This window comes from Rhizobium sp. AG207R (assembly GCF_027109195.1).
Taxonomy (GTDB): domain Bacteria; phylum Pseudomonadota; class Alphaproteobacteria; order Rhizobiales; family Rhizobiaceae; genus Rhizobium; species Rhizobium dioscoreae.
This window is the reverse complement of the sequence record NZ_JAEPVT010000013.1, coordinates 56,278-110,738: the sequence shown is the minus strand read 5'-3', so window position 1 is coordinate 110,738 and position 54,461 is coordinate 56,278. Positions and strand designations below refer to the sequence as shown.

Sequence of the window (54,461 nt, the reverse complement as noted above, 5' to 3'; positions counted from 1 at the left end):
GCAGGTCCGCCGGTGCAAGATTGACAGTGACTTTCTTCGGCGGCAAGGCAAGGCCAGAGGCGTGTAGTGCTGCCTGAACCCTCTCACGGCTCTCCGCGACAGCCTTGTCCGGCAGACCGACGATATGCATCAGCACCTTGCCCGGCGCGATCATCACTTGCACTTCGACGGGTACGCCCTCAATGCCCTGAAATGCCACCGTACTGACGCGCGCTACCATTCCCTATCCCCTGTCGCCGAACCCGTTTGCCGTTACGTGCCCCGATCAGCAAACTTCGGGTTGCAATCTGGCATAAGACAAAGAATGAAACAAGAACAATAAACGAACAAAAATTTCACCCCGCATATCGAAATCAACGACATGCGGGGGTGACTAGATCGTTCAGTCGAAAGCGTGGCGGGGAACTGTCGATCAGGCTCGCTTGGCCTCGATCGCATCCCAGAGCAGGCTGGCGATATCGGCGCCGCCGAAACGCTTGACTTCGCGGATGCCGGTCGGCGACGTCACGTTGATCTCGGTCATATAGTCGCCGATGACGTCGATGCCGACGAGCAGGAAGCCGCGCTCCTTGAGGGCTGGGCCGATACGCGCGCAGATTTCCTTCTCGCGCGCCGTCAGCTCGGTGGCTTCCGCGCGGCCGCCGACATGCATGTTGGAGCGGGCGTCATGCTCGGCCGGCACGCGGTTGATCGCGCCGACAGCCTCGCCATCGACGAGGATGATGCGCTTGTCGCCCTTGCGCACGTCTGGCAGGTATTGCTGGGCAATGAAGGGCTCGCGGAAGAGCTGGCCGAACATTTCCAGCAGCGACGAGAGATTGCGGTCGTCACGCGTCGAGTGGAACACACCGGCGCCGCCATTGCCGTAGAGCGGCTTCAGGATGATATCGCCCATTTCATCGCGGAAACGGCGGATTTCAGCCGGATCGCGGGTGATGAGCGTCTTCGGCATGAGATCGGCGAATTCAGTGACGAAGATCTTTTCCGGCGAGTTGCGCACCCAGGCCGGATCGTTGACCACGAGCGTCTTCGGATGGATGCGCTCGAGCAGATGTGTCGAGGTAATATAAGCCATGTCGAATGGCGGGTCCTGGCGCAGCAGCACCACGTCCATGGTGGAAAGATCGACGCGCTCCGGCTCGCCGAGCTCGAAATGATCGCCCTTGACGTCGCGCAGGATCATCGGCTCGACGGAGGCATAGATCCTGCCGTCGCGCATGCTCAGCCGCTCCGGCGTATAGTGGAAGAGCTTGTAGCCCCGGTTCTGCGCCTCGAGGCTCATGGCGAAGGTGGAGTCACCCGCAATGTTGATGCTTTTCACATGGTCCATCTGGACCGCAACATTCTTGATACCAGCCATAGTCAGCCCTCGCTCGGATTTGCGGACAGATGTAGGTCGGCCTGCATCCAAACGCAACGGCTATTCAATGGCTTCCCTCAAGTGGCCGCTTAGGCAGCAAGGCCTTGTGCGCCGCCCTGGCGGACGAAGTTGCGCAGGCGATAAGCCATGGTCAGAGGCTTCGGGAACGGCTTGCGCAGAAAGGCAACCTTGCGCAGGTAGCGATCGATGCGCCATGTCGCCCAGGTGCCACCGGCAAAATAAGCGACATCGCCGGCGCTGAGCGTCCGCTCGACGCCATCTTCCGTGGTGATATGCACCTCGCCCTCAAGGATCATCACCGTTTCGTCCCAGCCGAAATACCAGCGGAACTCGCCCGCGGTGCAATCCCACAGCGCCGTCATTGCGGCATCGTCCTGCCCCCGCGAGTGCTCGGCGATACGGGCGACCGGATTCCCCGACAAAACCCAGGAGGGTTCGATCGGCGATGGCTTCATTTCCATTTCGTTGCTGGCGCCCGCCACGAAGCTTTTCGACTGCGGCATCGCGAGCACGACCGGCGCGGCACGGGTGGCAAAGGCCGCCATGCTCGCCAACATCAGTTTCAAGACCATGCAATCCCCCAAAATTCCATGTGCGTCTGCGATCTCATCGCATGGAACGGGTAAGGGGAAAGTTCATGAAACCGAGCGCATTTTAACGATTGCAGCGATCAGGCGGAAAAACCCTCGATTGTGCAGACGACCATATCGTGGTCGGAGAGCGGCTTGCCTTCTCCGTTCAGGGAGGAAACAAGGTGGCTTTCGCCGACCTTCAAGCTGCGGGTGATGAACCAGTCGAGCTTCATGGTGCGATCGGGAAAGCGCGTGATCAGGCTCGGGCGCGTGCTTGTCTGATCGAGCGGTCCGCCATGGCATTCGAAACCACGGCCTTCGGCCATGGCGAATAGGGTATCGGTCGAATAATCGCCACCGGTGTGATTGCCGGTGTTGAGATCGCCGCCGATCAAGATCGGCAGACCGGGTGCGAAGGCCTCGACTTCATCGATCAACGCCGCCAACTGCCGCTCGCGATAGGCAGCGGTTGCGACACTTTCGAGATGAACGGAAACGGCAATCATGGGACCAGCTTCTGTCTCAACAATGGCGCCGACAGCGCAACGATCGCCAATGCGCGGCTGCTCGTTGCTGTCGTTGAACCAGACGGCTTCGCCGGGTAAGCGGATCATGAAGGCATCCTTTAGGGCGACGGAGGCCATCAGGGCGTTGCCATGAAAGCCCTTCTCGTTGAAATCGTCCTTGCAGTAGGAGCGTTCGATTTCCGAACCGAGACTGAGTTCGAGGAATTCGACACCATAGGCGTAGTTCATGCCGAGTTCGCCGGCGATGATCGCCGTCGGGTCGCGCTGTTCGGTGCGGGCCATGCCCAGATCCATTTCCGACAGCTGGATCAGCGGCGCGCCGGTTTCCCGCAGCTTGGCCGCGCTTTCCTCGGGAAAGAGGCAGCGCTCGAGATTCCAGGCTGCGACGGTAAAGGGGAAGGAGAGAGCCTCGACCTTGGCATCCGCCCCGCCGATGCGCACCGTATTCAGGCAGGCGAGCGATGCAAGCTTCTCGGCGTGAACGACCGCGGTCTTTTCGAGTGAAATAAAGCTCTTGCGCTCTTCCTGCGAGGGAACGGTGAATGCGGAAACGGTGTTGCGGATCATATTGAAGCCTGTCGAAATAGCATTGTGAGCGCGGCGGAAATCGCAAACGCTTATCGGTCCGGCAATAGGCTGATTTTATGACGGTCCTGTAACGCCGTGTTCAAAACGCATCCGGAAAATGCTGCGGCCAGCGGCCGGGCAGCATGGCGACGATGTCATAGCGTTGCGACAGGCGGGCAAAATCCGGCTGTCGGGCGAGCCATAGGTCGCTCGCAGCACGGATGCGGTTTTGCGACGAGAGGGAAACTGCATCGATCGCCTCCTGTGCGCCGCGCCGCGACTTGACCTCGACAAAGATGGCGAGATCACCCTTGCGGGCGACGATATCGATTTCACCGAGCTTGGTGCGGTGGCGGACGGCCAGGATGCGATAGCCCTTGAGCATCAGGAAGGCAGCCGCGAGATATTCGGCCACATGGCCGCGACGCCAAGCCTTTTGCCGCTTCAGCTTCTCGCCGGACCCGGGCTTCATATCAGCCATGGCGCTCCTTCATGTCGAGCAGGCGCTGGTACAGCTCCTTTCGCGGCAGGCCGGTGAGGCGCGCAGCCTCGGTCGCGGCCTTGGCTGTCGGCATCGTCCCTGAGAGATCGGCGAGAATGGCATCGACATCGGCCTCTGCCGCAACGCTTTCCGCTGGCGGTCCCACAAGCCAGACGATCTCGCCCTTCACATTGTCGACCGCGTCATAGAATGACGCGAGTTCGGACAATGTGCCGCGCCGGAATTCCTCGAAGGTCTTCGTCAGCTCGCGGCAGACGGCGCCCGCGCGCTCACCGCCAAGCACATCGGCGGCGGCGGCAAGGGTGGCGGCAATGCGATGCGGCGATTCAAAGAAGATGAGGGTCGCCGGCACCGCTGCCAGTTCGGCCAGACGGTCGCGGCGGCCCTTGTCCTTGGCAGGCAGGAAACCGGCAAAGAAGAAGGCATCGTTCGGCAGGCCGGAGCCGACGAGAGCAGCCAGAGGGGCCGAGGCGCCGGGAATGGGCACGACCTTGTATCCCGCTTCGATCGCCTGCACCGCAAGGCGATAGCCGGGATCGGAGACAAGCGGCGTGCCGGCATCGGAGACCAATGCAACAGATCGGCCGGCTTCCAGAGCCTGCAGCAGCCGCGGACCGGCCTCATCGGCATTGTATTCGTGATAGGCATAGGGCTTGTTCTGTATGCCATAGCGATCGAGCAGGACGCGCGTCACGCGCGTATCCTCGCAGGCGAGCACATCGGCACCGGCCAGCGTTTCTAGCGCCCTCAGCGTGATGTCGCCGAGATTGCCAATCGGGGTGGCGACCAGATAGAGCGCCGGTTCGAGAGGGCGGGCCGGGATCTGATTGTTGTGCAGGCGGAAACTGCGCGCTCCGCTGCCTGATTGGTCTTCGCTCATGCCGGTCCTGAATTCATCTCGGATAAGCAGCCTTTATGGGCGAGGTGCGCACAGACGGCAAGAGCGGTGCAATTCCTGTGGAGCATTGCCGTCGAAATGGCGAATTGGCGCTAGGCAAAACGTCTATGCCTCTTGCATTCGGATGGAGAAGTCTGCCAAGTTGCCTGTCCAATCTTTCGGGCCTTGTCCGAAAACATGTCGCTCGGGCGCCTCGGGCCGCCCGGCTAGTCACGGTCGAAAGCGGTAGCATCCATGCGTATTACAATTGAGCGGTCGAACCTCCTGAAGTCGCTGAACCACGTGCATCGCGTGGTCGAGCGTCGCAACACGATCCCGATCCTGTCCAATGTGCTGCTCAAGGCCGATGGCACGAACCTCGACATGAAGGCGACAGACCTCGATCTCGAAATCACTGAGGCAACGCCCGCGAATGTCGAACAGGCCGGCGCCACAACGGTTCCCGCGCATCTGCTCTATGATATCGTGCGCAAGCTTCCCGACGGCTCGGAAGTGCTTCTCGCCACCAACACCGATGGCAGCTCGATGACGGTTGCCTCCGGGCGCTCGAAGTTCTCGCTGCAATGCCTGCCGGAATCCGATTTCCCGGATCTCACTGCCGGCAGCTTCAGCCATTCCTTCAAGCTGAAGGCGAGCGATCTGAAGATGCTCATCGACCGCACGCAGTTTGCGATCTCCACGGAAGAGACGCGTTACTATCTCAACGGCATCTTCTTCCATACAATCGAAAGCGGCGGCGACCTGAAGCTCAGGGCCGTCGCCACGGACGGCCATCGCTTGGCACGCGCCGATGTCAGCGCTCCCTCTGGCTCCGAAGGCATGCCCGGGATCATCATCCCGCGCAAGACGGTGGGTGAACTGCAGAAGCTCGTGGACACGCCGGATGCGATCGTGACCGTCGAAGTCTCCGACGCGAAGATCCGCCTGACCATCGGCTCCATCGTCATGACCTCGAAGCTGATCGACGGCACCTTCCCGGACTATCAGCGCGTTATTCCGGCCAACAATGACAAGGAAATGCGGGTCGATTGCCAGACCTTCGCCCAGGCCGTCGACCGCGTGTCGACGATCTCTTCGGAGCGCGGCCGGGCTGTGAAGCTAGCTCTGTCTGACGGCCAGCTGCTGCTGACCGTCAACAATCCGGATTCGGGCAGCGCGACCGAGGAGGTTGCCGTCGGTTACGAGATGGACCCGATGGAAATCGGCTTCAACGCCAAATACCTGCTCGACATTACCGCGCAGCTTTCCGGCGACGCGGCCATATTCCTGCTGGCCGACGCCGGTTCGCCGACGCTCATCCGCGACACGGCTGGCGACGACGCGCTTTATGTGCTGATGCCGATGCGGGTGTAGCGAAACTAAAGCGCCCTTCATGCGTTTAACCTACGCAAGGGCGCTTTTATTTGGTCTTTTGTCGATTGCGACATTTTCTCTTGTTATTGCGTCATTCCGTTGCAAGATCCTAGAGAAGCAATATGTAAGTCGCGACGGTAACATCTGATGGGGGGAGAGCATGGCGCTGCGTCTCAAGGAACGGCTAGGCAAGAAATTCGACGAGGAGATCCGCTTCTTCAAGGGCATGATGCAAGGCCCCAAGACCGTCGGCTCGATCGTTCCTACGTCGTCGATCACGGCCCGCAAGATGGCTAGTGTCATCAACCCGCAATCAGGTCTGCCTGTGCTGGAGCTTGGGCCGGGAACCGGGGCGATCACCAAGGCGATCCTCGAACGCGGTGTAGAGCCGCAAAATCTCGTCGCCATCGAATATTCCACCGATTTCTACAATCATCTCGTCCGCCGTTACCCCGGCGTCAATTTCATCAATGGCGATGCCTTCGATCTCGATAAGACGCTCGGCGTACTGCGCGGGCAGACCTTCGATTCCGTCGTCTCCGGCATTCCTCTCCTCAATTTCCCAATGAAGGCGCGCGTCGCGTTGCTGGAAAGCCTGCTGGATCGCATGCCGGCCGGCCGGCCGGTGGTGCAGATCTCCTACGGCCCGGTCTCGCCGATCATCGCCAAGCCGGATCGCTATCATATCCGCCACTACGATTTCATCGTCCGCAATATTCCGCCGGCCCAGCTATGGGTCTATAGCCGCGGCTGAGGCAATCGCTGAGAGATCCATGTACGCTCTTTATATTACGCATCCGCAGGTGCGCATCGACCCGAATGTGCCGGTGCCGCAATGGGGCTTGTCCGACATTGGCGCCGAGCGGGCGCGGCTGGCGGCGAGCCGGCCTTGGGCGGGCAAGCTGAGCCTCATCGTCTCCAGCGGCGAGCGCAAGGCGATCGAAACGGCCGAGGCTCTGGCGACGGCAAGCGGTGCGCCGATCGAGGTCATCGAGGCCATGCATGAAAACGACCGCAGTGCCACAGGTTTTCTAGCGCCGCCGGAGTTCGAGAAAGCAGCGGACTGGTTCTTCGCCAACCCGCATGAGAGCTTCAAGGGCTGGGAGCGCGCCATCGATGCGCAGGTGAGAATCGTCTCCAATGTCGAGGCCGTTCTTGTGCGGCACGATCCGAACGCGCCGATCGCCTTCGTCGGCCATGGAGGCGTCGGCACGCTGCTGAAATGCCATCTGGAGGGAAAGCCGATCGCGCGGCAGGGGGATCAACCGCCAGGAGGCGGCAATCTTTTCTGTTTCGATCTTGCGAAGCGCGCCGTCTCATGCGACTGGACACCCATGGAAGATTGGATGGGATGGGCTTGATATGACCGCACGCGACCGCTTGATCGTTGGACTGGATGTTCCAAACCTTCAGGAGGCCGAAAAAGTGGTCGGCGCCCTCGGCGACGATATTCTCTATTACAAGATCGGCTATCAGCTCGCCTTTGCCGGCGGCCTGGAATTCGCGCGCGACCTTGCCGCCAGCGGCAAGAAGATCTTCCTCGATATGAAGCTGCTCGACATCGACAATACTGTCGCCTCCGGCGTGGAGAACATCGTCAAGATGGGCATGTCGATGCTGACGCTGCACGCCTATCCGAAAGCCATGAAGGCGGCTGTCGAAGCGGCGAAGGGCTCCGACCTCTGCCTGCTCGGTGTCACCGTGCTGACCTCGATGGACGAAGGCGATCTGATCGCCGCCGGTTACGAATATGACCCGCATACGCTGGTGCTGCGCCGGGCCGAACAGGCCCATCTGGCCGGCATGGGCGGCATCGTCTGCTCGGCCGAAGAGTCCGCCGCCGTCCGCAAGATCATCGGGCCGGATATGGCGCTGGTGACCCCTGGCATCCGCCCGGCAGGGAGCGATAAGGGCGACCAGAAGCGCGTGATGACGCCGGCCGCTGCCATCAAGGCTGGCTCGAGCCATCTCGTCGTCGCACGGCCGATCGTCAAGGCGGCCGATCCGAGGCAAGCCGCCCACGCCATTCTCGCCGAAATGGACGCTGCACTTTAAACCACCACAACAATCAGGGAGGTCGAGATGGCAAAGGGATATTGGATCGCGCGCGTGGATGTCCGCGACCCCGAGCGCTACAAGGACTACGTCGCCGCCGCGAAGCACGCCTTCGAGAAATACGGCGCGAATTTCCTCGCGCGCGGCGGCGCGTTTACGCCGCTCGAGGGACAGGCACGCGGCCGCAACGTCGTTATCGAATTCCCGTCGCTGCAGCACGCCGTCGATTGCTATAATTCGCCGGAATACCAGATCGCGGCCAAAATCCGGCAGCAGGTGGCAGACGCGGAAATGGTGGTCGTCGAAGGGGTTTAAATCGCTTGAAAAGCCGACGCTGCAATGCAGCGCGATAGCACTTCACCTCGGCGCGCGGATCGGCTAAGACGAAACCAGATAAGCCCAATCAAAGCCTTTCGAGGAGCCTGCCATGACCCTGTCCAACCTCCCGCCGCTCGTCACCGTGTTCGGAGGATCAGGTTTCATCGGGCGACACACCGTGCGTGCGCTTGCCAAGCGCGGCTATCGCATCCGTGTCGCTGTTCGCCGCCCCGATCTTGCCGGTTTCCTGCAGCCGCTCGGCAATCTCGGCCAGATTTCGATCGTCCAGGCCAATGTGCGCTACCGCAATTCCATCGACCGTGCCGTTGAAGGCGCTCAGCATGTCGTCAACTGCGTCGGCATTCTCGCCGAAAGCGGCCGCAACACGTTCGACGCTGTACAGGAATTCGGTGCCAAGGCGATTGCGGAAGCCGCCCGCAATGCCGGCGCTTCGCTGACGCATATTTCCTCCCTCAGCGCCGATGCCAATTCGCCCTCGGCCTATGCCCGCACTAAAGCTCGCGCGGAAGCCGCCGTCCTGTCGATCAAGCCTGATGCAATCATTCTGCGTCCTTCGATCGTGTTCGGTCCGGAAGATGAATTCTTCAACAAGTTCGCTGACATGTCGCGCACCGCGCCCTTCCTGCCGCTGATCGGCGGCGGCAAGACCAAGTTCCAGCCGGTCTATGTGCAGGACATCGCGGAAACCGTCGCCCGCAGCGTCGACGGAAAACTGAAGGCCGGCACGACCTATGAGCTCGGCGGTCCGGAAGTGTTGTCCTTCCGCGAATGTCTCGAGACCACGCTTGCCGTCATCAACCGGAAGAAGTCGCTCGTCTCCATTCCGTTCGGCCTGGCTTCGCTGATCGGCTCGATCGCCTCGCTGGTGCCGCTGATCAAGCCGCCAATCACCGCCGATCAGGTAACGCTGCTGAAGAGCGACAACGTCGTTTCCCAGCAGGCGGAAGCGGAAGGACGCACTCTGAAGGGCATCGGCCTGCTGCCGACATTGCTCGTCTCCGTGCTGCCGTCCTATCTGGTGCGCTACCGTCCGCAGGGCCAGTTCACCGGCTCTGGCAAAGCCGCCTGACGATTCGGCTGTTCCACGAATTCATGCGCCGCCCGGCTTTGCTGGGCGGCGTTTTTTATTGCTCCTCAACGGCAGAAACCTGCTCCAGCAAGCTGGCGGGCCGCCGCCATTCACAGCTCAGCGTTGCTTAAAAGACGCAGTGCGGAAATAGTAGCATTAACGTCAAATTTAATATGAACATTTATTGCTATTGCTCATCTCACTGACTAACACAGCCGCGCGTCTCAGACTCGAACAACAGACCGGTCCGTGGCGCGCTTCACACTTCTGCGGAAAGGCATTCTTCGATGGGCAAGTCTATCGCGCTTCTGTTTGCGTGCGCGGCACTGGTGATTCTCGCAGGCTCCTTCGTGGCTCGCGGCAGCATCGCCTCGATCAAGGGCGAATGTGCGCCGACCTACGGCGTCGACCCCTGCACGACGGGTTCCATCGACGCATCCTCCCCGAACTGATCGGGTATGAAAAAGGCCGGTTTTGACCGGCCTTCACTTTTTCCAGGATATCAGCCTCGACGGTCGGTCTCAGCCGAAATAGAGACCGATGAGACCGATTGCGCCGACTGCAATGCGCCACCATGCGAAGGGGGCGTAACCACGGCGGGATACGAAGTCGAGCAGCGCGCGCACGACAAAGAGCGCCGAGATGAAGGCCATGAAGAAGCCGATGACGATCAGCTGACCATCGGCGAAGCTGAGATCGTGGCGGCTCTTCCACAAATCCAGCGTGAAGGCGCCGACCATTGTCGGCATGGCGAGGAAGAAGGAAAACTCGGCGGCCGAACGCTTATCGGCACCGAGCAGCAGGGCACCGACGATGGTGGAACCGGAGCGCGACGTTCCCGGGATCATGGCCAGGCACTGGAAGAAGCCGATCTTGACCGCCATGGGCCAGGAAAATTCGTAGGCGCTGGTGTATTTCGGCTTGAACTCGATCCTGTCGATGACGAGCAGAACGATGCCGCCGAGGATCAGCGAGATACAGATGACCTTCGGCGAATCGAACAGCACGGTCTTGATGAAATCATGCGCCAGTGCGCCGATGACGGCAGCAGGCAGAAAGCCGAACAGGACGGCGAGCACGAAGTGACGGGCCTTGGCGCTGACGGGGAGCGCCTTGGCGATCTGGACGAGGCGATTGAAATAGACAAGCAGAATGGCGAGAATCGCGCCGAGCTGGATCAAAACTTCAAAAGTACCGGCCGATTTGAAGCCGAGAAAATGTCCAAGCAGTATCAGATGGCCTGTCGAGGAGACCGGAATGAACTCCGTAAGCCCCTCTACAAGGCCTAAAACCAACGCGATAACAATTTGTTCAGCCATATCGTGTCCTTTGTCTAACGGCAGGGCGGCCCGATTCGCTTGTGCAAACTAGGCCAAGATCCTATAGCTTCAACCGATGACAAATGACTAGGGCCGCAGGATCGCGACCGAAAAGACTTCCGTAGCATCAATCAGAAACACCCGAGTACCAATGCCGACGCTGTATCATCACCCAATGTCATCTTCCTCCCGGTTCGTTCGTCTGATCCTGACGGAATATGGCTATCAGACGGAGCTGATCGAGGAACAGACCTGGGAAAAGCGCCGCGATTTCCTGGCGCTGAACCCGGCTGGCACCCTGCCTGTCTACGTCGATGACAGCATGCGGGCGCTCTGCGGTGCTTCGGTCATCTCCGAATATCTCGACGAGACACACGGCGTTCTGAAGCGCGATCGCCGGCTTCTGGCCGAAGATCCGTTCCAGCGCGCCGAAATCCGCCGGCTGACGGAATGGTTCATGCAGAAGATGGAGCAGGATGTGACGCGGCCGCTGACGCGCGAGCGCGTCTTCAAGCTTCAGATGACCGCCGAACAGGGCGGCGGCGCGCCGGATTCCAAAGTCATGCGCATGGCGCGCGGCAATATCCGCCAGCATATGAAGTATCTTTCCTGGCTCGCAGGTTCGCGGCAGTGGCTGGCCGGCGAACGGCTGAGCTATGCCGATCTCGCCGCCGCGGCCTCGGTTTCCGTGCTAGATTATCTGGGCGAGATCGACTGGACGGAATCGCCTGTTGCCAAGGAATGGTATCAGCGGCTGAAGTCGCGCCCTTCCTTCCGGCCGATCCTGGCGGAGCGTGTGCGCGGTGTCACCCCGGTCTCACATTACGCCGATCTGGATTTCTAGAGCGTTTTTCACGCAATTCCGAACGGAAAACCGCTAACGCACCTTATCCTGGAATTGCTATGACGAGGGCTCGATATGCCCGATGATCGCGAAACGGAAAAAGTGGACAAGCGCAGAAGCACGCTGACGGCTTTCGTGCGAGAGGAAGCGCGAGCCCAGGGTTTCGATCTCTGTCGCATCACCAGGCCGGATGCCATTCCGGAAGCGGCCGTCCGGCTCAGCCAGTTTCTCGACAAGGGCTATCACGGCACCATGGGCTGGATGGAGGAGACCCGCGACCGCCGAGGCGATCCGCGCGTACTCTGGAGCAAGACGCGGTCCATCGTCGTCTTCGGCCTCAATTACGGCCCCGAAGAAGACCCGCGCGGCATCCTGGAGAAGAGGGATAAGGCGGCAATATCGGTCTACGCCCGGAACCGTGACTACCACGATGTCATAAAAGGACGGCTGAAGGAGATCGCCACCCGCTTCGCGGCGCGCTCGAAAGAGGACGTCAAGGTCTTCGTCGATACCGCACCGGTCATGGAGAAGCCGCTCGCAGAGGCTGCCGGCCTCGGCTGGCAGGGCAAGCACACGAATCTGGTCAGCCGTGGCTTTGGCTCCTGGCTCTTTCTCGGCTCGATGTTCACCACGGCCGATCTCGAGCCCGATGAGCCGGAGATTGACCATTGCGGCTCCTGCCGGGCCTGCCTCGACGCCTGCCCGACCGCTGCCTTCCCGGCTCCCTATCAGCTCGATGCGCGTCGCTGCATTTCCTATCTGACCATTGAGCACAGGGGTCCGATCGATCCTGAGCTTCGGCCGTTGATCGGCAACCGCATCTACGGCTGCGACGACTGTCTTGCCGCCTGCCCCTGGAACAAGTTCGCCAGTGCCGCCTCGGAGATGAAGCTGTTGGCTCGGGATGATCTCAAGGAACCGTCCATCGCCTTCCTGCTCGATCTGGATGATGCAAGCTTCCGCACATTCTTCAGCGGTTCGCCGGTCAAGCGTATCGGTCGCGACCGCTTCATCCGTAATGTGCTGATCGCTGCCGGCAATTCGGGCGATCGCTCCCTTATAGAGAGATGTCGCCAACTGGCTGGAGATCCCTCGCCAGTCGTGCGCGGCATGGCGGTCTGGGCGCTGTCCCGGCTGATGAAGGCTGGCGAATTCCGCGCGTTTGCGGCAGAAAGAAATGACGAGGCGGACGAAGAAGTCCGCGGCGAATGGAAACTGGCAGGGGTATCGTGATGCATGTGATGATTTTCGGCTGCGGCTATTCCGGAACGGCCATCGCCAAGGCCTTCGCCGGCTCCGGCATTCGCATCACCGGTACCACCCGCTCCGCCGACAAGGCCGAGCAGCTGACGAAAGATGGCATCGAGGCCTTCGTCTTCGATGGCGAGACCCTCGACCCGGCTCTTGCCGAGGCGATGCAAAGCGCCACGCATCTGGTGCAATCGATCGCACCGGGCAAATCAGGCGATCCGCTACTGCGGCTGGCGCAGCTCAATCTCAAGGCATTGATGCCGAAGCTGGAATGGATCTGCTATCTCTCGACCGTCGGGGTCTATGGCGACCATAAGGGCGCTTGGGTCAGCGAGCAGACATCACTGCATCCAATCGCCGATCGCTCCGTCGAGCGGGTAGAGGCAGAAGACGGCTGGCTGCGCGTCGGCATCCGGCTCGGCCTCCCCGTTGCCGTGCTGCGGCTTTCCGGCATTTACGGCCCGCGCCGCAATGCCTTCTGCAATCTGGAAAAGGGAACCGCCCGGCGGCTCATCAAGGCGAACCAGGTGTTCAATCGCATCCGCGTCGAGGATATCGGCGCATGTGCCCGCTTCCTGTCCGATCGCAAGCTCGGCGGCATATATAATGTCACCGATGACGAACCTGCACCGCCGCAGGATGTCGTTGCCGAGGCCGCTGGCCTGATGGGCGTCGAACCGCCACCGGAACAGCCTTTCGAAACAGCTGAGCTGACGCCGATGGCACGCTCCTTCTATGGCGAGAACAAGCGCGTTTCGAACGCGAAACTGCGCGCGCTCGGCTTCCAGTTCCGCTACCCAGAGTATCGCATGTCGCTTGCCGAACTCTGGTCCTCTGGAGCATGGCGCGGCTGAGAAATCGCTCCCGGTATCCCCGCTATATCGCATGAAAATTCCTACTTAGCCGGCTGCCTTAGTTCAATTTGCTCCGCATTTATGGTTAATGACCTCTAAAATTGCACAAGTGCGGCAGTGATTATGGCAAAGCCGGAAAATTATTTTTCCGATTTTTGTGATGCCTGGCATCGGTCGATGCTTACGAGAAAATTCGTTCCATTTTTAACTGATTTTATTGGGTTTTTTCCACAATCAAGCAAATCCGCTGAACAGCCCTAGTATTCCCTTAACATCACAAATATTACAGATTGTAACATTCCGTGATCGATGGTGGCACTTTTTCGCCATTTTTGGCCTGATTTAAGCCCCGCCGCCTACCCAGGGCGCAAGTTCAATAGCTTGAGGGAAAAATCGGTTTGAAGAAAATCGCACGTTCTTTGGCAATCGCCGCAACTATATCCGCCTCCATTGCTGTCGTTTCGAATCCGGCATTTGCATCCGCTGGCTGCGGAGGCGCTTCATGGTACGGGGGAAGCTCCCGAACTGCTTCCGGGGAACGTATGAGTTCCAGAAATCTTACTGCCGCCCATCGTTCGCTCGCCTTCGGCACGCGCCTCCGGGTCACCAACAAGCACAATGGCCGCAGCGTCGTCGTTCGCATCAACGACCGTGGGCCTTTCATTCGCGGACGTGTTCTCGATCTCTCCCGCGCTGCTGCACAGAACATCGGCATGGTCGCTTCGGGTACCGCCAAAGTCTGTTACGAGGTCGTCGCCTCGAAGTAATCGCCGCAAGCCGGAACCATCCGGCAAATCGGCATGACGCTTGCTCTCTCGGCCAATCGCGGCTACCACGCGATTGAGACGTCTCAAAATCCGCCGCCTTGGGCACTATTTACGCGGATTGGCGAGCCGTCAGCGATTTTTGGTAGGGCGCCGAGTCCCAAGATGAGCTCCAACGGGTTCCGGGTCATGCGCGAGCAGGAGAGTGTGAATGCGTCTGGGCGGCCGATTGCAGGGGGCCATCGAAGTTCTTGCCGATATCGAAGCGCGCAAGCGACCGGTGGCCGATGCCCTGAAAGATTGGGGCCTGGCCCATCGCTTCGCCGGCTCCGGCGACAGGGCCGCGATCGGCAACATCGTCTATGACGCCCTGCGCATGCGGCTTTCGCATGCCTGGCTGATGGAAGACGACAGCGCGTCCGCGCTTGCCCATGCCGTACTCTTCCGCCAATGGGGCCTGACGCCGGAGGCGCTGGCTGCCGAGCTGGACGGCGATAAATTCGCACCCGAGGCGCCGAGCGCCGAAACATTGGCCGCCTTTGCGGCCCGCAAGCTCGAAGATGCGCCTCGTCACGTCCAGGGTGATATTCCCGAATGGGTCGAGCCCTCCTTCAGCCAAGCCTTCGGCGATGGCTGGCTTGCCGAAGCCAAAGCCCTTGCCGAGCGCCCGACGCTCGACCTTCGCGCCAATGCGCTGAAGGCCGAGCGCGCCAAAGTCGTGAAGGCACTGGAGCGCGCCGGCGGGCAGCCATCGAACATCGCCCGTTTCGGCATCCGCATTCCGGCCGGTGAAGGCGCCTCCCGCCTGCCGAACGTCACGGCCGAACTTTCGTTCCAGAAGGGCTGGTTCGAGGTGCAGGATGAAGGCTCGCAGATCGTCGCCGATCTGGTCCTGCCTGATGAAGGCGACCAGGTGCTTGATTATTGCGCCGGCGGTGGCGGCAAGACGCTCGCCATGTCGGCCGCGATGCACAACAAGGGCCAGGTCCATGCCTATGACAGCGACCGGCGGCGGCTGGCACCGATCATAGAGCGCCTGAAGCGAGCGGGCACCCGCAACGTTCAGGTCCACGACGACCGCAATGGCCTGCTTCAACTGCGCGGCAAGTTCGACAAGGTTCTGGTCGATGCTCCCTGCACCGGCACCGGCACCTGGCGGCGGCGTCCCGATACCAAATGGCGGCTGACACAGAAAAACCTCGACGAACGCACCAGCCAGCAACAGGAAGCCCTGGCGCAGGCCGGCGAATTCGTCCGCCCCGGCGGCGCTCTGCTCTATGTCACCTGCTCGGTGCTGCCGGAGGAGAATGAGGCACAGGTGAACCGTTTCGCCGCCCAGAATCCGGATTTCGAAGTGGTGGAAACCCTGAGCTCCTGGGAGACGCTGTTCGGCAAGGATGCCGCAAAGCCGCGCTCCTCCGACGGCAAGACCATTACCCTGACACCGGCCTCCACAGATACCGACGGCTTCTTCTTCAGCCGCCTTCAACGGAAAATGTGAGCTGGCGGCGAGCGAGCCTGCTTCCACTGCCCTGCCGACGTAATATCAAACGCCCCATAGCTGCGCATTCGCGAGCGAATCCATTTCGCTTGCGACGTTAAACCCTTGGTCTCTCGCCTTAAAATCGTTCTAAACTAGAGCGTTTGACACAAGTTTGTTTTTCATACATGACACAAATTGCCAAGTTTTGACGGTGCCCCCGCTGTCACAGGAGAGGAACATGAAACTGAAAAACAGAATTGGCGCCGCGCTCGCGGTGGCCGTGATCACGACCGCCGCATTCAGCCTGCCGGCTCTTGCAGCCGCTCCCGAGCCGGCCGCCGTTCTCAAGCATTATGCGGACCTGGCACATGCCAAATATGAGGATGCGCTGACGACGGCGAAAGCACTCGACAAGGCGATCGACGCTCTGCTCGCCAACCCCAGCGACAAGACGCTGAAGGCGGCACGTGCGGCCTGGATCAAGGCCCGTGTTCCCTATGCGCAGACGGAAGTCTACCGCTTCGGCAACCCGATCGTCGACGATTGGGAAGGCAAGGTCAATTCCTGGCCGCTGGACGAGGGACTGATCGATTATGTCGACGCCTCCTACGGCACGGAAAGCGATGAGAACGCGCTCTATGTCGCGAACGTCATCGCCAACAAGACGATCAAGATCAACGGCAAGGATGTCGACGCCTCGCATCTGACGCCGGAATTCCTCTCGGGCACGCTGCATCAGGCCGGCGGTGTTGAGGCCAATGTCGCGACGGGTTATCACGCCATCGAGTTCCTATTGTGGGGACAGGACCTGCACGGCACGGGTGCCGGCGCCGGCGAACGTCCCGCCACCGATTACGATCTGAAGAATTGCACGCACGGCAATTGCGACCGCCGCGCCGAATATCTGAAATCGGCCTCGACGCTGCTGGTTTCGGATTTGCAGGAGATGACCGACAAGTGGGCGGCGGACGGCGAAGCCACCAAGCATGTGGAAGCCGATCCGAAGGCCGGCCTGACCACCATCCTGACCGGCATGGGCTCGCTCTCCTATGGTGAGCTTGCCGGCGAGCGTATGAAGCTCGGCCTGCTGCTGCACGATCCGGAAGAAGAGCAGGATTGCTTCTCCGACAATACCTATAACGAGCACAATGGCGACGCCATCGGCATCGCGTCTGCCTATACCGGCAATTACACTCGCGTCGACGGCACCAAGCTGAAAGGCCCGTCGCTGCACGATCTGGTCAAGGCCAAGGATCCGGCGCTCGACAAGGAAATGGAAGGCAAGCTCGACGCGACGCTTGCCGCCATGAAGGCGATGGTGCATCGCGGCGAGACGGTCGAGAAATACGATCAGATGATCGGCGAGGGCAACAAGGAAGGCAACGCCACCGTGCAGAAGGCCATCGACGGCCTGCTCGACCAGACGAAGAGCATCCAGCGGGTCATCGCCGCTCTCGATCTCGGCACGATCAAGCTCGAAGGTTCGGACAGCCTGGACAACCCGAACGCCGTCTTCACCAAGAAATAATAAGGGATGGCGGCAGCGCGACAAGGCGTTGCCGCCCCGACACCCATGACACGCATCCCGGCCAATCGCGCCCTTTTGCCCGCCCTCGCTGCGGGTTTTTTGGTTTTTTCCATCACGCTGGCAGCCGCCGATATTCTCGATTTTCCGAGCACGCGTAGCGATCTCTCTACGGAAGAGCTGAAGCGCGTGCGCGACGTGACTCGCGCAACCAGCAACTTCCTCAAGGCCGAACCCTATGAAACGATGCAGGGCGGCGGCCTGACCTCGATCGACAAGGTCACGCGCGATATTTTCTCCCAGCCTTCCGCCAAGCTAGACCCACAACAGGGCCAGGACTTTCATCTCGGCAATGCACTCTTCCGCAAGCTTTGGGTCTCCGCGCCCTCCTCCACGCAAGCATCCGACGGCCTGGGGCCGCTGTTCAATGCCCGCTCTTGCCAGAGCTGCCATATCCGCGACGGGCGCGGCCATCCGCCCGAGGAAGCGGGGGCTGCCGCGACCTCGATGGTCTTGCGCCTTGCACGGCCTGCCGTGACGCCAGAGGAAGAGCAGGCCGTCAAGGATTTTCACGCGCTCAATTTTCCGGATTCGACGTACGGGGCACAGCTGCAGGATCTAGCCGTCCCCGGCCTTGCGGCCGAAGGCAAGGTGACCGTCAGCTATAGCGAGGAGACGGTGACGCTTGCCGGCGGGGAAACCGTGATCTTGCGCAAGCCCCATTACGACGTCAGCGATCTCGCCTACGGGCCGATGGATGCAAGCACCACCCTTTCGCCACGTATCGCGCCGCCGATGATCGGGCTCGGGCTGATCGAAGCCATTCCGGATGCCGATATTCTCGCCAATGCCGACCCGGACGACAGGAAAGGCACCGGCATACGCGGTCGCCCCGCCATCGTCCGCGATCATCGCACTGGTAAGATCGCGCTCGGCCGATTCGGCTGGAAAGCACAGAACGCCACCGTGCGCGACCAGGTGGCCGACGCCTTTTCCGCCGATATCGGCATTTCGACGCCGGACCGGCCAAACGCCTATGGCGACTGCACGCCCAAGGAAGCCCACTGCCTGACAATGCCGACTGGCGTGCAGAAGCGGCTGGGCGACACGGAAGCGCCGGATCCCGTGCTGCCCCTCGTCACCTTTTATTCCGAAAATCTCGCCGTGCCGGCCCGACGCGCGACGAGCCAGTCCGCCGTATTGCACGGCAAGGAGATGTTTTACCGCTCCGGCTGTGCGGCCTGCCACACACCGAAGTTCGTGACGCGGGACGGCTTGAAGGGCAGCGACGGCAAGGTTTCGCCGCAGGCTTTCCAGCTGATCTGGCCCTATTCCGATTTCCTGCTGCACGACATGGGCGAAGGTCTTTCGGATGGGCAGCAGGTGGGCGTGGCATCCGGTCGCGATTGGCGCACGCCGCCGCTCTGGGGTATAGGCCTGACACAGACGGTAAGCGGCCGGCAGGCCTATCTGCATGACGGCCGCGCCCGGACATTGACCGAAGCCATCCTCTGGCATGGAGGAGAGGCGGAAAAAGCCCGCAACGCATTCGCCGGTCTTTCGAAGGACGATCGGCAAGCCCTCATCAACTTTCTGGAGTCCCTCTGATGCGCCAATGGAAATGCCTTGCGTTCGGCCTGCTGCTTACCGTTGCGGCCCTGCCTGCCCATGCCGAGGATGCGACGACCGCTGGTACGGGCTTGAATGAGGCAGCGGTGCCAGCCACTCTGCAGAAGGCGGTGGATGACGTGATTCGTCCCGGCTACCGCGCCATGCACGACTCCGCCTCGAAACTGACTGTCGCGATGAAGACGCTTTGCGCCGATCCCACGGACGCCACCCTTTCCGGCGCCAAATCGGCTTTCGGCGACACCGTGAAGAGCTGGTCGCGCATCGAGATCGTCGATACCGGCCCGATCATCGAACAGAACCGCTTCGAACACATCCTCTTCTATCCCGACCGCAAGGGTGTCGGCCTCAAGCAGGTACAGGCGCTGATCGCCAAAGCGGACGAGCAGGATACGACCGTCGAAGCCGTCGCCGGCAAGAGCGTGGCGCTGATGAGCATGACGGCGCTGGAATATGTACTTTTCGGCAACGGCTCCGATGTCCTCGGCAAGGAGAAGCAGAGCTTCCGCTGCCGCTATGGCGCGGCGGTTGCCGGCAACATCGAAAACACCGCCAAGGAAATCGCCGACGAATGGGACGCGCCCGACGGCGTGCAGAAATCCTGGAAATTCCCGGGCAAGACCAGCGACGATTTCATGGATAACAAGGAGGCCGTCACTGCACTGCTCGGCATCCTCGTGCACAGCGCCGCCAATATGCGCGACCAGCGGCTGGAAACCTTCTACAAGGGCGATCCGGCGGCGGCGCGGCCGAAGATGGCGATCTACTGGCGCTCGGCCAATACATGGACCTCGTTTACGGGCAATATCGAGGGCCTGAAGACGCTCTGGGAAAAGGCCGACATGGCAAGCCTGCTGCCGGCAGACAAGCGCGCCGTCGCCACCAAGATCGATAGCTTGTTGAATGAGCTTGCCACGACAGCGTCATCGATCAATCCGGATATTGAGGCGGCCATCGGCAACGATGCGGAGCGCGCCAAGATCGACAAGCTGCTCTCCGTCAGCCGCGATCTCGCCACCAGCTTCAGCGACGAGTACGGCGGCGCCATCGGCCTTTCGGCCGGCTTCTCCTTCGCAGACGGAGACTGAGGGCGATGCGCAGCGGCCTGATCGATCGGAGAGCTTTTGTCAAAGCCGCGGGGCTGACCTTCCTTGCAGCTCTGAAGCCTAGCGCGCTGATGGCGCTGGAGCGGGCGGATGCTGTCTATGCCTCCGGCATCCGCGCCGCCGACGGCTCCTTCGCCGTTGCGACGGTGACCGAACAGGGGCGCATCATCGATCAGGTGGCGCTGCCCGCCCGCGCCCATGGCATGGCCTTCTCAAAGGCAACAGGCAAGACCGTCGCCTTCGCGCGCCGGCCCGGCACCTATGCGATGATCTTCGATCCCTGGAACAAGGCCGAGCCGATCGTCATTTCCGCTAGAGAAGGCCGGCATTTCTACGGGCACGGCACGTTTTCGCCGGATGGCAGGCTGCTCTATGCCAGCGAGAATGATTTCGACAATAATCGCGGCATCATCGGGCTCTACGACAGCAGCAACCGTTTTGCCCGCATCGGCGAATACGAGACCTATGGCGTCGGCCCGCACGACATGACGGTTTCAGACGATGGCAGATTCCTGATCGTCGCCAATGGTGGCATCGAGACCCATCCGGATTTCGGCCGCACCAAGCTCAACCTCGATCACATGGAACCGTCGCTGACGCTGATCGACGCCGCGAGCGGCCAGCTGATCGAAAAACATACGCTGCCGGCGCAATATGCGCAGGTCTCGACCCGGCATGTCGATATCGACGCCAGTGGCCGCGTCTGGTTCGCTTGCCAATATGAAGGGCATCGCAACGACCTGCCGCCGCTTGTCGGCCATTTCGCGAGAGGCGAGGACCTGAGTTTCGTCACCCTGCCCGACGAGACCACGCGGGCACTTGGCAATTACGTCGGCGCCATCGCCGTCAATCGCGCCGAAAATCTGGTCGGCGTGACATCACCGATCGAAGGAACCTCGGTTACGCTGGATGCGCCGACGGGCCAGGTGCTGAAGGTGGAGAGCATCGCCGATGCGGCTGGCATCGCGCCGGCACGGCATGGTTTTGCCGTCTCATCCTACGACGGCAATTTCCTCGGTGCGCACAGCGATGTCGCCTGGGATCAGCATATCGTGCGGATCGCCCGCGGCTGAGCCGGACTTTGGCTGCAATGCTCAGGTAAGCTTGCTGCCTCGATAAAGCGCCGCAATGCCGTCGCGGCATTCAGCATATGTCTCCACATGGGCCGCGACGCCATTTCCCCATCCTCTTCTGCTATAGCCTGCACGATGGTTTCGGGCTGTGAATACGCTCCGACAGCAACTCGCGATCTTCAACAGCGTCGCCCACCATCGCTCCTACCTCGGCAAGGTCAACCAAGGCTGTATGCAAAAGCATATCACCTCATTGTGTTCGCATACATATAACCCATCACGCAACCGTTACGCATCCAATTATTGACCAAATCCGCCACTTCGAATACACAAACAATCAACAGCCTCCGCTTTGCATACACAAGGTAAGCTCGACGCTGAACAGGAATACAGGATCGGCCATATTTGATCCGCGCGTTTGATCATATGCCGCTCCGAGACATACAGAATTTCAGAAGCTTTGCCGCTCCGACATTCGGCGCGGACGGCTTTCTGGCGCCTATTAATCCTCCAACCATAAGGATCACGATCATGATGATGACCAGACGGAGTTTCTCGACCGCCATTATCGCCGGCGCCGCTGCCTCCCTCGTTTCCGCGCGCGGCGTGGCCGCCAGCAATGCGAAACCCGCATCCGGAGCGGTTAAGTCTGCGCCATTGAAGGCACGCAATGTCGTCCTGGCCCACGGACTTTTCGCAGACGGCTCCTGCTGGACGGAGGTTATCGCCCGGCTGCAGTCCAGGGGGCTGAACTGCACGGCGGTACAAAATCCGTTGACGACACTTCCGGAAGCGGTGGGGGCCGCGCAGCGGGTTCTCGATCGTCAGGACGGCCCGACTGTCCTCGTCGGCCATTCCTTCTCCGGCATGATCGTCACCGAAGCCGGTGTGCATCCGAAGGTTTCCGCGCTCGTCTATGTCGCCGCCCGCGCACCGGATGCCGGCGAAGACTATACGGCGCTCGCCAAGACATATCCGACACCGCCGGCATCAGCCGGCATCGTCTTTGATGGTGACGAAGGACGGTTGACCGAGGAAGCGTTCCTGCGCGACTTCGCCGGCGACTTGCCTAAGGCCAAGGCCGAGGTGCTCTATGCCGTGCAGCAGCCCTTCCAGAAGGCGCTTCTGTCCGGCAAGACCACGCAGGCCGCCTGGCGCAGCAAGCCCAGCTGGTATGCGGTCTCCACCGAAGACAGGACGATCAATCCGGATCTGGAGCGCTTCATGGCCAAGCGGATGGGCGCGACGACGATCGAGGTGAAGGCCAGCCATCTCTCGCTGATCTCGCATCCCGATACAATCGCCCATCTGATCCTGGAAGCTGCTGGGCATTGACCGGTTCGCCGGCCTTAGCCTCTTCCCGCAAATTCCGCCTGCTCCGCCGTGACCGCTGCGGCCGCCGCCTTGGCGGCCACACGCAGCCAATCGGCATTGCGCGCATCGAGATCGGCCAGAATACCGGGAACGAGCGAAGCATCGTTGGCGTGGCAATTGGCGATTTCAAACCCCATCAGATCGAGCATGTCAGGCGACAGCAGCACCTCGGCATCACCGTCGACTTCGATCTTGCGGCTGTTGGGCGAGAGCCGGCGCACCAGCAAGCCTCCGTCCACCTGATAGCGCGGATCGGGTGAGCGCGCCCGCCCGCCGGCGATAATACCCGTCCGGATCGTCCTGTCCGACGGATCGTGCTTCAGCGACCAGCCGGATTGCAGAAGCGCCTTGACCTCGCGCAATACCGGGCCGCCGCGCCATTCGACATAGGCGATGAAGCGCGGACGGCCCAGGCTGCCGGTGCCGGCCAGACGCGGTTTCGGCTCGAATGTCGTCGCTGGTTCGGGCAATGCCTTGCGCAGTGCCTTGAGGTAGCGGTCCGCCACGGGATCCGTCGCCGGCGGCAGGTTGCGGTATTTCTCCCAAAAGGTTTTGCGCTCGGCGTTCGGCAGCAAGACGGCATTGCGCAGCCATTTGTAATCGCGCTCGAGAATGACGGGAGACGGCTCGCGCAGTCCGCGGCGATAGCCGGCGAGGATGCTGTCGGCAACAACACGCAGCGTCGGGCCGTCCTCGCCGCGCGCAAGCATGGCACTCGTGGCAAGGCGTACAAGATCGAGCGCATAGGGCATGACGGCCGCCTCGTCGAAATCATTGGCGCCCCAGACGAGGCGGCCTTCTTCATCGCGCCAGGTGCCGAAATTTTCCAGATGCGTATCGCCGATCGCCAGCAATTGCGGCGCGCTCTTGAGCTCGGGGCAGACGTCGAGGATGGTTTCCGCCCAGCGCCAATAGGTACCGCGCAGGAAGGAGAAGCTGTCGGCCTTCATCAGCTTGTGCTTCTTTGCCAGACCCGCTTCGACCAGATCGGCGCCGAGCTGCGCCCGCATCCAGGTCTCGTAGGCATCCACTGATTGCCGGATCGTCGTCATCTGCGCCCTCGCCACAAGCATCATCGCTTCGGATAGCATGACGATCCGATCGTGGAAATTCGATGTCCGGAGTGGAGGCTGGAACGCCTCCGCTTTTCCACCGGATAACCCTTGTCCAAACCGCCTCCCCGTGCCAATTTCGCACCCGCGAAAGGGGACGGCATGACAGGGGCAGACGATACGGGGACCAGCGGCGATTTTCGGAGCCGTATCAGGACCAGCTTCGAGCGGCAGGCCGCCATGGCGACAATCGGCGCAGAGCTGACGCGCGTCGAACACGGAACGGTCGAGATCGAGCTGCCCTTCGATATCAAGCTGACGCAGCAGCATGGCATATTGCACGCCGGCATCATTGCCGCGGCGCTGGATTCGGCCTGCGGCTTTGCCGCCTATAGCGTCATCGACCCTTCCGCATCGATCCTCACGATCGAATTCAAGATCAATCTGATGTCGCCGGGGCGCGGCGAGCGCTTCCTGTTTCGCGGCGATGTCACCAAGCCCGGCACGACGATTATCGTCGCCGACGGACGCGGCTATGCCATCGGCGATGGGCCAGCCAAGCTGATCGCCTCGATGACGGGAACGATGATGGTCATCCGGGGCAGAGAGGGAATTAGCGGATGAAATTCGAACTGAAGCGGGTATCGGGCAAATCGATCCTGTTCGTCATGGCGGTCGAGGCCGAGTATGGCCCGTTCCTGCGCTCGCGCATCGATCCGCTGATGACCGGCGTCGGGCCGGTGGAGGCGGCCATCGCGCTTACCCGCGCCTTCGCGCAGCTCGAAGCCCAGGGCGATCTTCCCGATCTCGTGGTGTCGCTCGGCTCGGCCGGCTCTTCCAAGCTGGAACAGACGGAGGTCTATCAGGTCACCTCCGTTTCCTACCGCGACATGGATGCCTCGCCACTCGGCTTCGAGAAAGGCCGCACGCCCTTCCTCGACCTGCCCGCGACGATCGAGTTGCCATTGCGCATCCCCACCATTGCCGAGGGCAGCCTTTCTACGGGCGCCAACATCGTCTCCGGCGCGGAGGCCTATGAGCGCATCGGCACCGACATGGTCGACATGGAAACCTTCGCGGTGCTGCGCGCCTGCCAGACCTATGGCCTGCCGCTGATCGGCCTGCGGGGCATTTCCGACGGGAAGGTCGATCTGCAGCACATTTCCGACTGGACGGAATATCTGCATGTGATCGACCGCAAACTCTCCTATGCCGTCGACGGCCTGTTTACGGCGCTGGAAGACGGCGTATTCTGGTTCTGAGGGGCCAGAAACTAAGCAAAGTAAGGACAATCGGGACAATAAAATTGGCGCTTGCGTGATTTGCCCGATTGCCAGGGAAAGCGCTTTTCATTAAAGGCTCGCCATGACCCAGACAGCACATCCAGACACCGTTCTCATCGTCGATTTTGGCAGCCAGGTGACGCAGCTCATCGCGCGGCGTGTGCGCGAAGCGGGCGTCTACTGCGAAATCGTTCCCTTCCAATCCGCCGAAGCCGGCTTCAAGCGGCTGCAGCCGAAGGCCGTGATCCTCTCCGGCAGCCCGGCCTCGACCGTGGACGAAGGCTCGCCGCGGGCGCCGCAGATCATCTTCGACAGCGGCATCCCGGTCTTCGGCATCTGCTACGGCCAGCAGACCATGTGCATGCAGCTCGGCGGCAAGGTCGAGAGCGGCCATCACCGTGAATTCGGCCGCGCTTTCCTGGAAGTTGACAAGGATTGCGCTCTCTTCGAAGGATTGTGGTCCAACGGTTCGCGCCATCAGGTCTGGATGAGCCACGGCGACCGCGTCACCGCGCTGCCGGAAGGCTTCGAAGTGGTCGCGACGTCCTCGAACGCACCTTACGCCTTCATCGCCGACGAGAAGCGCAAATATTACGGCGTGCAGTTCCATCCGGAAGTCGTGCATACGCCCGATGGTGCAAAGCTGATCGGCAACTTCATCCACAACATCGCCGGCATCAAGGGCGACTGGTCGATGTCGGCCTACCGCGCCAAGGCGGTGCAGGCGATCCGCGATCAGGTGGGCGACAAGCGCGTCATCTGCGCTCTTTCCGGCGGCGTCGATTCCTCCGTTGCCGCCCTGCTGATCCACGAGGCAGTCGGCGATCAGCTGACCTGCATCCTCGTCGACCACGGCCTGATGCGCAAGGACGAGGCGGCAAACGTCGTCGCCATGTTCCGTGAGCACTACAATCTGCATTTGATCCATGTCGATGCTTCCGACCGCTTCATCGGCGAGCTCGAGGGTGTTTCCGACCCCGAAACCAAGCGCAAGATCATCGGCCGCCTCTTCATCGAGACCTTCGAGGATGAGGCCAAGAAGCTCGGCGGTGCCGATTTCCTTGGCCAGGGCACGCTCTATCCCGACGTCATCGAGAGCGTTTCCTTCACCGGCGGTCCCTCGGTCACCATCAAGTCGCACCACAATGTGGGCGGCCTGCCGGAGCGCATGAAGATGCAGCTCGTCGAGCCGCTGCGCGAACTCTTCAAGGACGAAGTGCGCGTGCTCGGCAAAGAGCTCGGCCTGCCCGACAGCTTCATCGGCCGCCATCCCTTCCCCGGTCCCGGCCTCGCAATTCGCTGCCCCGGCGGCATCACCCGCGAGAAGCTGGAAATCCTGCGCGAAGCCGATGCCATCTATCTCGACGAGATCCGCAAGGCCGGCCTCTACGACGCCATCTGGCAGGCCTTCGCCGTACTCTTGCCGGTCCAGACCGTGGGCGTCATGGGCGACGGCCGCACCTACGAATTCGTCTGCGCGCTGCGCGCCGTCACCTCCGTCGACGGCATGACGGCGGATTTCTATCACTACGACATGGAATTCCTCGGCCGCGCCGCGACCCGCATCATCAACGAAGTCCGCGGCATCAACCGCGTGGTCTACGACGTCACTTCGAAGCCGCCCGGCACGATCGAGTGGGAGTGACGGGGGATACAGCCGGATAGTTTTGGCTATTGTAGCGTAAGTTGCTCCGTCGGTAGCACGGAATAGCAATTGAGCGACAGCCAGGCCCTTCGCTAACCTTTTGACGCAGGCGCGCACCGGCTGGATTTCTCTTCAACGTTACAATTGCGCCGGCTACGTTTGGGACCTTGGAGGTCAATCGGCTTCTGGCTGTGAGCGACGAGTAAGCTGCCAATCGTCCGAGTTACCGGCAGCCTCAGTGATCCTCACTTCGCTCCAGCCCGTGGAAGGCTAGCTTTAGCAGGCGCTCGCTGCGTGCTGTGCCTTCCGCTGTAGGCGGTAGTTGGGTGAGCAAGGCGAGCAACTGCAGAAAGTCCTCGGCATCGACCGGCTTCGAAACTTCGCCCGCATCGACGCAAGCGTCCATCAGAAGCCTGACGGCGTCGACCATGGGCCAATAGGTTTCCCGGAAGTCCTGGTCGGTCATAGCGGCCCGCAGCATATCCGCGACACCCTGCTTCTTGCGGCCGTAATCGACGAACCGCTCCGCCCATCTTCGGAAGGCTTCGAGTGGCTTGAACGCCTCGAGGAGCGACGGTGCGAAGCTCACCAGCTCGTCGATACTATCGCGATAGATGCCGAGGACGAGCGATTCCCGGGTCGGGAAGTGGCGGTACAGCGTGCCCTGCCCCACGCCCGCCGCCTTGGCGATGGAATGCAGCGAGGCCGCTGGATCGATTGCAAGGGCGTCTCGTGCGACAGCCAGGATGCGGTCGCGATTGGTGCGGGCGTCGGCGCGACGCTTATGGGTTTGGGTCATGAGCCTTGACTAAACGGACAATTGTCCATATCCATATCGAGAAATCGGACATATGTCCGTTTCTATACGGTGGAGGCGTTTATGCAATATGTAAAGCTCGGCAATTCGGGACTCGACGTGTCGCCCGTCTGCATCGGTTGCATGGGGTTCGGCGATCCGGCCAAGGGCCATCCGGCCTGGTCAGTGGAAGAAAGCTCGAGCCGGGAGTTGATCCATCACGCCCTCAGGACCGGGATCAACTTCTTCGACACAGCCAACATGTACTCTACCGGCACAAGCGAGGAATTCCTCGGGCGCGCGATCAAGGGTTTCGTGAACAGAGATGCCATCGTCATCGCCACCAAGGTTGCGGGCGCGACACGCAATGGCCCCAATGCGATCGGGCTATCGCGCAAGGCCATCATGGCTGAACTTGATCACAGCCTGCGGCGGCTCGGCACGGACTATATCGATCTCTACCAGATACACCGCCGCGACCAGCTGACCCCGTGGGAGGAAACGCTCGAAGCGCTTCACGACGCAGTGAAAGCAGGCAAGGTACGCTATCTCGGCGCCTCGTCGATGAAGGCGTGGGAGTTTGCCAAAGCGTTGCACACCCAGAAGTCCAACGGCTGGATGCGCTTCATCTCTATGCAGCACAATTACAATCTGGTCGCGCGCGAAGAAGAACGCGAGATGATCCCGCTCTGTGCCGATGAGGGTGTGTCGACCCTGATCTACAGTCCGCTCGCGCGCGGGAAATTGGCCCGCCCATGGGGGATGACGACGACGCGGACGGAGACCGAACCGTCCGGCGCTCAGCAAAACCCGGATACGGCGGCCAGCGATCGGGCAATCGTCGAGGCGGTAAACGCCATCGCCGCGGAACGTGATGTCGGCGCCGCCGAGATTTCCCTGGCGTGGTTACGTCGAAATCGCGTGGTCGCCGCGCCGATCGTGGGCGCACTGAAGACCAAGCACATAGACGATGCCGTGGCTTCGCTGTCGGTCGTGTTGAGCGACGAGGAGGCGGAGCGGCTTGAGAAGGCTTACACGGCCCGCCTGGATCAGCAGGGGGTATCTATCCCGGCTTTGTTGCATCGCTCCATCGAGGCATCGACTGGCTTCAAAAGGGATGCTCCTCTCGTTTAGGTCCGTCCGCTCCTGGTCCCCTGTATTTGTGCACGATGCCGAAAAGTATGAGGGGATTTCGGACGACATCACGCTCTACTTCTTTGGTTCTGGAACGGATTTCAGATTTTAGGTCGGCTCGACCTAAAATCATCCGGCTCTAGGTGCGCGTGCGCCTGGAACGGTGGCTGGCTCGGGACAATTGCTATCGAGGGCACATGTTCACGACGGGGCTTGGCGCTCCCGCGCGGCGAACGTCTTGGGCGAGACGCCGACAAATCGGGTGAAGGCGGTGCTAAAGGCGCTTGGTGACAGGAAGCCTATGGCGAGCCCGATCTCGCCAATAGTTTTGTCACCGCGACGCAACGCATCCTTCGCAACGGCCATGCGCCAGTGCTGAAGATAGCCGATCGGCGCCATGCCGACCACGCTGCGGAACCGGCTCGAAAGGCTGGATCGGGAAACACCGCAGAGCCGCGCCAAGTCTGCCAGCGTCCAGTCTTTCGCGGCGTCTTCGTGCAGTGCCGTCAGCGCCCGGGCTGTCACGGGGTCATTCAATCCGGCGAGCAAGCCCCTGTGCTCCCGGGTTGCGTCAGGGACGGCGCCGCGAAGAATCTCGACAAATGTCAATTCCATCAAGCGCGTAATGACGAAGTCGCTACCGGCTCTCGGTTGCGATGACTCCGACAGGTTCAAGCTCAGCAAACTGCGAACACGCCAAGAGGAGACGTCATCACGCATGACATGGACAAAGGATGGCATGAGCCAAGTGAGGAGGCCCTCATTCGCCGTATCGAAGACGAACCGCCCGCCACGTAATACCACAGGCGCTTCCGAGCCTGCACCCATCCTCAGAAGCGTTTTACCTGTGGCTGCGACCATCGCCTCGCTGTCCTGAGCGACAGCTTGCGCGTCCGAGGCAAGGACAAAGCTCTTGTCGGTTCTGATGAGGACGAAGTCGCCTTCCTGCAGCAGGAGCGGTTCCTTGTCGGCTCGGATCAGCTGGCAGGCGCCGCGCTCCAGCCAGCAGAACAGCAGGTCGTCCCGATTGCGGAACGACACGGCCCATCGGCCATAGCCCTCGATCCCGCCCCAGAGCGTGGCGCGCGGGCGAAGCAAATGGATGAGGTCGAGAAAAGGATCCAAATTTCGGCCGATTGATAAATTAATATGGTAGATACATTATCGATCGAATGATTAGATCGAAGTAGTCTTTCCTTCAAGAGGCGGGCCGCACTCAACGGATAACCCATCCGCATCTGCGAAAGGAAAAGTCATGTTGCATAACAAGCGGGTCGCGATCCTTGGCGGATCTCGTGGTATCGGCTTTGCGGTGGCTCAAGGAGCCGTCCATGAAGGGGCTCATGTTATCATCGCTTCCAGCCAACAAGAGAATGTCGCGGGCGCCATCACGCGTTTACCGGAAGGAACCGCCACAGGTGCGGTCGTCGATGTAAGGTCGATGGAGTCCCTCTCGGCATTCTTCACGACGCTCGGCGCGTTCGATCACCTGGTCTTCACTGCCGGCGAGCCTTTGCCGTTCGGCAAGCCCGTCGCCGAAATCGATCTGGCGACTGCACGCAGCTTTTTTGAATTGCGCTATTGGGGTGCGGTCGCTGCCGTGAAGGCGGCACGGCCACACATGCGCGATGGCGGGTCCATCGTGTTGACGAGCGGAACCTCGGCCCGGCGGCCGCCGGCAGGTTTTGCCTTCGCGGCAAGCATTTGCGGCGCGATCGAATCCCTGACCCGCGCGCTCGCGCTTGAGTTCGCGCCCTTGCGCGTCAATGTCGTGATACCCGGAATGGTTGCCACCGATCTGTGGTCCGGTATCCCATCCGAGGCACGGGACCAGATCTTCCGCTCGGTGGGCGGGAAGTTGCCCGTAGGACGTGTCGGCGAGCCGTCGGATATCGCTGAAGCGTACCTGTCGTTCATGCGCAATGCCTATGTCACCGGCCAATCCGTAATCGTGGATGGCGGTGCCGTGCTCGTCTAGAGTCTTTTGTTTTTAGCAATACCGGGAGCAGCAATCGTTCTCCCCGTGCTAGGACGACAACGTCATCGAGGCCCTTTCCAATGACCAGCGCAATACTGGTGCCAGCGGGCTGGCTTGATACTTCGTCAAGGATGGCGGCTATACGACATCTCGCGCCGACGGAGAAGCTCTGTTCATCGCGCGCTTCAAGGGCATGGAAAGAAGGAGGAAACCATACCTTCTCCTGAAAAGCCCGAACGCTAATTCCGCCGATCGGGCTCTTCTGCACCATAGGCTTGGACTGGTGACCTTACTTCACCGTGATGCTCAGGCCGCTGAGATCGGCGTTGACCTGCAGGCCGACCTGCCTGCCCGTCAGTTCGAGCTGGGCGCCCTTGTCATTGGTCATGACGATCATCTGAGCACCCTTGCCGATCGCGCCGCCGCCGCCGGCGGCACCGTAGACACCGCCTACATCGCGGGCGCGGCGAATATTGCGCACTGTGCCCTGGAAATAGGTCTTGGAGGCACCAAAGGCGAGGCCGCCCGAGATGCCGCCGATCGAGATGGGATATTTGCGGCCATGGAAGGTCAGTGTGCCCTCGCCTCCGGAGCCGCCGACGAAGAAAGCCGCCTTATAGACAGAAAAGCGGATCGTGCCGCTATCGGCATGCGCGACGCCGGCAAAGCCGATCCCCGCAGCAGCAATAGCGGCAACCGCAACCGAACGAAATCCAGATGAAATCCTCATATTAAGACACTCCTCAAAAGCGCCGCTTACCCAGCCGGCCGGTCACGACGTCAGCGCCGTGTCAAAGTCAGAGATAAACGGTCTCGCACGACTTTTAGTTCCAAAACACATTAAAACAAAGCGTTAGAATACATCCAGACAACCGAATGGAAATGAGGAGATGGTAGCGCCGAATGAAACAGATCGGCGCGGCGTATCAGCTGCAATGGCGCCCTTGCAACCGCAGTCGAGGCCTCGCATCCTGGCCCGCAGCACCCGGTAACTTCAATACAATCCGGTTCAAGCCGGTCAACGCCTCCGACATCAGCGCTTTTTCGGCTCGCGTGTTCGTTTGTCATCGATGCGTCTTTGTGTTTTGCTGATAGCGCCCGAATGGCTTTTTACGTGATCAATAAAAGCACGCAGCTTCGGCATCATTTGATGGCGGTTGGGATAGTATAGAAACACTCCCGGCGCCAACGGCGCGAATGACTCCAGAACCTGCACGAGCTTGCCTGCTTTCATCAGGCTGAGGGCAATCGGCTCAGGCACTTGTGCAAGTCCCATATCTTCCCCCGCCGCACCAAGAATGGTGGGAAAATCACGAGCGATCAGCGGGCCTGAGACGATTGCCTCGATCGGCCTGTTGCCATCGACAAAGGACCATGGCGCGATCGACTCGTCCGAGCGGCGCATGCGCAAACAGGCATGCTGGCGCAGATCATCGATACGTTCGGGCCTTCCCCGCCGGCGAAGATACTCGGGGGTACCAACGACCACCAGCGGAAAGGGCGGGGTAAGCCGAACCGCAACCATGTCAGCGGCAATGAACTGCCCCAGCCGGATGCCGGCGTCAAATCCCTCGGCAGCGATATCGACCAGATCTGCGCTTGCGGCGATCTCCACCTCGACCTGAGGATAAGCTTGGCAGAAGGATGCGATCAGCGGCTCCAGCAGGATTGGCATCACTGCCCGCGGTACGGTGAGGCGCAGCAGTCCCGCAGGCCGCTGCCCAAGGTCACGCGCGACCTCGCTTGCCGCGACAAGCTCCTCGAAAGCAGGCTTTGCGCGCAAGTGAAATCGTTGGCCGGCTTCGCTCAGGCTGACACTGCGCGTCGTGCGAATAAAAAGTGCGGCGCCGACGCGCGCCTCAAGTGAGCGTACCGCCTGGCTGATTGCCGATGGCGTTACCCCGAGCTCGGCCGCTGCTTTGCGAAAACTGCAATGCTGGGCGACGCTCAGAAAGGCTTCCACGCCATCGAGTGCACCCTGTCTGACTGTGAAGTTCTGCTTCATAACTCGTCGACATTATCGAGAATAGTCGCTCATGGAAAGTGGCCTTATACGTGAGTTGCAAATCGGGAGCATCGCAAACGCCAAGCCCGAACGTTTGCGACGTCCCGGCTCTGCAACCTCTTCCTGGTCTTTACTCTTACAGGAGCTACTTCCATGAACGATCACGCAACCCCTGCTCAAGCGCAAGCCGTCTCACCCGTAGTCACCGGAGTGATGGTCATCCTCACCGTGAAGGCGGGCGTCACACGCGAGCGGGTGATGGCTATCATGCCAGATGAAATCCGGCGGACCGCGCAGCTCTATCTCGATGGAAAAATACGCGAATGGTATTCGCGAGGCGATGGCCGGGGAGCCGTGTTCCTGCTGGATTCGAGAGATGTCGCCGACGCTCACGCAATCATGGAAGGCTTGCCGTTGGCCAAGCAAAATCTCATGGATCACGAATATATCGCGATCGGTCCGCTTTTGCCGCTCCGCCTGCTCTTGGCCAATGCCTAAACGCCCGAAGGCAGCGAAATACACTTATTGATTTCGATGCCGTCAGACCAGAAAGATAAACACGAAGGAAACCGAGATGCCACCGGAACTCAATCTCCCATTCGTTCTAAGTGTCGCCGGCGCCTTCCTGACAAGTTCGGTGATAGCCTATGTCTATGTCTGGCCAGCGCTTCGCACAATGCGGCGTTATGAGGCTCTAAGGCTTCTTGCTGCTTTCCATGCGTTCCGGTTCTTGGGGATGAATTTTCTGGTATCCGGATTCGTATCTTCGCAGTTGAGCTCGGATTTTGCCAACAAGGTCGGATGGGGCGATCTCATCTCGGCTATACTCGCGCTCGCTTCCATGGCCGCCCTTTCCTGGCGGTCGCCGATCGCCATTCCGGTTGTCTGGATATTCAACATCTGGGGAACTCTGGATCTTCTGAATGCCTATTACATGGGCGTAACGAAAATCGGAAATCCCGGTCTCTTCGGCGCAGGCATTTATATACCGACGCTTTACGTGCCGCTGCTCCTTGTGAGTCACGTTCTCGCCTTCATCGTCCTATTGCGGACGAGATCATCAGATCAAGTGATATGACGCAGCGGCGATAACGCCTTAGGCTAGGCTTTGGCTCCGATCTCCGAAAAAGAATTGCGGATATCAATGAAGCATAAGGATGGTGACTGACGCCTTGAAACCACTATCAACTTAGAGCAACAACAAACAACCTTTCCCTCGATGGAATGCAAAGTCGAACCAGCATGTACACCGTCAAAGAATTTTCCGGCCGAAAAGTCGTTATCGGCGATGACAACGGTCCGCTGCTCGCCAGCGAAAGGGATGTGAATGATTGGATCAGCGCTGCGTGGGACGCTGAAGCACAGCTGGTGGTCGTTCCGACATCACGGCTGAGCGAGGAGTTTTTCCGGCTCTCAACCCGCATTGCCGGCGCAATCATCCAGAAATTCGTCAACTATCGTTCACAGCTCGTTATTCTCGGCGACGTCTCCGGATGGATCGCGGACAGTAATGCCCTGCGTGATTTCGTGTATGAATCCAACAGGGGCCGTGAGGTCTGGTTTCTGCCCGATCTGGATGCGCTTGCGGAGCGCCTGCAGCAGAATGCCCAAAGCTAAACCAGAGGTCTGCCTTCATGGAAGTAACGCTTTCTCCGCCGCGACTGGAAACCGAACGGCTTATCCTGACGGGACATACGCTCGATGATTTCGAGCCGCTTGCGGGCATGTGGAGCGATCCTCTGGTCGTGAGGCATATTTTCGGCAATGTGGTCTCCACTTCCAGGGAGTCGTGGATGCGGATGCTGTCCTATCATGGTCTGTGGCCGCTGCTCGGGCATGGCTATTGGGCAATCCGCGAAAAATCCTCCGGCCGCTATGTCGGCGATCTCGGCTTTGCAGACTTTCACAGGGTGATGGAACCGCCAATCAGGGGTATTCCGGAGGCCGGCTGGGCACTGGCCGCGTGGGCGCATGGCAAAGGCTTTGCGACGGAAGCCCTGGCAGCCGCCGTCGCCTGGCTCGACCAGCAGCCGCGATTCGATCGCAGCGTCTGCCTGATCTCGCCCGACAATGCGGCCTCGATCCGTGTTGCCGAAAAAGCCGGCTATGGCGATCCGAAGCCAATGCGCCTCAATGACAAGCAGACACTGTTGTTCTCCCGCGCCCGTCAGCCGAAGGAATAGGGGGCGGGCAGCTTTAGCCGCACACCCGGATCGACTGGCTCAAAACGCCAGCGACTGTTGCACCGGCTTCGGCGGCGCCAGCTGAACGCCTTCCAGCTCCAGCATGCGAGCTTTGGAGTTGGAGCCCCCCGGCGCGGAAAAGCCGCCGATCTTGCCGCCTGCGGCCAGAACGCGGTGGCAGGGAATGATCAGCGCCACCGGGTTCTTCGCCATGGCCTGCCCGACATCGCGCGCGGCTTCCGGCCCTGCGCCAAGCTGCTTGGCCAATGTGCCGTAGGTCGTCGTATGCCCCCAAGCGACCTGTCGCGCGGCATCGTAGATCTGCCTGAAGAAGGCGTCCTGCTCGCCGAGATCGAGCGTGACGTCGGAAAAGTCGATTTCCTCACCGGCAAAATAGCGTTTCACCTTGGCGACCACTCCCGCAATCTCCGTGCTCGGCGCGCCGGGCTGCGCGTTCGGCAAACGCCGCAGAAGCAGGCGTTCGGTCGCGCCCGCATCCTTGGTCGGCAATTGAAAGCGCAGCACGCCGACATCATTCCAGGCGATGCCGCAGAAGCCGCCGGCGGTTTCGAAAATCAGATAATTTTGCCTTGTCTCGTTCATGACGAAAGCTCCCGTGTTTCCACTTGTCATGAAAATCGTCCTCGGGAGCCTCGAATTCAACCCGATTCTTGCAAAGATCGGGAATTGCCACCGTTTTGACGGCCGCCGAACGGATTCAGGTCGATTGACAGAACGGGATCAATATCCGCCGCCAGTCGGAGGCGCGTTCAGCGTCATACCGCCGCCGGAATTGTGATCTCCCGACGTAGAGCAAGCCGAAATGCCGAGCCCGATGAGGACGAGAAATACGGCTGAAAAGATGGCCCTGGTAAACATGGACGGTCATTCCTTGTTGGAGAGAATGGAGAGCAAGCCCCGCTTGGAATGAACAGATCAGACAGGCCTTTTATTCGATCGCATTTTTGAAACGAGGATTGTGGCCCTTGTAATCGTGATCTTTCTAAATGTTCTTGCTTTGTTCTTGATTGACTGTTCGCGATGCACTACGATGCCGCGGTCAAAAAAGAGGAGGCAAAGCAACACGGCTTTGATGCAAACCCATGAAGAACAATGGGCAGCTTTCGCTCTATCCCACAGGCGGATCACACATGCGGGCACCAGCGCCCATCGATCAAGGGCCTGTCAACGAGTTCTATTTCGCAATTCTGCCCGATGTGGCAATTGCCGCACGCAGTCATGAGCTTGCAGGACATCTTCGCCGACAGCACCGCTTTTCCACGAAGCCGCGTCGGCCTGATCTCTTCCATGTGACGCTCTACCCGATCGGCTCGTTTCGCCGCTTGCCCGAGGAGGTGGCATTTGCGGCGATGGAAGCTGCCTCGAGGGTGAGGAAATCGCGCTTTCCTGTCGTCTTCGATCGGGCCGTCAGCTTCGGCAATGGCGATAACCGCCCGCTTGTCCTATGGAACAAGCATGGCAATGCGGAACTGAAAGCGCTCCATCAGGAGCTGGCCGATGCCATGCGGCTCACGGGCATTATGCCAACTAAGGAAAAGCCCGTGGAGCCGCATATGACACTACTCTATCAGGGCCATCTCGTTCCCGACATCATGCTTGCAGAACCCGTGAGTTGGACCGCCAGGGACTTCGTCCTCATCAACAGCCTGCAGGGAGAGGCTAAGCACGAACATCTCTGCTATTGGACTTTGCATGATTGAGCGGTCTCGTCACGCCCTCGGCGGCTTCTGATCCGCCATCACAGCCGCAGCGGCATCATCGACGCTGAAGCTGCAGCGCTTGTCGACGTCGACCATGCCGGCGACCGTCATGAGATCGCGAACGCGGTCATGCACACGGGCGAACTGGACGCGGAGGCCGGCTCGCTGCATCGCGCTGTCGAACTCCATCAAGGCATCCATCGCCGTACTGTCGATATCGGAGCTTTCTTCCAGGCTGAGAATAGCTGCCTGCAACCCGGCTTCGTTGCGACTGCCGGACAATATCTCGCCGAAGATCGTATCGGCATTGCCGAAAAACAGGGTTTCGCCGGGGCGCCAGATGGCAATGCCCGGTATCTCGGACGCATCGTCATGCCTGCTGACATCGACGAAGTCATGGCTATTGTTGAGCCGTCCCAATCGGGCGATATACGGGGATGCCAGGCGATGCATCATGGCGGCAAGCGAGAGCGCGATCGCCAGCAGCATGCCATTGAGAACGCCGAAGGCGAGCACGCCGACAGCGGCACCCACTGCCACGTAGAAATCGCGATGCAGGCGGCGCAGGCGCAGAATGGGGCTGGGATCGAGCGCATGGGTCAGAGCCGCGATCACGACGGCGGCGAGCACCGGTTCCGGCAGAAGCGCCACCAGTGGTCCGGCGCAGGCAATCAGGATCGCCAGGCCGATTGCAGCGAAAACGGTCGTCGCCCGCGTCTTCGCGCCAGCCGCCTCACTGGCGAAGCCTGCGGAAAAACCGGCGCCGACTGGCATGCCCTGAACGACGGCGCTGGCGATATTGGCAGCACCCAGCGCACCAAGCTCGCGATTGACCTCCAGCGTCTCGCCATAACGCAGGGCGAGCGCACGCATCGTGCCCCAAGACTCAGCAAAGAGGATGAGGACGAGAGGCACGGTGAACTGTACCAGCCGCGAATAGGCGGTCCAGTTGGCTTCCGGCAGCGACGGCCATTGCGGCAGGATCTCGATCGGGCCGACCAGCTTGACGCCATGGCCTTCCACGCCGAACAGATAGGAGGCGAAGATGCCTGCGACAAGCACGAGGAAAGCGCCGGGAATACCCGGCAATCGCTTCAAGAGCAGCAATGCCGCCAACGCGACGATGCCGACTATGACGCTGATCGGATTCCACTGCAGAATAGCGCCGAAGAGTGCCGCCGCGTAGGTCAGGATATTCGAGCCCTGCACGGGCACGCCCACCAGAATCGGCAGCTGATGCAGGATGATGGTGATCGCCAGCCCGAGCGCGAAGCCCCGCAGGACTGGCCGCGAGATGAAACCAGTGATGCCGCCCAGGCGCAAGGCACCGGCGATGACGAAGAGAATGCCGGCGAGCGCGACGGCGACCGTGGCAAGCCCCGCCTTGATCGTGGTATCACCCGGCACCACCGCCAAGGTGGCTGCGAGAATGGCTGCGGACGAGGATGTGGGAGAGACGATGGCAAAGCGGCTGCGGCCGAATATGGCATAGACGAGACATCCGGCGATGCCGGCGAGGATTGCACGATGCGGCGGCAGGCCGGCAATGCCTGCGTAAGCGACCGCTTCCGGCAGCATCAGTCCGGCAACCGATATGCCCGCGACCAGATCCGCCCTGTCCACCACGAACCAGCTGCTCAGCTTCGTCATCGATCACCGACCATAGGGATGGCGCATCCATTTATGGATAGAGATTCGCGTCCGGTCTGCAACAGGAAAATGACACGCAAAACCAGTGTGTCACGCTGCGGCATCGCTGCCGTTACGCAACGGACAGCTTCGCTCGATGGTATCGGCTACGAAATCCATGACGGCGCGGATCGCCGGAGAGCGGCGCAGATCCGGATATGTCACGAGCCAGAGGTCGCGCGCAGGCGACGGCACCGCTACCGGCAGGCGTACCAATGCCGGCTCGCCATCGCCGAGAAAGGCGGGAAGCGCCACGACGCCGAGGCCGGTTCGGGCAGCCTCCAGCTGGCCGAAGACATCGGTGGCGCGGAACACGATCGGGCGGCCTTCCAATAGGCTGCGCAGCCAGATCTGCTGCGTCAGATGCTCCATCGCCGCATCGTAACCGATGAACACCCAATCCTTCTCCGGCACCTGCGCCACGCTCGGTATGGCGTAGAGGCCGAAGCGCATGACGCCGATGCGGCGCACCAGGAGGTCACTTTCCTCCGGCCTGGTCATGCGAACGGCGATATCTGCCTCGCCGTAATTCAGCGCGGCGCGACGGGTGACACCGGCAATGGTCAGCGTGATATCCGGGTGCTCTTCACGAAAAAGCGTCGCCTTCGGAGCGAGAAGGTGGGCAGCGATCGATGGCGGCGCACTGACCTTGACCGCGGCGGAAAGGCCGGCGACGGCGCTCTTCGAATAGCGCCTGATGGCCTCGACATTTTCCTCCATCCCCGCCGCCAGTTCCGCGATGGCACGGCCGTCGGCGGTCAAGGGCGAGGTGCGCGGCCGACGGTCGATGAGGCGCAGATCGAGCGACCTTTCCAGGGCCGCAATGCGCCTTCCGACGGTTGCGTGATCGACGCCCAGCTCCCGCGCGGCAGCCGAAAGCGAGCCGGTTCTCGCCAGAGCGGCGAAGTGAAGAAGGTCCTGCCAATCAATCATCGGTGCATTATTGCACAGATATTGTGAGTTCATACCGAATTTATTCAGGTCGACGCTTATGGTCAAAGATCTCCCGAAAGGAGACTTGCCTATGCCCCTAGCGATTGCCATTACCGGTCCCGGCGGACCCGAAGCCATGAAAGCCGTCGATCTACCAGTCACTGAACCCGGCCCCGGCCAGGCGCGGATCCGCCAGAGCATTTCCGGCGTCAATTTCGTCGACATCTATGTCCGTTCCGGGCTTTATCCGCTCCCACCCGGCCAGAGCGTGCTCGGCTTCGAAGGCGCCGGCATCATCGAGGCGATCGGCCCGGAAGTCGAAGGGCTCAAGGTCGGCGACCGCGTCGCCTATATCGGCCATCCCCTCGGCAGCTATGCCGAGGTGCGCACTCTTTCCGCCGCTCGGCTGGTGAGATTGCCAGACGGCGTCAGCGAGCGGGCTGCCGGCAGCACGATGCTGCGCGGGCTGACGGCGCAAATGGTGCTGCAGAAGGTCTATCCCGTGAAAGCAGGCGAATGGGTGCTGGTGCATGCCGGCGCCGGCGGCCTCGGCCAGCTCCTCATCCGCCTTGCCAAGCGGATCGGGGCAAACGTCATCGCCACGGTCGGCTCCGAAGCCAAGACCGGCTTTGCCCATGAGGCCGGAGCCGACGTGGTTCTCCTCCATACATCCGAGGATTGGGGGCAGGAAACACGCCGCATAGCCGATCGCCGCGGCGTACATCTTGCCGTCGACGGGATCGGCGGCACCATGCTCTCGCAAACGCTTGCGGTCGTCCGCCCCTTCGGCATGGTCGCAAGCCTCGGCCAGCCGGCCGGCCCTATTCCCCCGATCCAGATAGAGGAGCTGACCGCGCCTCGCGCCATCGGCCTGTCGCGCCCGAGCGTATTGACCTATGCCAGCGATCCGGATCTCTACCGCCAGGGCACAACGGCGCTGATGGCGGCGCTGCAGGACGGGCTCGTCAACCCGATCGGCGCCGAATACAAGCTGAAGGATGCCGCCCAAGCTCATGCCGACCTCGAAGCGGGCCGAACGACGGCCAGCGTCGTTCTGACGATGTGACGCCCGGTGAGCGGAGCCTCCTGGCAGGCTCCGCTCATTGCGATGAGGCGGCGGGGCGATGGGGTGTTTTAGCTTCGACGCACAATCCATTCATCCCGTCAATGGTTTTTGCTGCAAGGCAGCAATTCGTTGACCATGCCTGCTCCTGCCTGATACCGGTTGCATATGGCGACGCACGGCTCTCAGGCCACCGCCGTCATGGCTATCCGATACGAACCCGATCCTTCGTGGCAAACAGCATGGACACCGCTGCCGGTGCCCACAGGCGATATCCCGTGAACACTGCTTCCCAGACCATCCGGTCCACTTCGACCCTGTCCCTCATATCGATCGTCGCGCTGACATTCTTCGGCTACCTTGCCATCGGATTGCCGCTTGCAGTGTTGCCGACCTATGTCGACAGCAGCCTCGGCTTCGGCGTCGTCTGGGCCGGCATCGCCGTCAGCACGCAATATGTCGCAACCATCGTCAGCCGCGCCCATGTCGGGCGGCTCTGCGATCAATATGGACCCCGCCGCTCGGTCTTTCTGGGCTTCCTTGCCTACGGTCTGTCGGGTGCACTCACCATCGCTTCCACCTTTACGATCCAAGTCCCGGCAGCAAGCCTTGCCCTTCTGCTTGCAGGACGGCTGGCGCTCGGCATTGGCGAGAGCTGGGTGAGCACGGCGGCGATCACCTGGGCGATCGGCCTGATGGGATCGCGTGAAACCGTGCGCATCATCTCCTGGAACGGCATCGCCACTTACGGCGGCATTGCGCTCGCCGCCCCGATGGGCGCCTGGCTGCAAGGGCAATACGGCTTCTTCGCCATCGGCGTCGTCACCATCATCCTTGCGGTTGCCGGCTTTATGCTCGCGCAAACGCGGCCGCCGGTTCCGGGCGTAAAGGAAAAGGGCATCGGCACCGGCCAGGTGCTGAGCCGCGTTGCACCGTACGGCGTCGCGCTTGCGCTTGCCTCGAGCGGCTTCGGCGTCGTCATGGCCTTCGTCGCGCTGTTCTTCCATAGCCGCAGCTGGGACGGCGCCTCCTTTGCACTCAGCGCCTTTGGCCTTGCCTTCATGGGCGTGCGCCTGGGTCTTGCGCAAGCCGTCGCCCGCTTCGGCGGTCTGCCGCTGGTGCGCATCTCGCTTGTCATCGAGATCATCGGCCTGGCGGCGCTTGCCTTTGCGCCATCGCCGATAGTCGCCATCATCGGCGCGGCTCTCGCCGGCGCCGGCTTTGCGCCCGTCTTCCCCGCGCTCGGCAATGAGGCCATGGAACGTATCCCGCCGCAGAACCGTGGCGTCGCGCTCGGGCTCTATTCGATCTTCCTCGACGTGTCGCTTGGGAGCACCGGCCCGATCGCCGGCCTGTTCGCGGATCATCTCGGCTATGCTGCACCCTTCTCCTTCGGTGTCGGCGCGGTATTGCTCAGCCTGATCCTGAGCTTCTGCCTGCGCAGGAATGGCAGCCGCTGAAAGCTTTTTTGGCGCTGTTTGTCCCCGGTCCTGATTTCGGCATGTGGTGACAAACGGTTGCAGGCTGCCTTTAAGGCTTGATATGGGTCTCTGATCATCATCAGCAGGAGGCCCGCCCATGAACGTCACCGAAATCGTCATCGAAGGCGATACTCCGGGGATCGCCTGGCGGCTGCCGGTCCTGCATTTTGCCGGCAGCAAGGCAGACGCGCCGAAGATCTATATTCAGGCCGCATTGCATGCCGGCGAGCTGCCGGGCACGGCCTTGGTGCATTTCCTCTGCGAGCGGCTTCGGCAAGCGGAAGCCGAAGGCGCCATTCTAAGCGATATCATCGTGGTGCCGCATGCCAATCCGATCGGCGCGGCGCAATCGCATTTCGGCGAGATGCAAGGGCGCTTCGACCTGGGTTCGCGCACCAACTTCAACCGCGACTTTCCGCTGATCTCGCTGCGCGACCGCGATCTCCTGATCGAAAATCTGGAACGCTACCCGGCCGTCGATCGGCTGAAACGTCAGCTGATCCATATGGCGCTCGGTGCCGATCTGGTGATCGACCTGCATTGCGATGACGAATCCCTGCAATATGCCTATATCGACGAGGCATTCTGGCCTGAAGCCGCCGATCTTGCCGCGGCGCTCAAGATGGATGCGGTGCTGCTGTCGGATGGCGAAAGCTCGGCCTTCGAGGAGGCCGTCAGCTTCGCCTGGAAATACGAAGTGCCGGGGGAGAAGAAGGCAAGGCTGCCGGGCAAGCTTTCAGTTACGGTAGAATTGCGCGGCACCCGCGATGTCTATCCCGAAATGGCAAAGAACGATGCCGAAGGGCTCTGGCGCTTCCTGGCCGCGCGCGGCGCGGTACAGGACGACAGCGTCGCGCCCGGCACCTCCTTTAGCGGACCGGCCGTGCCGCTCGACAATGTCGAAATGATCCGCGCACCACAGGCCGGCACGGTGCTCTTCCATCGCAATATCGGCGAGCGCGTTGAAGAAGGTGATCTGCTGGCGACGATCATCACCGCGCCGGGTATGCCGGACGGCGCCATCGATATCCGCGCGCCGCAGGCAGGTCTGATCGTCACCCGTGTTTCGGACCGGCTGGTGCGCCGACGCGGCGATCTGATGAAGATCGGTTCGGACAGACCAAGCTCCGTCGCCCGCAAACCGGGGACACTTGAGGATTGATTTCCTTTAGCGGCGATCGATCACCTTGCAGCGCATGATGAAAGCGATCGCCGCTGCCTCGCGGAGAAGCACACCGAAACGATTGACATGATGCTGCATTCCGGCAAGCGCGGCACGCGCTTTACCCCTTAGCCGGGCAAGAATTGAACGATTTTCCATCGCGATCATGCCTCCGATCGAGGTGATGCAGGCAATGTTCAGGTCATCGAAGGCGACAATTCATCGCCTTTCGAAATATATGTATGCAGTGTGCATATATATAATGAAAATGTCAAGACGCTGTTCCGGGCTTATGTCGTGAAGGCAATCGGGCAGCGATCCTGATCGCAAACGCCTTGGTCGCACACGCGGCAGACCACATCCTGGTCATCGCCGAGATCGACCAAGGCGGGCAGCAGCTTTTCGACCAAGCGGCCGAACTCGGCCGTCTCCTCCGGGCTGAGAACGCCAAAAGCCCGATGGATGACGGCCCGGCGGGCGGAAAGGCTTCTATCAAAGAGCAAGTGGCCTTTTTCTGTCAGCTGCAGCGCGCGGGCTCGCTTGTCTCCCTCGACGCCGCCGCCCCGCAGCACGAGGCCGGACGCCACCAGCTGATCGACCAGGCGCACCGTGGCGGAATGAGAGAGCGCGATCATCCGCCGCAGGCTCTCGATCGTCAGGCCCGGCTCGGTGCCGATTTGAACGAGTGCGGCAATGGCGCTCGGGCCAAGGCCGGTTTCATCGGCGAAAGCCTTCTCCATCTTGTCCACCAGAGCAAGGCTCATAGCGCCAAAGAGGTTTTCCAGCCGCAATATTTCCTTGTCCGTCGCCATGCTTCCAACCCGCACTATAAATATGCATGCTGCATATTTATGCGATTATCGCTGGCAACTGCAACGGGTGAGAGAACCGCTTCCCCATCCGAGCGGCCTTCATCCGCCTTTATCCGCATGCTATGCGCTATCCGACAGCAAGAGACGGATTCGCCATGACGATCACCATTTACGGCATCAAGAACTGCGACACGATGAAGAAGGCCCGGACCTGGCTCGAGCGCCACGGCATTGCCTATGACTTCCACGACTACAAGGCCGTCGGCATTGATCGGAATCACCTGGAGCGCTGGACGAAGGAAGCGGGATGGGAAGTCGTGCTCAACCGGGCCGGCACCACCTTCAAGGCCTTGCCGGAAACGGACCGCACCGATCTTTCGAAGGACAAGGCCATTCAGCTGATGTTGGCACAGCCCTCGATGATCAAGCGTCCGGTCCTGGAAGCGGACGGCAAATTGCTCATCGGCTTCAAGCCGGATATTTATGCGGCTGCATTCGGCAAGGCGACCTAGAGGCGAGCAATGTCAAAAACCACGCGCGCCACGCAAGTGCTGACCCAGGCGAAAGTCGCCTTCACCGTGCATGCCTATGACTACGATCCGAATGCGGAGCGTGTCGGCCTGCAGGCGGCGGAGGCGCTGGGCGAAGAGCCGCATCGGGTATTGAAGACCTTGATGGCCGAAGTGGACGGGAAGCCGGTGTGCGTCGTCGTGCCCTCGGATCACGAAGTCAGCATGAAGAAGCTCGCCGCAGCCTTCGGCGGCAAATCGGCTGCCATGATGAAGCCCGCGGATGCCGAGCGTCTGACGGGCTATCATGTCGGCGGCATCAGCCCCTTCGGCCAGAAGAAGCTTGTGCCGACGGCGATCGAGGCGCAGGCGATGACCGAAGCCTACGTCTATATCAACGGCGGCCAGCGCGGGCTGCAGGTGCGCCTCAGTCCGCAGGATGCCTTGAGCGCTCTTAAAGCCAAGGCTGCACCCCTGATTGCCTGACGATCTTCAAGATCGGACATAGCGCCTTCAATTTCGCCGCAAACCGGTCTAAGTCTTTGGACCATCTTTCGATAGCAAGCACGCAGGTTTTGCCATGACATCAGCCATTCCCAACCATCATCCCGTCGATCACGCCAAGCTGGAGAAGCTTGCGGAAGTAGCCGTAAGGGTCGGGTTGCAGCTGCAGGCAGGCCAGGATCTGCTGATAACGGCGCCAGTCGCGGCGATGCCGCTGGTTCGGCTGATCACGCGCGAAGCCTACAAGGCCGGCGCAGGCCTCGTCTCCACCTTCTATTCCGACGAAGAGACGACGCTCGCCCGCTACGAATACGGCCAGGATGCGAGCTTTGACCGCGCCGCCACATGGCTTTACGAAGGCATGGCCAAGGCCTTCTCCAACAACACGGCACGCCTCGCCATTGCCGGCGATAACCCGATGCTGCTGTCCACTCAGGACCCGAACAAGGTGGCGCGTGCCAACCGCGCCAATTCGGCCGCCTATAAGCCGGCGCTGGAAAAGATCTCGAATTTCGACACCAACTGGAACATCGTCTCCTACCCGAATCCCTCCTGGGCGAAGCTGGTCTTCCCGAATGATCCGGAGGCGATCGCGGTCGCAAAACTTGCCAAGGCGATCTTCTCTGCCTCGCGCGTCGATGTCGAAGATCCGATTGCTGCCTGGACGGAGCACAATGCCAATCTGCACAAGCGCTCGGCATGGATGAACGGCCAGCGCTTCGCCGCCCTGCATTTCCAGGGACCGGGCACGGATCTGACCGTCGGCCTCGCGGATGGCCATGAATGGCATGGCGGCGCCTCTACCGCCAAGAACGGCATCACCTGCAATCCGAACATCCCGACGGAAGAGGTCTTCACCACGCCGCATGCGCTGCGTGTCGAAGGTCATGTCTCCTCCACCAAGCCGCTTTCGCATCAGGGCACGCTCATCGACAATATTCAGGTGCGTTTCGAAGGCGGCCGGATCATCGAGGCCAAGGCGACGCGTGGCGAGGAAGTGCTGAACAAGGTGCTCGACACGGATGAAGGCGCGCGCCGGCTCGGCGAAGTGGCGCTGGTGCCGCATTCCTCGCCGATTTCGGCGAGCGGCATCCTGTTCTACAACACACTCTTCGACGAAAACGCCTCCTGCCACATCGCGCTCGGCCAGTGCTATTCCAAGTGCTTCATCGATGGCGCCAAGCTCAGCCAGGAGCAGATCAAGGCGCAGGGCGGCAATTCCAGCCTGATCCATATCGACTGGATGATCGGCTCCGATAAGGTCGATATCGACGGTATCAATGCCGATGGCTCGCGCGTGCCCGTCATGCGCAAGGGCGAGTGGGCATAACCCAATTCAGATATTCGAATGCGATCATGCCGCGGTATCCCTGCCGCGGCATTTTTTTGGCTGAATCGTAGGATCAGATCGTCGCCAGCGCTTTCCTGACGCGTTCGAGATGCGCCTTGCGCCCGGTTTCAGTCACGCGGTCCATGTCATGCAGCGTCAGCATGCGGAAATTCAGCCGCTTGGCGCAGAAGGCGGTGATGCCGCGCTTTAGCAGGCGCCGCACCGGATTGCCCATGTAGAGATGCACGATCCACCAGGGCGAGCCTGTCGTCGTCAGCGCCCAGAACAGGCGGATATTGGTGAGTTCAGGCACGATGCGCCCGCCGGCCGGATCATGAGTGAAGGCGACGCCGGGCGCAAAGGCGCGATCGAAGAAACCCTTGAGGATCGCCGGGAAATTGAACCACCATTGCGGAAAGACGAGGATCAGTCCCTCCGCTGCTCGTAGCCGCGCGACGATATCGCTGGCACCTGAGGCATCGTAAGGCTGGTCGAAATAGCCGCGCCGCTCGGCCTCGGACAGACGCGGATCGAAGCCCTCGCGATAGAGATCGAGTAGATCGACCTCATGCCCGCCGGCGACAAGCGTCTCCTGCGCAAGCTTTGCCACGGCGGCGGCAAAACTATCCTCCAGCGGATGGGCCAGCACCAGCAGGATACGCATCAGAAGAGGCTTCCCTGTTTCGGTGGCACGGCAGGCTCGGCCGGTTTGGTGGCGCGTTTCTTTACAGGTGATGTAGCCGATGGCGGCGTGGAAGAAGATGGCGGCGAGGCATCATCGCCAGTGACTGCCCCGATACGACCATCCGCGAACTCGATCGAGATCGCGGCACCGGTCGAAAGTGTTGCCGCCAGCGAAACCGGGCGGTCGTCCTCATCGCGCACGACAGCGTATCCGCGCTTCAAGACATTCTTGTAGGAAAGCGACTGGAGAATACGCTCCTGCGCCGTGAGTTCGCTGCGCGCTCGGGTCAGCTGATGGCGGATGGCCGTATCGGCATGACGGACGAGATTGCCGAGGCGATCGCGGGCCCTCCCCGTCTGTGCCTCAAGGCGCGATGGCAACGTGGCGAAGACGGCATCGGCGCGTTCGATGCGAGCACGGGACCGGTCAAGCATGCGCTCAATGGTCCGCTCCGCGCGGTTCATCCGTTCGCCCAGTTGCTGGCGGCGCTCGGCGATCCTGTTCGACAGGATATCAGGGCGGAGGTGCGAGGCCGTGCGTTCGAAGGAACGGCGCTTGTTCAGCGTGTTCAGCTCCAATCCGCGGCCAAGGCCGGCGGCGACCTCATCGAAGCGGCGGCGGGGCAGAGCCAGGATTTGGTCGAGGGAAGGCAAAGCGCGCAACAGCGCACGAACCGCCTGCCGCCGCTGGTCCATCTGCCTCGTCATTCCCCCCTGCAGCCGGGCAGCAAGGCTTGCAAGCTGCGCCTCAAGTTCCGCTTTGACCGGCACGGCCATTTCCGCCGCACCCGTGGGCGTCGGGGCGCGCACGTCGGCGGCGTAGTCGATCAAGGTCCAGTCTGTCTCGTGGCCGACGGCCGAGATCAGCGGGATATCGCTACCTGCGGCGGCACGAACGACCGCCTCATCGTTAAAACTCCAGAGATCTTCGAGGCTGCCGCCGCCGCGCGCGACAATCAGCACATCGGGGCGCGGGATGGGGCCACCGGGCGCAAATTCGTTGAAGCCGCGAACGGCGTTCGCCACCTCATCGCCAGAGCCATCTCCCTGTACCTTCACCGGCCAGACCAGTACATGTACGGGGAAGCGATCGGAGATGCGATGCAGGATATCGCGGATGACGGCGCCGGTCGGCGACGTAACCACGCCGATCACCTTGGGCATGAAAGGCAGCCGGCGCTTGCGCTCGGGATCGAACAGGCCTTCGGCAGCAAGCTTGCGCTTGCGTTCCTCCAAAAGCGCCATCAAGGCACCGGCGCCGGCGGGCTCCAAGGTTTCGATGACGATCTGATATTTCGACGATCCAGGGAAGGTCGTCACCTTGCCTGTTGCAATGACCTCCATTCCCTCTTCAGGGCGGAATTTCAGCTTGGAAAATGTGCCTTTCCAGATCACCGCATCGATACGCGCGCGATCATCCTTCAGCGAGAAGTAGGCATGGCCCGAGGAATGCGGCCCACGATAGCCGGAGATTTCCCCGCGCACACGCACCTGGTCGAACGCATTCTCGACCGTGCGTTTGATCGATCCGGATAGTTCCGAGACGGAGTATTCCGTCAGGTTCGAAGGCGAATCATTCTCAAAAAAGCTGCTCATGTCCCCCTTCTACCCGATGTCGCGGTAAATGCGGAGCCTGCTTCATACCGCTTAAGTCTGAATCGATCGAAAGACGGGATTGTGCGCATACTTGAGATGCTTCCGCCTCCTTGCATGTCTCACAAAGGGCGCGGAGCCTATTGCTTCATCAAGCGTTAACCCTGCTGACAAAGGCTTTCTTAGCCATCTGCGCGTAAACCTGTGCAAACTGATTCTTGGTAAAGAGGATATGGAGCGATGATATTCGCGACCGCCACGATCATCGGAATTGCCGCCGGCCTGCAGCGCTCGACGATCGGCGCGCTGCTCGGCGTGGCACTCGTGAGCATCGCTTTCATGGCCGCCGTCGCCACATCGATCGTTCCGCCGCCGCTGACGACGCTGTTCATCGCGCTCGGCGGCTACAATCTCGGCTTCATCGGTTACCTCGTCACCATCGACATGGTGGAGCATCGCCGCGCTTAAAAGCAATGTCAGGAAGTGTTTGGCGATTTCGCCAATTTAAGTGTCGCGGAGTGATTCAAAGAATCCAGGAGGAGCTGAAACGCTCCAAATCAATCCTGCGGCTTGACGCGGAAGAACTGCACATCCGATTCCGCCGGCGCCGCAATCGGCTCCAGATAGACCGGGATATGCCCGGCAGTCAGCTGCGCATAAAGCCCCTTCGGCGCCCGCTCACTCACTAACTCCACCTGGGGATCCCCCTTACAGAAGGCGACAATCGTCACCTTTGCCTCATGCAGAAGCGCTTCCGCCCGTTGCGGCTCTGCAAGACCGATATGCAGCTCGGCCAGCATTCCGTCGGGATCGCGATGATAAGGACCGGAAAGGGTACGGTGCGGCGTGAAGCGCAGAAGCGGCGCTCCCATATTGGAGGCCGCCGCGACGACGCCCGGCTCGAGACCCGCAATCGGTGCCAGGGCCTGCCTGGAGGCACAATTGGCAGTCTCCTCCGCCTTGACCGGCGCTGCGACCATAAAACCATTGACGACCCCCTTGCTTGCAAGCGCGCCGCCGACGGCCCAAACGGCTGGGACAGAGGCCAATAGCGTCCCTGCGTAGAGCAGGATCGAACGCAGATTTCTGGGATCGGCCATGTAGTCTTTTCGCAATTCGGCAATCAACAACGCCAATGGCGGAATGGCCAGGAGATTGGCAAATTCGGCGCCACGCACCTGCACCAGCGTGATCACCCAATTGATCGCGATCAATGCCATCAGCATTGCATGGAGGCTCGCGCGGTTGCCCCGCAGGATACGAAAGCCGCAGACGAGCATCGCCAGAAGACCCGTTGCGTAGAAAACGCCGAGCGTATCGGGCTGTTGGTGGGCTACGGAGATAATCGATTGCGCCTCGCTCACTCTGCTGAGCCAGAGATCCACCAGCATGGGATCCAGATCGGAAAGTGGATTGCGCAGGCATTGCGGCGCGAGGGCCACAGTCGTGGCAAACACGAATGCGCCGTTGGCCGCGAGAATTGCAATGCGCCAGGGGCGGGAGAGATGGCTGGCAAAAAGGGACGACAGGAGAAACCCGACGCAGCCGGCGCTGGTAATGCCATAAAAGCCGAGCGAGAGATTGTCGCATGTGACCATCGAATAAAGGCGCGGCGGCACCAGCGAAAAGAAGGCGGCGCTGACGGCAACCGTCAACGTCAGCGCAAAAGCTTTTGCAGCGGGTGCGAATATCTCGCCTTTCCAAGCCCACAAACAGGCAACGGACATGCAGGCGATCGCGACAAAGGGCGTCGTCTCTGCGCCGATACCGAGCTGAACGGCGAGGACGATGGCAGCGATTGCAAAGTTGCGAGGCCTGTAACTTTCGTCGACCAGCATTGCGACAGTGAGTGCGACGAGGCCGAGCTGGACATTATCGTGATCGATGGAGCCCGGCACGAAGCGCGGCGAGAGCAGGACGAAGAGTGCCGTCAGGATCAGCGAGAAGTGCATGCCCTGCAGACCGGCGATTCGCCTGCCCGCAAGACCCATGAAGAACATCAGCGGCAGGACGAGCATCAGCGGCCAGACGGTCAGTGCCGCCGCCTCGGCGCTTTCCGGTGAAAGGAACATTCGGAAGAAGAGGATGAGGCTTGCAATCGGCAGATCGATGAAGCGCGACCAGTGCATCAGCGTCCCGCCCGCAAGGCCGAGACGGTACTGCATCATGTCGAACCAGCCCTGGCCGGCGAGAAAATCGCGCACTTCGACAAGGCGCATGGCGTCGTCATTATCCGGCCCGACATAGTCCGTGAGGTTGCGATGAATGATGAGCTGCGCGACGATGACAATGGCGGCATAGACGAGCGCAGCGAAAGCAGGATGAGACCAGCGCATGGGCGCCTTCTTCTCTGCCGTTCCGGCTGCCTCGGGCGGCATTGCCAGCGTTTGCGCCATCTCGGTGAACCCCATGTTGAAAGGATAGTCGGGGCGATACGCTAACGGTTGCCGATCAAAAAAAAGTAAAGCTGCTGCCTTCAGCCGCTTTCATCACGAGAATGTTTTTCACAACGCCGGTACCCCGCCTTTTTTATTTCGCAGCCATAGGGTCTTATTAACAGCCAGCGGGATAAGCTCTCGTCCGGATCGTCAATCGGGCCTCGACTTGACTTCACACGCAGCAACCGGCCAAGACCATGTGGAATGAGAAGCTGAACATCGCTGTCCTCCTGCCCTGCTACAACGAAGCCGCAACGATCGGCGAGGTCGTGCGCGGCTTCCGCAAGGCACTGCCGCAGGCCGCGATCTATGTCTACGACAATAATTCGACTGACGGCACCGCGCTGCATGCCATGCTCGCCGGCGCAACCGTCGTGCGCGAGCGTCGGCAGGGCAAGGGACATGTGGTGCGCCGCATGTTCGCCGATATCGAAGCCGACATCTATCTGATAGCCGACGGCGACGGAACCTATGCGCCGGAGGACGGAGAAGAGCTGATCCGCACGCTGCTGACCGAGGGATCGGATATGGTGGTCGGTACGCGACGCAACGTGCATAATGATGCAGGCAGGCAGGGACACGCCTTCGGCAACCGCATTTTCAACTGGCTCTATCGCACCATATTCGGTGCCGATTTCACGGATATCTTTTCCGGCTACCGCGCCTTCTCGCGTCGCTTCGTCAAAAGTTTTCCGGCCGTTTCGGGCGGCTTTGAAATCGAGACCGAGATGTCGGTGCATGCCTCCAGGCTGAAGCTGCCTGTGAGCGAACTGGAACTCGATTACGGACGGCGGCCGGAAGGCTCGCATTCAAAGCTTTCCACCTTCCGCGACGGTGGCAAGATCCTCTGGATGTTCGCCATGCTGATGAAGGAAACACGGCCTTTCGCCTTCTTTGGCATCCTGAGCGCCATTGCCATGGAGCTCAGCATCGGCTTCTCCATCCCGGTCTTCATCGAGTATTTCGAAACCGGACAGGTATTGCGTATGCCGAGTTGGATGCTCTCCCTGGCACTGACAATGATCGCCTTCATGCTGTTTACGGCCGGTATCATCCTCGATTCCGTGGCACGCGCCCGCGCCGAACAGCTGCGCATCCACTATATGAGCCTGCCGAAGCCTTCCTCGCGCGAAAGCGGCAATGACAGGACGGTTTACATGGCTGAGATCGACAAACCGGCAAGCCGGAAGAAAAGGGCCAAGGCTGCATGAAGAAGCTCTTTCGCTTCCTGATCGCCGGCAGCGTCGGCTTCGTCGTCGATGCCGGCGTGCTGCATCTGCTGCTGTGGTTCACACCTTTCGGCCCCTTCGTCGGCCGTGCCATTTCGATCCCGAGTGCGCTGCTTGCCACCTGGTTTATCAACCGCAACTTCACCTTCGGCCGGTCCAACCGGTCGCTGGCAGCCGAAGGCTTCCGCTACGGTTCGGTCGGCTTGACCTCGGCCCTGCTGAACTACGCCCTTTTCAGCTCTTTGCTAATGACCGAGCCGTCATTAAGACCGATCATTGCGCTGACGCTGGCATCAGCGGCGGCAACGGCGTTCAGCTTCTTCGGCTATTCACGCTTCGTTTTCCGCCACCGGCAAAGTCCCTGAAGCAATTCCAGGAAAAGTGTGCAGCGGTTTTCCGCCCGGAATTGCGCCAGAAAATAAGGAACATCCTCAGACCGGCTCCCAGCCATCCTTCTCGCTGGCGCGGTAGATGGCGTCGATGACCTTCTGGTTGAGTTTCGAACTTTCCAGCGACACGACCTCTGCGCCTTGACCAAGCGCAGCAGAGGCGAAGGCCTCAGCCTCGCGCCTGTACTGGCGGCTGTCTGGGAAACGGAAAATCTGCGATTCCGAATGGCCGCGATTGGTTAGTTCCAGCTCTTCCGCGCCGTAACGGTCGGCATTGAAAGGCGACTTCACCTCGATGAAGCCTTCCGTGCCGTGGAAGACCATGACCTGGCGATTGGCCATTTGGGTCGAGATGTAGAAGGTCAGCTCGAAGTCGCCGAAATCTGCCTTGACGCTGGAATAGATGTCTGTGCCGAATTCCGGGTCGCGCTCCGTCACCGCCTGAATACGCAGGGGTTCGCGGCCCGTGACGAAGCGGGTGCTGATCGTCGGGTAGACCCCGATATCGGGCAGACCACCGCCGCCAAGCGCAGGAATGTTGCGCATGTTGCCGGCGTCGCGGTTGAAATAGGTGAAGGCGCCCTGGATGTGGCGCAGGCGGCCGATGGCACCGTCCACCAGCAGCGAGCGAACCTTCCGCCAGACCGGCGCATAGGTGACCATATAGGCTTCCGTCACCAGCACCTTGTTGCGATCGCGCGCGGCGATCAGGCTGTCGATCTCATCCGCCTTGAGGGCGATCGGCTTTTCGCAGAGCACGTGTTTGCCGGCATCGGCAGCCTTGATCGTCCATTCGACATGCTGCGAGGTCGGCAGCGGGATATAGACGGCATCGATCGTGTCGGAGGCAAGCATCTCCTCATAGGAGCCGAAAGCATGCGGCACGGAGAAGCGGTCTGCCATCTGCCGAGCGCGGGCGAGATCACGGCTGGCTATCGCCGTCACAACGCAGTTTTCCGCATCCTGAATGGCGGGCACGACCAGATCGCGGCCGATTTTGGCCGTCGACAGAATTCCGAAGCGCAGCATGATCTCTCTCCTGAAGCATTGTCCCGAAGCAGACGGCCGCATGGCGATGATCGCAACACGGGCTTTCCGGCGGGATCCTTTGTGAACACGGTGGGGTAAAGCGAAACGGGGCATTCCGCTCTGAACGAAATCGACGCCAATCTTATTCGGCCCCTGCCGAAGGCGCAACGCCCGAGACGGCCCGCAGGCGCGAACCCGAGGACATAAGGACCATCTCACCATGTCCGTATTTGTCCCTTTTCTGTCTGCCAGATGGCTTTCGAAGCTTTCAAGCGACGCCTAATCTCGGCTATCCTTCAAGCACAGGAGATACGAAAATGTCCCATGCGGATACCGCACTGCTCGTCATCGATGTCCAGGAATCCTTTCGCCAGCGTCCCTACTGGAGAACGGACGACCTGCCGGTCTTTACCGACCGCCTGCAGGCGCTGATCAATGGCGCCAAGGCGAAAGGCATTCCCGTCGTCCAGATCTTCCATGTCGAGGACAGCGACGCGCATTTCAGCCTGAAGAGCGGCTATGTGCGCAAGCTCGATGAGATCTCGCTGGAGGCCGATGCCGTCTTCCACAAACGCCGCCATTCGGCGCTCGTCGGCTCCGGTCTCGATGTCTGGCTGGTGGCAAACGGCATTCGCAAGGTGATCGTCTCGGGTATCCGTACCGAGCAATGCTGCGAGACGACGACCCGGCACGCCTCCGATCTCGGCTATGAGGTCGACTATGTCACCGAGGCGACGCTGACCTTCCCGATGACGCATGCCTCGGGCACGGTCTTCAGCGTCGACGATATCAAGAAGCGCAGCGAACTGGTGCTATCGGGCCGTTTCGCCCGTATCGCAACGGTCGAAGAGGCGCTCGCTGATGCAACGATTCTGAATGCCGCATGACCCAAAGCGACCGGCGCCTCCATCGGCGGATCATTCCTGTCTACGTGCTTCTGCCGCCCTATACGTTGCTGATGGACGTGGCCGGGCCGGTGGAGGTTTTGCGCCGCGCCAATATCGAACAGGACGACGTCCTGTTCGATTATCAGTTCATCGCTGCCCAGCCGTCACAGACGACTTCGGTCGGGCTGACGCTTGCCGATCTCAGGCCGTTGCCGGATCACATTCCTGATGGCGCCTATGTCATCCTGTCCGGCAGCGTCACGCCGCCCGACGATGCCGAGGATATAGAGCCGGAGCTAGCCACGCTCGCGGCGTGGCTGAAAAGCGCGATCCGTCCGGGCATTACCCTCGTCACCATCTGCTCCGGAGCCGTGCTCGCCGCCCGCGCCGGGCTGATGGACGGCTATGCCTGCACCACACATGCCGCCTGTCTCGACGAAGTCAGGG

At 60.8% G+C, this 54,461-nt stretch carries 60 protein-coding genes (2 of these 60 only partly in view); 38 read left to right on the top strand and 22 right to left on the bottom strand.

From position 1 onward, the window contains the following. From JJQ51_RS27450 to rsmI, 6 genes are all read right to left on the bottom strand, one after another. Positions 1-220 carry the beginning of a YifB family Mg chelatase-like AAA ATPase gene (locus tag JJQ51_RS27450; RefSeq protein WP_069611083.1) on the bottom strand. Its footprint begins 1,313 nt before the window's first position, so 220 of the gene's 1,533 nt are visible here — the first part of the coding sequence; its start codon is at positions 218-220; its stop codon lies beyond the left edge, outside the window. 192 nt (positions 221-412) lie between these two features. After that, positions 413-1,360 (bottom strand): glutathione synthase, encoded by a 948-nt coding sequence (gene gshB / locus JJQ51_RS27445; protein ID WP_152095607.1) that lies wholly within the window; start codon positions 1,358-1,360, stop codon positions 413-415. An 89-nt stretch (positions 1,361-1,449) separates the two neighbouring features. Beyond that, on the bottom strand, positions 1,450-1,953 hold the full coding sequence (locus tag JJQ51_RS27440; RefSeq protein WP_113329924.1) for a cupin domain-containing protein: 504 nt from the start codon (positions 1,951-1,953) through the stop codon (positions 1,450-1,452). Positions 1,954-2,051: 98 nt separating this feature from the next. Then, positions 2,052-3,047, bottom strand: a complete 996-nt coding sequence (locus JJQ51_RS27435; protein WP_269245543.1) for an endonuclease — start codon at positions 3,045-3,047, stop codon at positions 2,052-2,054. Between the two features lie 100 nt (positions 3,048-3,147). Continuing rightward, positions 3,148-3,528: a YraN family protein gene (locus tag JJQ51_RS27430; RefSeq protein WP_246661832.1), complete on the bottom strand. Its 381-nt coding sequence runs from the start codon at positions 3,526-3,528 to the stop codon at positions 3,148-3,150. Beyond that, a complete protein-coding gene (gene rsmI, locus JJQ51_RS27425) occupies positions 3,521-4,429 on the bottom strand; it encodes a 16S rRNA (cytidine(1402)-2'-O)-methyltransferase (RefSeq protein ID WP_269245542.1) in 909 nt (302 codons plus the stop codon). Before rsmI ends, JJQ51_RS27430 begins: the two co-directional genes overlap by 8 nt. Positions 4,430-4,681: 252 nt before the next feature. Between rsmI and dnaN the strand changes: the two genes are divergently transcribed. From dnaN to JJQ51_RS27390, 7 genes are all read left to right on the top strand, one after another. After that, positions 4,682-5,800, top strand: coding sequence for a DNA polymerase III subunit beta (gene dnaN / locus JJQ51_RS27420; RefSeq protein WP_113329920.1), 1,119 nt, complete (start codon positions 4,682-4,684; stop codon positions 5,798-5,800). A 160-nt stretch (positions 5,801-5,960) separates the two neighbouring features. After that, positions 5,961-6,554, top strand: coding sequence for a phospholipid N-methyltransferase PmtA (pmtA, locus tag JJQ51_RS27415; protein WP_269245541.1), 594 nt, complete (start codon positions 5,961-5,963; stop codon positions 6,552-6,554). A gap of 19 nt (positions 6,555-6,573) precedes the next feature. After that, the gene (locus JJQ51_RS27410) at positions 6,574-7,161 is read left to right on the top strand and encodes a histidine phosphatase family protein (protein WP_269245540.1); all 588 of its coding nucleotides are present in this window, start codon (positions 6,574-6,576) and stop codon (positions 7,159-7,161) included. A 1-nt stretch (position 7,162) separates the two neighbouring features. Continuing rightward, on the top strand, positions 7,163-7,855 hold the full coding sequence (gene pyrF / locus JJQ51_RS27405; RefSeq protein ID WP_113329917.1) for an orotidine-5'-phosphate decarboxylase: 693 nt from the start codon (positions 7,163-7,165) through the stop codon (positions 7,853-7,855). A gap of 27 nt (positions 7,856-7,882) precedes the next feature. Further along, complete coding sequence (locus JJQ51_RS27400; protein ID WP_113329916.1) at positions 7,883-8,170, top strand: DUF1330 domain-containing protein; 288 nt, start codon at positions 7,883-7,885, stop codon at positions 8,168-8,170. 112 nt (positions 8,171-8,282) lie between these two features. Continuing rightward, the gene (locus JJQ51_RS27395; RefSeq protein ID WP_113329915.1) at positions 8,283-9,263 is read left to right on the top strand and encodes a complex I NDUFA9 subunit family protein; all 981 of its coding nucleotides are present in this window, start codon (positions 8,283-8,285) and stop codon (positions 9,261-9,263) included. A gap of 287 nt (positions 9,264-9,550) precedes the next feature. Beyond that, entirely contained in the window at positions 9,551-9,715 is a 165-nt protein-coding gene (locus tag JJQ51_RS27390; protein WP_047628464.1) for a hypothetical protein, read from the top strand. Positions 9,716-9,784: 69 nt separating this feature from the next. Here JJQ51_RS27390 and JJQ51_RS27385 read toward each other — a convergent pair whose 3' ends face one another. Beyond that, the gene (locus JJQ51_RS27385; protein ID WP_069611073.1) at positions 9,785-10,582 is read right to left on the bottom strand and encodes an undecaprenyl-diphosphate phosphatase; all 798 of its coding nucleotides are present in this window, start codon (positions 10,580-10,582) and stop codon (positions 9,785-9,787) included. Between the two features lie 151 nt (positions 10,583-10,733). Between JJQ51_RS27385 and JJQ51_RS27380 the strand changes: the two genes are divergently transcribed. The 10 genes from JJQ51_RS27380 to JJQ51_RS27330 all read left to right on the top strand — a co-directional run bounded on the left by JJQ51_RS27380 (position 10,734) and on the right by JJQ51_RS27330 (position 22,446). Further along, positions 10,734-11,426, top strand: a complete 693-nt coding sequence (locus tag JJQ51_RS27380) for a glutathione S-transferase family protein (RefSeq protein WP_015338534.1) — start codon at positions 10,734-10,736, stop codon at positions 11,424-11,426. A gap of 75 nt (positions 11,427-11,501) precedes the next feature. Continuing rightward, positions 11,502-12,659: a tRNA epoxyqueuosine(34) reductase QueG gene (queG, locus tag JJQ51_RS27375; RefSeq protein ID WP_113389994.1), complete on the top strand. Its 1,158-nt coding sequence runs from the start codon at positions 11,502-11,504 to the stop codon at positions 12,657-12,659. Beyond that, positions 12,659-13,531, top strand: coding sequence for an SDR family oxidoreductase (locus tag JJQ51_RS27370; protein ID WP_269245558.1), 873 nt, complete (start codon positions 12,659-12,661; stop codon positions 13,529-13,531). Before queG ends, JJQ51_RS27370 begins: the two co-directional genes overlap by 1 nt. Before the next feature lie 398 nt (positions 13,532-13,929). Then, a complete protein-coding gene (locus tag JJQ51_RS27365; RefSeq protein ID WP_113389993.1) occupies positions 13,930-14,298 on the top strand; it encodes a septal ring lytic transglycosylase RlpA family protein in 369 nt (122 codons plus the stop codon). A 208-nt stretch (positions 14,299-14,506) separates the two neighbouring features. After that, on the top strand, positions 14,507-15,796 hold the full coding sequence (locus JJQ51_RS27360; RefSeq protein WP_113389992.1) for an RsmB/NOP family class I SAM-dependent RNA methyltransferase: 1,290 nt from the start codon (positions 14,507-14,509) through the stop codon (positions 15,794-15,796). Between the two features lie 220 nt (positions 15,797-16,016). Further along, the gene (locus tag JJQ51_RS27355) at positions 16,017-17,306 is read left to right on the top strand and encodes an imelysin family protein (protein ID WP_113389991.1); all 1,290 of its coding nucleotides are present in this window, start codon (positions 16,017-16,019) and stop codon (positions 17,304-17,306) included. A 45-nt stretch (positions 17,307-17,351) separates the two neighbouring features. After that, the gene (locus tag JJQ51_RS27350; RefSeq protein WP_113390066.1) at positions 17,352-18,911 is read left to right on the top strand and encodes a di-heme oxidoreductase family protein; all 1,560 of its coding nucleotides are present in this window, start codon (positions 17,352-17,354) and stop codon (positions 18,909-18,911) included. Then, a complete protein-coding gene (locus JJQ51_RS27345) occupies positions 18,911-20,020 on the top strand; it encodes an imelysin family protein (protein WP_113389990.1) in 1,110 nt (369 codons plus the stop codon). The genes JJQ51_RS27350 and JJQ51_RS27345 overlap by 1 nt, the downstream gene beginning before the upstream one ends. Positions 20,021-20,025: 5 nt before the next feature. Then, on the top strand, positions 20,026-21,111 hold the full coding sequence (locus tag JJQ51_RS27340) for a DUF1513 domain-containing protein (protein ID WP_113351381.1): 1,086 nt from the start codon (positions 20,026-20,028) through the stop codon (positions 21,109-21,111). Between the two features lie 531 nt (positions 21,112-21,642). Next, positions 21,643-22,446, top strand: coding sequence for an alpha/beta fold hydrolase (locus tag JJQ51_RS27330; RefSeq protein ID WP_113330043.1), 804 nt, complete (start codon positions 21,643-21,645; stop codon positions 22,444-22,446). A 14-nt stretch (positions 22,447-22,460) separates the two neighbouring features. Here JJQ51_RS27330 and JJQ51_RS27325 read toward each other — a convergent pair whose 3' ends face one another. Continuing rightward, the gene (locus JJQ51_RS27325) at positions 22,461-23,537 is read right to left on the bottom strand and encodes a DUF2252 family protein (protein WP_113351522.1); all 1,077 of its coding nucleotides are present in this window, start codon (positions 23,535-23,537) and stop codon (positions 22,461-22,463) included. A 162-nt stretch (positions 23,538-23,699) separates the two neighbouring features. Between JJQ51_RS27325 and JJQ51_RS27320 the strand changes: the two genes are divergently transcribed. The 3 genes from JJQ51_RS27320 to guaA all read left to right on the top strand — a co-directional run bounded on the left by JJQ51_RS27320 (position 23,700) and on the right by guaA (position 26,465). Then, positions 23,700-24,161 carry a PaaI family thioesterase gene (locus tag JJQ51_RS27320; RefSeq protein WP_113329908.1) on the top strand — a complete coding sequence of 154 codons (462 nt, stop codon included), beginning with the start codon at positions 23,700-23,702 and terminating at the stop codon, positions 24,159-24,161. Beyond that, on the top strand, positions 24,158-24,799 hold the full coding sequence (locus JJQ51_RS27315; RefSeq protein ID WP_113329907.1) for a 5'-methylthioadenosine/S-adenosylhomocysteine nucleosidase: 642 nt from the start codon (positions 24,158-24,160) through the stop codon (positions 24,797-24,799). Before JJQ51_RS27320 ends, JJQ51_RS27315 begins: the two co-directional genes overlap by 4 nt. 103 nt (positions 24,800-24,902) lie before the next feature. Beyond that, positions 24,903-26,465, top strand: a complete 1,563-nt coding sequence (guaA, locus tag JJQ51_RS27310; protein WP_069611063.1) for a glutamine-hydrolyzing GMP synthase — start codon at positions 24,903-24,905, stop codon at positions 26,463-26,465. A 235-nt stretch (positions 26,466-26,700) separates the two neighbouring features. On the opposite strand, the gene JJQ51_RS27305 is transcribed toward guaA, so the two are convergent. Beyond that, on the bottom strand, positions 26,701-27,264 hold the full coding sequence (locus tag JJQ51_RS27305) for a TetR/AcrR family transcriptional regulator (RefSeq protein WP_113329906.1): 564 nt from the start codon (positions 27,262-27,264) through the stop codon (positions 26,701-26,703). 81 nt (positions 27,265-27,345) lie between these two features. On the opposite strand from JJQ51_RS27305, the gene JJQ51_RS27300 reads away from it, so the two are divergent. Beyond that, positions 27,346-28,395, top strand: a complete 1,050-nt coding sequence (locus tag JJQ51_RS27300; protein WP_113329905.1) for an aldo/keto reductase — start codon at positions 27,346-27,348, stop codon at positions 28,393-28,395. Positions 28,396-28,596: 201 nt separating this feature from the next. Here the strand turns inward: JJQ51_RS27300 and JJQ51_RS27295 are convergent, their stop codons facing one another. Continuing rightward, positions 28,597-29,520, bottom strand: a complete 924-nt coding sequence (locus JJQ51_RS27295; RefSeq protein ID WP_113329904.1) for an AraC family transcriptional regulator — start codon at positions 29,518-29,520, stop codon at positions 28,597-28,599. Between the two features lie 130 nt (positions 29,521-29,650). Between JJQ51_RS27295 and JJQ51_RS27290 the strand changes: the two genes are divergently transcribed. Then, positions 29,651-30,373 (top strand): SDR family oxidoreductase, encoded by a 723-nt coding sequence (locus JJQ51_RS27290; RefSeq protein ID WP_113329903.1) that lies wholly within the window; start codon positions 29,651-29,653, stop codon positions 30,371-30,373. A 289-nt stretch (positions 30,374-30,662) separates the two neighbouring features. Here the strand turns inward: JJQ51_RS27290 and JJQ51_RS27285 are convergent, their stop codons facing one another. Beyond that, on the bottom strand, positions 30,663-31,103 hold the full coding sequence (locus JJQ51_RS27285; RefSeq protein WP_069611058.1) for a hypothetical protein: 441 nt from the start codon (positions 31,101-31,103) through the stop codon (positions 30,663-30,665). 303 nt (positions 31,104-31,406) lie between these two features. Next, positions 31,407-32,378 carry a LysR family transcriptional regulator gene (locus tag JJQ51_RS27280; protein WP_269245539.1) on the bottom strand — a complete coding sequence of 324 codons (972 nt, stop codon included), beginning with the start codon at positions 32,376-32,378 and terminating at the stop codon, positions 31,407-31,409. A gap of 153 nt (positions 32,379-32,531) precedes the next feature. Here JJQ51_RS27280 and JJQ51_RS27275 point away from each other — a divergent pair, with 153 nt between their 5' ends. The 4 genes from JJQ51_RS27275 (at position 32,532) to JJQ51_RS27260 (ending at position 34,561) form a co-directional block, all read left to right on the top strand. Then, positions 32,532-32,876 (top strand): hypothetical protein, encoded by a 345-nt coding sequence (locus tag JJQ51_RS27275; protein WP_233788606.1) that lies wholly within the window; start codon positions 32,532-32,534, stop codon positions 32,874-32,876. A 76-nt stretch (positions 32,877-32,952) separates the two neighbouring features. Further along, a complete protein-coding gene (locus JJQ51_RS27270; protein WP_113329900.1) occupies positions 32,953-33,456 on the top strand; it encodes a hypothetical protein in 504 nt (167 codons plus the stop codon). A gap of 164 nt (positions 33,457-33,620) precedes the next feature. Further along, positions 33,621-33,995: a DUF4180 domain-containing protein gene (locus tag JJQ51_RS27265; RefSeq protein WP_095433709.1), complete on the top strand. Its 375-nt coding sequence runs from the start codon at positions 33,621-33,623 to the stop codon at positions 33,993-33,995. Between the two features lie 17 nt (positions 33,996-34,012). Then, on the top strand, positions 34,013-34,561 hold the full coding sequence (locus JJQ51_RS27260) for a GNAT family N-acetyltransferase (protein WP_145323463.1): 549 nt from the start codon (positions 34,013-34,015) through the stop codon (positions 34,559-34,561). 39 nt (positions 34,562-34,600) lie between these two features. Here JJQ51_RS27260 and JJQ51_RS27255 read toward each other — a convergent pair whose 3' ends face one another. Beyond that, positions 34,601-35,164, bottom strand: coding sequence for a methylated-DNA--[protein]-cysteine S-methyltransferase (locus tag JJQ51_RS27255; protein ID WP_113351391.1), 564 nt, complete (start codon positions 35,162-35,164; stop codon positions 34,601-34,603). A 138-nt stretch (positions 35,165-35,302) separates the two neighbouring features. Further along, on the bottom strand, positions 35,303-35,440 hold the full coding sequence (locus JJQ51_RS27250; RefSeq protein WP_173004586.1) for a hypothetical protein: 138 nt from the start codon (positions 35,438-35,440) through the stop codon (positions 35,303-35,305). Between the two features lie 224 nt (positions 35,441-35,664). Here JJQ51_RS27250 and JJQ51_RS27245 point away from each other — a divergent pair, with 224 nt between their 5' ends. Further along, positions 35,665-36,282, top strand: a complete 618-nt coding sequence (locus tag JJQ51_RS27245) for a 2'-5' RNA ligase family protein (RefSeq protein WP_113329896.1) — start codon at positions 35,665-35,667, stop codon at positions 36,280-36,282. Positions 36,283-36,291: 9 nt separating this feature from the next. On the opposite strand, the gene JJQ51_RS27240 is transcribed toward JJQ51_RS27245, so the two are convergent. Both JJQ51_RS27240 and JJQ51_RS27235 read right to left on the bottom strand, forming a co-directional pair. Then, positions 36,292-37,932, bottom strand: coding sequence for a SulP family inorganic anion transporter (locus tag JJQ51_RS27240; RefSeq protein WP_269245538.1), 1,641 nt, complete (start codon positions 37,930-37,932; stop codon positions 36,292-36,294). Positions 37,933-38,022: 90 nt separating this feature from the next. Further along, on the bottom strand, positions 38,023-38,904 hold the full coding sequence (locus JJQ51_RS27235; RefSeq protein ID WP_113351523.1) for a LysR family transcriptional regulator: 882 nt from the start codon (positions 38,902-38,904) through the stop codon (positions 38,023-38,025). Between the two features lie 91 nt (positions 38,905-38,995). Between JJQ51_RS27235 and JJQ51_RS27230 the strand changes: the two genes are divergently transcribed. The 3 genes from JJQ51_RS27230 to JJQ51_RS27220 all read left to right on the top strand — a co-directional run bounded on the left by JJQ51_RS27230 (position 38,996) and on the right by JJQ51_RS27220 (position 42,610). Then, positions 38,996-39,970 carry a quinone oxidoreductase family protein gene (locus JJQ51_RS27230; RefSeq protein WP_113351395.1) on the top strand — a complete coding sequence of 325 codons (975 nt, stop codon included), beginning with the start codon at positions 38,996-38,998 and terminating at the stop codon, positions 39,968-39,970. A 275-nt stretch (positions 39,971-40,245) separates the two neighbouring features. Then, the gene (locus JJQ51_RS27225) at positions 40,246-41,427 is read left to right on the top strand and encodes an MFS transporter (protein ID WP_113351524.1); all 1,182 of its coding nucleotides are present in this window, start codon (positions 40,246-40,248) and stop codon (positions 41,425-41,427) included. Positions 41,428-41,545: 118 nt separating this feature from the next. After that, entirely contained in the window at positions 41,546-42,610 is a 1,065-nt protein-coding gene (locus tag JJQ51_RS27220) for a M14 family zinc carboxypeptidase (protein WP_113351396.1), read from the top strand. Between the two features lie 6 nt (positions 42,611-42,616). Here JJQ51_RS27220 and JJQ51_RS27215 read toward each other — a convergent pair whose 3' ends face one another. Beyond that, positions 42,617-42,769: a hypothetical protein gene (locus tag JJQ51_RS27215; RefSeq protein ID WP_156090776.1), complete on the bottom strand. Its 153-nt coding sequence runs from the start codon at positions 42,767-42,769 to the stop codon at positions 42,617-42,619. 131 nt (positions 42,770-42,900) lie between these two features. Beyond that, complete coding sequence (locus JJQ51_RS27210) at positions 42,901-43,422, bottom strand: MarR family winged helix-turn-helix transcriptional regulator (protein WP_113351397.1); 522 nt, start codon at positions 43,420-43,422, stop codon at positions 42,901-42,903. Between the two features lie 155 nt (positions 43,423-43,577). Between JJQ51_RS27210 and JJQ51_RS27205 the strand changes: the two genes are divergently transcribed. The 3 genes from JJQ51_RS27205 (at position 43,578) to JJQ51_RS27195 (ending at position 45,765) form a co-directional block, all read left to right on the top strand. Continuing rightward, positions 43,578-43,934: an ArsC family reductase gene (locus JJQ51_RS27205; RefSeq protein WP_113330039.1), complete on the top strand. Its 357-nt coding sequence runs from the start codon at positions 43,578-43,580 to the stop codon at positions 43,932-43,934. A 9-nt stretch (positions 43,935-43,943) separates the two neighbouring features. Next, positions 43,944-44,417 carry a Cys-tRNA(Pro) deacylase gene (ybaK, locus tag JJQ51_RS27200; RefSeq protein ID WP_069611048.1) on the top strand — a complete coding sequence of 158 codons (474 nt, stop codon included), beginning with the start codon at positions 43,944-43,946 and terminating at the stop codon, positions 44,415-44,417. Between the two features lie 94 nt (positions 44,418-44,511). Continuing rightward, positions 44,512-45,765, top strand: a complete 1,254-nt coding sequence (locus JJQ51_RS27195; protein WP_113351398.1) for an aminopeptidase — start codon at positions 44,512-44,514, stop codon at positions 45,763-45,765. Positions 45,766-45,838: 73 nt separating this feature from the next. Here the strand turns inward: JJQ51_RS27195 and JJQ51_RS27190 are convergent, their stop codons facing one another. Continuing rightward, positions 45,839-46,429 (bottom strand): NAD(P)H-dependent oxidoreductase, encoded by a 591-nt coding sequence (locus JJQ51_RS27190; protein WP_113351399.1) that lies wholly within the window; start codon positions 46,427-46,429, stop codon positions 45,839-45,841. Beyond that, positions 46,429-48,045 (bottom strand): exodeoxyribonuclease VII large subunit, encoded by a 1,617-nt coding sequence (gene xseA / locus JJQ51_RS27185; protein ID WP_113351400.1) that lies wholly within the window; start codon positions 48,043-48,045, stop codon positions 46,429-46,431. The genes JJQ51_RS27190 and xseA overlap by 1 nt, the downstream gene beginning before the upstream one ends. A 237-nt stretch (positions 48,046-48,282) precedes the next feature. Between xseA and JJQ51_RS27180 the strand changes: the two genes are divergently transcribed. Then, positions 48,283-48,510, top strand: coding sequence for a homogentisate export protein (locus tag JJQ51_RS27180; RefSeq protein ID WP_069611044.1), 228 nt, complete (start codon positions 48,283-48,285; stop codon positions 48,508-48,510). An 89-nt stretch (positions 48,511-48,599) separates the two neighbouring features. Here JJQ51_RS27180 and JJQ51_RS27175 read toward each other — a convergent pair whose 3' ends face one another. Beyond that, positions 48,600-50,438 (bottom strand): hypothetical protein, encoded by a 1,839-nt coding sequence (locus JJQ51_RS27175; protein ID WP_113351525.1) that lies wholly within the window; start codon positions 50,436-50,438, stop codon positions 48,600-48,602. Between the two features lie 239 nt (positions 50,439-50,677). On the opposite strand from JJQ51_RS27175, the gene JJQ51_RS27170 reads away from it, so the two are divergent. Beyond that, the gene (locus tag JJQ51_RS27170) at positions 50,678-51,691 is read left to right on the top strand and encodes a glycosyltransferase (protein WP_113351401.1); all 1,014 of its coding nucleotides are present in this window, start codon (positions 50,678-50,680) and stop codon (positions 51,689-51,691) included. Further along, positions 51,688-52,074, top strand: a complete 387-nt coding sequence (locus JJQ51_RS27165) for a GtrA family protein (protein WP_113351402.1) — start codon at positions 51,688-51,690, stop codon at positions 52,072-52,074. Before JJQ51_RS27170 ends, JJQ51_RS27165 begins: the two co-directional genes overlap by 4 nt. A 66-nt stretch (positions 52,075-52,140) precedes the next feature. On the opposite strand, the gene JJQ51_RS27160 is transcribed toward JJQ51_RS27165, so the two are convergent. Beyond that, positions 52,141-53,127, bottom strand: coding sequence for a Gfo/Idh/MocA family protein (locus JJQ51_RS27160; protein ID WP_113351403.1), 987 nt, complete (start codon positions 53,125-53,127; stop codon positions 52,141-52,143). A 317-nt stretch (positions 53,128-53,444) separates the two neighbouring features. On the opposite strand from JJQ51_RS27160, the gene JJQ51_RS27155 reads away from it, so the two are divergent. After that, on the top strand, positions 53,445-54,014 hold the full coding sequence (locus JJQ51_RS27155) for an isochorismatase family protein (RefSeq protein ID WP_113351404.1): 570 nt from the start codon (positions 53,445-53,447) through the stop codon (positions 54,012-54,014). Then, positions 54,011-54,461, top strand: partial view of a GlxA family transcriptional regulator gene (locus JJQ51_RS27150; RefSeq protein ID WP_113351405.1) — the 5' end (the start) only. The gene runs 548 nt beyond the window's last position; the window shows 451 of its 999 coding nt (coding positions 1-451); it begins with the start codon at positions 54,011-54,013; its stop codon lies off the right edge, out of view. Before JJQ51_RS27155 ends, JJQ51_RS27150 begins: the two co-directional genes overlap by 4 nt.

What these genes read in the sequence shown, in the direction of transcription:
- gshB (WP_152095607.1), bottom strand. Translation starts at nt 1,360, where the DNA reads ATGGCTGGTATCAAGAATGTTGCGGTCCAGATGGACCATGTGAAAAGC.
- JJQ51_RS27440 (WP_113329924.1), bottom strand. Translation starts at nt 1,953, where the DNA reads ATGGTCTTGAAACTGATGTTGGCGAGCATGGCGGCCTTTGCCACCCGT.
- JJQ51_RS27435 (WP_269245543.1), bottom strand. Translation starts at nt 3,047, where the DNA reads ATGATCCGCAACACCGTTTCCGCATTCACCGTTCCCTCGCAGGAAGAG.
- JJQ51_RS27430 (WP_246661832.1), bottom strand. Translation starts at nt 3,528, where the DNA reads ATGGCTGATATGAAGCCCGGGTCCGGCGAGAAGCTGAAGCGGCAAAAG.
- rsmI (WP_269245542.1), bottom strand. Translation starts at nt 4,429, where the DNA reads ATGAGCGAAGACCAATCAGGCAGCGGAGCGCGCAGTTTCCGCCTGCAC.
- dnaN (WP_113329920.1), top strand. Translation starts at nt 4,682, where the DNA reads ATGCGTATTACAATTGAGCGGTCGAACCTCCTGAAGTCGCTGAACCAC.
- pmtA (WP_269245541.1), top strand. Translation starts at nt 5,961, where the DNA reads ATGGCGCTGCGTCTCAAGGAACGGCTAGGCAAGAAATTCGACGAGGAG.
- JJQ51_RS27410 (WP_269245540.1), top strand. Translation starts at nt 6,574, where the DNA reads ATGTACGCTCTTTATATTACGCATCCGCAGGTGCGCATCGACCCGAAT.
- pyrF (WP_113329917.1), top strand. Translation starts at nt 7,163, where the DNA reads ATGACCGCACGCGACCGCTTGATCGTTGGACTGGATGTTCCAAACCTT.
- JJQ51_RS27400 (WP_113329916.1), top strand. Translation starts at nt 7,883, where the DNA reads ATGGCAAAGGGATATTGGATCGCGCGCGTGGATGTCCGCGACCCCGAG.
- JJQ51_RS27395 (WP_113329915.1), top strand. Translation starts at nt 8,283, where the DNA reads ATGACCCTGTCCAACCTCCCGCCGCTCGTCACCGTGTTCGGAGGATCA.
- JJQ51_RS27390 (WP_047628464.1), top strand. Translation starts at nt 9,551, where the DNA reads ATGGGCAAGTCTATCGCGCTTCTGTTTGCGTGCGCGGCACTGGTGATT.
- JJQ51_RS27385 (WP_069611073.1), bottom strand. Translation starts at nt 10,582, where the DNA reads ATGGCTGAACAAATTGTTATCGCGTTGGTTTTAGGCCTTGTAGAGGGG.
- JJQ51_RS27380 (WP_015338534.1), top strand. Translation starts at nt 10,734, where the DNA reads ATGCCGACGCTGTATCATCACCCAATGTCATCTTCCTCCCGGTTCGTT.
- queG (WP_113389994.1), top strand. Translation starts at nt 11,502, where the DNA reads ATGCCCGATGATCGCGAAACGGAAAAAGTGGACAAGCGCAGAAGCACG.
- JJQ51_RS27370 (WP_269245558.1), top strand. Translation starts at nt 12,659, where the DNA reads ATGCATGTGATGATTTTCGGCTGCGGCTATTCCGGAACGGCCATCGCC.
- JJQ51_RS27360 (WP_113389992.1), top strand. Translation starts at nt 14,507, where the DNA reads ATGCGTCTGGGCGGCCGATTGCAGGGGGCCATCGAAGTTCTTGCCGAT.
- JJQ51_RS27355 (WP_113389991.1), top strand. Translation starts at nt 16,017, where the DNA reads ATGAAACTGAAAAACAGAATTGGCGCCGCGCTCGCGGTGGCCGTGATC.
- JJQ51_RS27350 (WP_113390066.1), top strand. Translation starts at nt 17,352, where the DNA reads ATGACACGCATCCCGGCCAATCGCGCCCTTTTGCCCGCCCTCGCTGCG.
- JJQ51_RS27345 (WP_113389990.1), top strand. Translation starts at nt 18,911, where the DNA reads ATGCGCCAATGGAAATGCCTTGCGTTCGGCCTGCTGCTTACCGTTGCG.
- JJQ51_RS27340 (WP_113351381.1), top strand. Translation starts at nt 20,026, where the DNA reads ATGCGCAGCGGCCTGATCGATCGGAGAGCTTTTGTCAAAGCCGCGGGG.
- JJQ51_RS27330 (WP_113330043.1), top strand. Translation starts at nt 21,643, where the DNA reads ATGATGATGACCAGACGGAGTTTCTCGACCGCCATTATCGCCGGCGCC.
- JJQ51_RS27325 (WP_113351522.1), bottom strand. Translation starts at nt 23,537, where the DNA reads ATGACGACGATCCGGCAATCAGTGGATGCCTACGAGACCTGGATGCGG.
- JJQ51_RS27320 (WP_113329908.1), top strand. Translation starts at nt 23,700, where the DNA reads ATGACAGGGGCAGACGATACGGGGACCAGCGGCGATTTTCGGAGCCGT.
- JJQ51_RS27315 (WP_113329907.1), top strand. Translation starts at nt 24,158, where the DNA reads ATGAAATTCGAACTGAAGCGGGTATCGGGCAAATCGATCCTGTTCGTC.
- guaA (WP_069611063.1), top strand. Translation starts at nt 24,903, where the DNA reads ATGACCCAGACAGCACATCCAGACACCGTTCTCATCGTCGATTTTGGC.
- JJQ51_RS27305 (WP_113329906.1), bottom strand. Translation starts at nt 27,264, where the DNA reads ATGACCCAAACCCATAAGCGTCGCGCCGACGCCCGCACCAATCGCGAC.
- JJQ51_RS27300 (WP_113329905.1), top strand. Translation starts at nt 27,346, where the DNA reads ATGCAATATGTAAAGCTCGGCAATTCGGGACTCGACGTGTCGCCCGTC.
- JJQ51_RS27290 (WP_113329903.1), top strand. Translation starts at nt 29,651, where the DNA reads ATGTTGCATAACAAGCGGGTCGCGATCCTTGGCGGATCTCGTGGTATC.
- JJQ51_RS27285 (WP_069611058.1), bottom strand. Translation starts at nt 31,103, where the DNA reads ATGAGGATTTCATCTGGATTTCGTTCGGTTGCGGTTGCCGCTATTGCT.
- JJQ51_RS27280 (WP_269245539.1), bottom strand. Translation starts at nt 32,378, where the DNA reads ATGAAGCAGAACTTCACAGTCAGACAGGGTGCACTCGATGGCGTGGAA.
- JJQ51_RS27275 (WP_233788606.1), top strand. Translation starts at nt 32,532, where the DNA reads ATGAACGATCACGCAACCCCTGCTCAAGCGCAAGCCGTCTCACCCGTA.
- JJQ51_RS27270 (WP_113329900.1), top strand. Translation starts at nt 32,953, where the DNA reads ATGCCACCGGAACTCAATCTCCCATTCGTTCTAAGTGTCGCCGGCGCC.
- JJQ51_RS27265 (WP_095433709.1), top strand. Translation starts at nt 33,621, where the DNA reads ATGTACACCGTCAAAGAATTTTCCGGCCGAAAAGTCGTTATCGGCGAT.
- JJQ51_RS27260 (WP_145323463.1), top strand. Translation starts at nt 34,013, where the DNA reads ATGGAAGTAACGCTTTCTCCGCCGCGACTGGAAACCGAACGGCTTATC.
- JJQ51_RS27255 (WP_113351391.1), bottom strand. Translation starts at nt 35,164, where the DNA reads ATGAACGAGACAAGGCAAAATTATCTGATTTTCGAAACCGCCGGCGGC.
- JJQ51_RS27250 (WP_173004586.1), bottom strand. Translation starts at nt 35,440, where the DNA reads ATGTTTACCAGGGCCATCTTTTCAGCCGTATTTCTCGTCCTCATCGGG.
- JJQ51_RS27245 (WP_113329896.1), top strand. Translation starts at nt 35,665, where the DNA reads ATGAAGAACAATGGGCAGCTTTCGCTCTATCCCACAGGCGGATCACAC.
- JJQ51_RS27240 (WP_269245538.1), bottom strand. Translation starts at nt 37,932, where the DNA reads ATGACGAAGCTGAGCAGCTGGTTCGTGGTGGACAGGGCGGATCTGGTC.
- JJQ51_RS27235 (WP_113351523.1), bottom strand. Translation starts at nt 38,904, where the DNA reads ATGATTGATTGGCAGGACCTTCTTCACTTCGCCGCTCTGGCGAGAACC.
- JJQ51_RS27230 (WP_113351395.1), top strand. Translation starts at nt 38,996, where the DNA reads ATGCCCCTAGCGATTGCCATTACCGGTCCCGGCGGACCCGAAGCCATG.
- JJQ51_RS27220 (WP_113351396.1), top strand. Translation starts at nt 41,546, where the DNA reads ATGAACGTCACCGAAATCGTCATCGAAGGCGATACTCCGGGGATCGCC.
- JJQ51_RS27215 (WP_156090776.1), bottom strand. Translation starts at nt 42,769, where the DNA reads ATGGAAAATCGTTCAATTCTTGCCCGGCTAAGGGGTAAAGCGCGTGCC.
- JJQ51_RS27210 (WP_113351397.1), bottom strand. Translation starts at nt 43,422, where the DNA reads ATGGCGACGGACAAGGAAATATTGCGGCTGGAAAACCTCTTTGGCGCT.
- JJQ51_RS27205 (WP_113330039.1), top strand. Translation starts at nt 43,578, where the DNA reads ATGACGATCACCATTTACGGCATCAAGAACTGCGACACGATGAAGAAG.
- ybaK (WP_069611048.1), top strand. Translation starts at nt 43,944, where the DNA reads ATGTCAAAAACCACGCGCGCCACGCAAGTGCTGACCCAGGCGAAAGTC.
- JJQ51_RS27195 (WP_113351398.1), top strand. Translation starts at nt 44,512, where the DNA reads ATGACATCAGCCATTCCCAACCATCATCCCGTCGATCACGCCAAGCTG.
- JJQ51_RS27190 (WP_113351399.1), bottom strand. Translation starts at nt 46,429, where the DNA reads ATGCGTATCCTGCTGGTGCTGGCCCATCCGCTGGAGGATAGTTTTGCC.
- xseA (WP_113351400.1), bottom strand. Translation starts at nt 48,045, where the DNA reads ATGAGCAGCTTTTTTGAGAATGATTCGCCTTCGAACCTGACGGAATAC.
- JJQ51_RS27180 (WP_069611044.1), top strand. Translation starts at nt 48,283, where the DNA reads ATGATATTCGCGACCGCCACGATCATCGGAATTGCCGCCGGCCTGCAG.
- JJQ51_RS27175 (WP_113351525.1), bottom strand. Translation starts at nt 50,438, where the DNA reads ATGGCGCAAACGCTGGCAATGCCGCCCGAGGCAGCCGGAACGGCAGAG.
- JJQ51_RS27170 (WP_113351401.1), top strand. Translation starts at nt 50,678, where the DNA reads ATGTGGAATGAGAAGCTGAACATCGCTGTCCTCCTGCCCTGCTACAAC.
- JJQ51_RS27165 (WP_113351402.1), top strand. Translation starts at nt 51,688, where the DNA reads ATGAAGAAGCTCTTTCGCTTCCTGATCGCCGGCAGCGTCGGCTTCGTC.
- JJQ51_RS27160 (WP_113351403.1), bottom strand. Translation starts at nt 53,127, where the DNA reads ATGCTGCGCTTCGGAATTCTGTCGACGGCCAAAATCGGCCGCGATCTG.
- JJQ51_RS27155 (WP_113351404.1), top strand. Translation starts at nt 53,445, where the DNA reads ATGTCCCATGCGGATACCGCACTGCTCGTCATCGATGTCCAGGAATCC.